The sequence below is a fragment of the Tropicimonas sp. IMCC6043 genome, from assembly GCF_004146235.1.
In the GTDB taxonomy this organism is placed as follows: Bacteria; Pseudomonadota; Alphaproteobacteria; order Rhodobacterales; family Rhodobacteraceae; genus Tropicimonas.
The window spans coordinates 113,839-169,427 of record NZ_SELO01000007.1 but is presented as its reverse complement, the minus strand read 5'-3'; the positions used below and the strand labels follow the sequence as shown (position 1 = coordinate 169,427).

At 67.4% G+C, this 55,589-nt stretch carries 54 protein-coding genes and 1 tRNA gene (2 of these 55 only partly in view); 34 read left to right on the top strand and 21 right to left on the bottom strand.

What is annotated here, in order from left to right:
• Positions 1-789, top strand: partial view of a sodium ion-translocating decarboxylase subunit beta gene (locus tag EU800_RS09975; RefSeq protein WP_207209880.1) — the 3' portion only. 327 nt of this gene lie to the left of the window's left edge; the window shows 789 of its 1,116 coding nt (coding positions 328-1,116); its start codon lies beyond the left edge, outside the window; the stop codon is at positions 787-789.
• 330 nt (positions 790-1,119) lie between these two features.
• Here the strand turns inward: EU800_RS09975 and EU800_RS09970 are convergent, their stop codons facing one another.
• Positions 1,120-2,490, bottom strand: coding sequence for an SLC13 family permease (locus EU800_RS09970; protein WP_207209879.1), 1,371 nt, complete (start codon positions 2,488-2,490; stop codon positions 1,120-1,122).
• Complete coding sequence (locus tag EU800_RS09965) at positions 2,483-2,998, bottom strand: HPP family protein (RefSeq protein ID WP_129631259.1); 516 nt, start codon at positions 2,996-2,998, stop codon at positions 2,483-2,485. Before EU800_RS09965 ends, EU800_RS09970 begins: the two co-directional genes overlap by 8 nt.
• 195 nt (positions 2,999-3,193) lie before the next feature.
• On the opposite strand from EU800_RS09965, the gene EU800_RS09960 reads away from it, so the two are divergent.
• The 4 genes from EU800_RS09960 to EU800_RS26770 all read left to right on the top strand — a co-directional run bounded on the left by EU800_RS09960 (position 3,194) and on the right by EU800_RS26770 (position 6,568).
• Positions 3,194-4,636 (top strand): YdiU family protein, encoded by a 1,443-nt coding sequence (locus EU800_RS09960; protein ID WP_129631256.1) that lies wholly within the window; start codon positions 3,194-3,196, stop codon positions 4,634-4,636.
• A 127-nt stretch (positions 4,637-4,763) separates the two neighbouring features.
• Positions 4,764-5,003, top strand: coding sequence for a hypothetical protein (locus tag EU800_RS26775; RefSeq protein ID WP_165354614.1), 240 nt, complete (start codon positions 4,764-4,766; stop codon positions 5,001-5,003).
• Positions 5,004-5,059: 56 nt separating this feature from the next.
• A complete protein-coding gene (locus EU800_RS09955) occupies positions 5,060-6,373 on the top strand; it encodes a DUF2927 domain-containing protein (protein ID WP_242500461.1) in 1,314 nt (437 codons plus the stop codon).
• A gap of 30 nt (positions 6,374-6,403) precedes the next feature.
• Positions 6,404-6,568 carry a hypothetical protein gene (locus EU800_RS26770; RefSeq protein WP_165354613.1) on the top strand — a complete coding sequence of 55 codons (165 nt, stop codon included), beginning with the start codon at positions 6,404-6,406 and terminating at the stop codon, positions 6,566-6,568.
• 36 nt (positions 6,569-6,604) lie between these two features.
• Here the strand turns inward: EU800_RS26770 and EU800_RS09950 are convergent, their stop codons facing one another.
• The gene (locus EU800_RS09950) at positions 6,605-7,354 is read right to left on the bottom strand and encodes a hypothetical protein (protein ID WP_129631250.1); all 750 of its coding nucleotides are present in this window, start codon (positions 7,352-7,354) and stop codon (positions 6,605-6,607) included.
• A gap of 503 nt (positions 7,355-7,857) precedes the next feature.
• On the opposite strand from EU800_RS09950, the gene EU800_RS09945 reads away from it, so the two are divergent.
• Both EU800_RS09945 and EU800_RS09940 read left to right on the top strand, forming a co-directional pair.
• Positions 7,858-8,469, top strand: a complete 612-nt coding sequence (locus tag EU800_RS09945; RefSeq protein ID WP_129631248.1) for a transglutaminase-like cysteine peptidase — start codon at positions 7,858-7,860, stop codon at positions 8,467-8,469.
• Positions 8,470-8,734: 265 nt separating this feature from the next.
• Positions 8,735-9,916, top strand: a complete 1,182-nt coding sequence (locus EU800_RS09940; RefSeq protein WP_129631245.1) for a VWA domain-containing protein — start codon at positions 8,735-8,737, stop codon at positions 9,914-9,916.
• Between the two features lie 15 nt (positions 9,917-9,931).
• Here the strand turns inward: EU800_RS09940 and EU800_RS09935 are convergent, their stop codons facing one another.
• Positions 9,932-10,399 (bottom strand): hypothetical protein, encoded by a 468-nt coding sequence (locus EU800_RS09935; RefSeq protein WP_129631242.1) that lies wholly within the window; start codon positions 10,397-10,399, stop codon positions 9,932-9,934.
• Between the two features lie 124 nt (positions 10,400-10,523).
• Between EU800_RS09935 and EU800_RS09930 the strand changes: the two genes are divergently transcribed.
• From EU800_RS09930 to EU800_RS09920, 3 genes are all read left to right on the top strand, one after another.
• Positions 10,524-11,219, top strand: coding sequence for a M48 family metallopeptidase (locus EU800_RS09930; protein WP_129631239.1), 696 nt, complete (start codon positions 10,524-10,526; stop codon positions 11,217-11,219).
• Between the two features lie 161 nt (positions 11,220-11,380).
• Positions 11,381-12,895, top strand: coding sequence for an alkaline phosphatase (locus tag EU800_RS09925; RefSeq protein WP_129631236.1), 1,515 nt, complete (start codon positions 11,381-11,383; stop codon positions 12,893-12,895).
• Positions 12,896-12,900: 5 nt separating this feature from the next.
• Positions 12,901-13,197 carry a hypothetical protein gene (locus tag EU800_RS09920; RefSeq protein ID WP_129631233.1) on the top strand — a complete coding sequence of 99 codons (297 nt, stop codon included), beginning with the start codon at positions 12,901-12,903 and terminating at the stop codon, positions 13,195-13,197.
• 85 nt (positions 13,198-13,282) lie between these two features.
• Here the strand turns inward: EU800_RS09920 and EU800_RS09915 are convergent, their stop codons facing one another.
• Both EU800_RS09915 and EU800_RS09910 read right to left on the bottom strand, forming a co-directional pair.
• Complete coding sequence (locus EU800_RS09915) at positions 13,283-13,825, bottom strand: RSP_2648 family PIN domain-containing protein (protein WP_129631230.1); 543 nt, start codon at positions 13,823-13,825, stop codon at positions 13,283-13,285.
• The gene (locus EU800_RS09910; protein WP_129631227.1) at positions 13,825-15,030 is read right to left on the bottom strand and encodes an RSP_2647 family RNA methyltransferase; all 1,206 of its coding nucleotides are present in this window, start codon (positions 15,028-15,030) and stop codon (positions 13,825-13,827) included. The genes EU800_RS09915 and EU800_RS09910 overlap by 1 nt, the downstream gene beginning before the upstream one ends.
• Before the next feature lie 168 nt (positions 15,031-15,198).
• Here EU800_RS09910 and edd point away from each other — a divergent pair, with 168 nt between their 5' ends.
• The gene (edd, locus tag EU800_RS09905) at positions 15,199-17,004 is read left to right on the top strand and encodes a phosphogluconate dehydratase (RefSeq protein WP_129631224.1); all 1,806 of its coding nucleotides are present in this window, start codon (positions 15,199-15,201) and stop codon (positions 17,002-17,004) included.
• 102 nt (positions 17,005-17,106) lie between these two features.
• Positions 17,107-17,748, top strand: coding sequence for a bifunctional 4-hydroxy-2-oxoglutarate aldolase/2-dehydro-3-deoxy-phosphogluconate aldolase (locus EU800_RS09900; protein ID WP_129631221.1), 642 nt, complete (start codon positions 17,107-17,109; stop codon positions 17,746-17,748).
• A 135-nt stretch (positions 17,749-17,883) separates the two neighbouring features.
• Here EU800_RS09900 and EU800_RS09895 read toward each other — a convergent pair whose 3' ends face one another.
• A complete protein-coding gene (locus EU800_RS09895; protein WP_129631218.1) occupies positions 17,884-18,357 on the bottom strand; it encodes a YbaK/EbsC family protein in 474 nt (157 codons plus the stop codon).
• A 169-nt stretch (positions 18,358-18,526) separates the two neighbouring features.
• On the opposite strand from EU800_RS09895, the gene EU800_RS09890 reads away from it, so the two are divergent.
• The 7 genes from EU800_RS09890 (at position 18,527) to EU800_RS09860 (ending at position 25,531) form a co-directional block, all read left to right on the top strand.
• Positions 18,527-21,328: a glutamine-synthetase adenylyltransferase gene (locus tag EU800_RS09890; RefSeq protein ID WP_129631215.1), complete on the top strand. Its 2,802-nt coding sequence runs from the start codon at positions 18,527-18,529 to the stop codon at positions 21,326-21,328.
• Positions 21,325-21,609 carry a hypothetical protein gene (locus EU800_RS09885; RefSeq protein WP_129631212.1) on the top strand — a complete coding sequence of 95 codons (285 nt, stop codon included), beginning with the start codon at positions 21,325-21,327 and terminating at the stop codon, positions 21,607-21,609. The genes EU800_RS09890 and EU800_RS09885 overlap by 4 nt, the downstream gene beginning before the upstream one ends.
• Before the next feature lie 33 nt (positions 21,610-21,642).
• Positions 21,643-22,101 carry a DUF2267 domain-containing protein gene (locus EU800_RS09880; protein WP_129631209.1) on the top strand — a complete coding sequence of 153 codons (459 nt, stop codon included), beginning with the start codon at positions 21,643-21,645 and terminating at the stop codon, positions 22,099-22,101.
• A gap of 209 nt (positions 22,102-22,310) precedes the next feature.
• Positions 22,311-22,745, top strand: a complete 435-nt coding sequence (locus tag EU800_RS09875; RefSeq protein ID WP_129631206.1) for a DUF2852 domain-containing protein — start codon at positions 22,311-22,313, stop codon at positions 22,743-22,745.
• Between the two features lie 99 nt (positions 22,746-22,844).
• Positions 22,845-23,300, top strand: a complete 456-nt coding sequence (locus EU800_RS09870; RefSeq protein WP_242500458.1) for an RDD family protein — start codon at positions 22,845-22,847, stop codon at positions 23,298-23,300.
• Positions 23,301-23,374: 74 nt separating this feature from the next.
• On the top strand, positions 23,375-24,220 hold the full coding sequence (locus EU800_RS09865; RefSeq protein ID WP_129631203.1) for an arginyltransferase: 846 nt from the start codon (positions 23,375-23,377) through the stop codon (positions 24,218-24,220).
• Positions 24,221-24,451: 231 nt separating this feature from the next.
• On the top strand, positions 24,452-25,531 hold the full coding sequence (locus EU800_RS09860; RefSeq protein ID WP_129631200.1) for a Gfo/Idh/MocA family protein: 1,080 nt from the start codon (positions 24,452-24,454) through the stop codon (positions 25,529-25,531).
• A 9-nt stretch (positions 25,532-25,540) separates the two neighbouring features.
• Here the strand turns inward: EU800_RS09860 and EU800_RS09855 are convergent, their stop codons facing one another.
• From EU800_RS09855 to EU800_RS09840, 4 genes are all read right to left on the bottom strand, one after another.
• Complete coding sequence (locus EU800_RS09855) at positions 25,541-26,836, bottom strand: TRAP transporter large permease (protein WP_129631197.1); 1,296 nt, start codon at positions 26,834-26,836, stop codon at positions 25,541-25,543.
• Positions 26,833-27,396, bottom strand: a complete 564-nt coding sequence (locus EU800_RS09850) for a TRAP transporter small permease (RefSeq protein ID WP_129631194.1) — start codon at positions 27,394-27,396, stop codon at positions 26,833-26,835. Before EU800_RS09850 ends, EU800_RS09855 begins: the two co-directional genes overlap by 4 nt.
• A gap of 161 nt (positions 27,397-27,557) precedes the next feature.
• On the bottom strand, positions 27,558-28,553 hold the full coding sequence (dctP, locus tag EU800_RS09845; protein WP_129631191.1) for a TRAP transporter substrate-binding protein DctP: 996 nt from the start codon (positions 28,551-28,553) through the stop codon (positions 27,558-27,560).
• A gap of 156 nt (positions 28,554-28,709) precedes the next feature.
• Positions 28,710-29,576 (bottom strand): dihydrodipicolinate synthase family protein, encoded by an 867-nt coding sequence (locus tag EU800_RS09840; RefSeq protein WP_165354612.1) that lies wholly within the window; start codon positions 29,574-29,576, stop codon positions 28,710-28,712.
• Between the two features lie 296 nt (positions 29,577-29,872).
• Here EU800_RS09840 and EU800_RS09835 point away from each other — a divergent pair, with 296 nt between their 5' ends.
• On the top strand, positions 29,873-30,760 hold the full coding sequence (locus EU800_RS09835) for a PfkB family carbohydrate kinase (RefSeq protein ID WP_129631185.1): 888 nt from the start codon (positions 29,873-29,875) through the stop codon (positions 30,758-30,760).
• A 188-nt stretch (positions 30,761-30,948) separates the two neighbouring features.
• Positions 30,949-32,892 carry a methyl-accepting chemotaxis protein gene (locus EU800_RS09830; protein WP_129631182.1) on the top strand — a complete coding sequence of 648 codons (1,944 nt, stop codon included), beginning with the start codon at positions 30,949-30,951 and terminating at the stop codon, positions 32,890-32,892.
• A gap of 444 nt (positions 32,893-33,336) precedes the next feature.
• On the opposite strand, the gene EU800_RS09825 is transcribed toward EU800_RS09830, so the two are convergent.
• The 4 genes from EU800_RS09825 to pdxH form a co-directional block, all read right to left on the bottom strand.
• A tRNA-Pro gene (locus EU800_RS09825) sits at positions 33,337-33,413 on the bottom strand.
• 125 nt (positions 33,414-33,538) lie between these two features.
• Positions 33,539-34,045, bottom strand: coding sequence for a DUF192 domain-containing protein (locus tag EU800_RS09820; protein WP_129631179.1), 507 nt, complete (start codon positions 34,043-34,045; stop codon positions 33,539-33,541).
• Complete coding sequence (locus tag EU800_RS09815) at positions 34,015-34,557, bottom strand: cold-shock protein (RefSeq protein ID WP_256369764.1); 543 nt, start codon at positions 34,555-34,557, stop codon at positions 34,015-34,017. Before EU800_RS09815 ends, EU800_RS09820 begins: the two co-directional genes overlap by 31 nt.
• Before the next feature lie 226 nt (positions 34,558-34,783).
• The gene (gene pdxH, locus EU800_RS09810; RefSeq protein ID WP_129631173.1) at positions 34,784-35,386 is read right to left on the bottom strand and encodes a pyridoxamine 5'-phosphate oxidase; all 603 of its coding nucleotides are present in this window, start codon (positions 35,384-35,386) and stop codon (positions 34,784-34,786) included.
• Between the two features lie 133 nt (positions 35,387-35,519).
• On the opposite strand from pdxH, the gene fabI reads away from it, so the two are divergent.
• The 5 genes from fabI to EU800_RS09785 all read left to right on the top strand — a co-directional run bounded on the left by fabI (position 35,520) and on the right by EU800_RS09785 (position 41,489).
• A complete protein-coding gene (gene fabI / locus EU800_RS09805) occupies positions 35,520-36,338 on the top strand; it encodes an enoyl-ACP reductase FabI (protein WP_129631170.1) in 819 nt (272 codons plus the stop codon).
• 7 nt (positions 36,339-36,345) lie between these two features.
• The gene (gpt, locus tag EU800_RS09800) at positions 36,346-36,849 is read left to right on the top strand and encodes a xanthine phosphoribosyltransferase (protein WP_129631167.1); all 504 of its coding nucleotides are present in this window, start codon (positions 36,346-36,348) and stop codon (positions 36,847-36,849) included.
• 137 nt (positions 36,850-36,986) lie between these two features.
• Positions 36,987-38,840, top strand: a complete 1,854-nt coding sequence (locus tag EU800_RS09795; protein ID WP_129631164.1) for a peptidyl-prolyl cis-trans isomerase — start codon at positions 36,987-36,989, stop codon at positions 38,838-38,840.
• Between the two features lie 4 nt (positions 38,841-38,844).
• Positions 38,845-40,359 carry an anthranilate synthase component I gene (trpE, locus tag EU800_RS09790; protein ID WP_129631161.1) on the top strand — a complete coding sequence of 505 codons (1,515 nt, stop codon included), beginning with the start codon at positions 38,845-38,847 and terminating at the stop codon, positions 40,357-40,359.
• A gap of 80 nt (positions 40,360-40,439) precedes the next feature.
• Positions 40,440-41,489 carry an AI-2E family transporter gene (locus tag EU800_RS09785; protein WP_165354611.1) on the top strand — a complete coding sequence of 350 codons (1,050 nt, stop codon included), beginning with the start codon at positions 40,440-40,442 and terminating at the stop codon, positions 41,487-41,489.
• A gap of 29 nt (positions 41,490-41,518) precedes the next feature.
• On the opposite strand, the gene EU800_RS09780 is transcribed toward EU800_RS09785, so the two are convergent.
• The 3 genes from EU800_RS09780 to EU800_RS09770 all read right to left on the bottom strand — a co-directional run bounded on the left by EU800_RS09780 (position 41,519) and on the right by EU800_RS09770 (position 45,868).
• Positions 41,519-42,307 carry an endonuclease/exonuclease/phosphatase family protein gene (locus EU800_RS09780; protein ID WP_129631155.1) on the bottom strand — a complete coding sequence of 263 codons (789 nt, stop codon included), beginning with the start codon at positions 42,305-42,307 and terminating at the stop codon, positions 41,519-41,521.
• A gap of 26 nt (positions 42,308-42,333) precedes the next feature.
• Positions 42,334-43,746 (bottom strand): cardiolipin synthase, encoded by a 1,413-nt coding sequence (gene cls, locus EU800_RS09775; protein ID WP_129631152.1) that lies wholly within the window; start codon positions 43,744-43,746, stop codon positions 42,334-42,336.
• A gap of 112 nt (positions 43,747-43,858) precedes the next feature.
• Entirely contained in the window at positions 43,859-45,868 is a 2,010-nt protein-coding gene (locus EU800_RS09770) for a divergent polysaccharide deacetylase family protein (protein ID WP_129631149.1), read from the bottom strand.
• Between the two features lie 140 nt (positions 45,869-46,008).
• Between EU800_RS09770 and EU800_RS09765 the strand changes: the two genes are divergently transcribed.
• From EU800_RS09765 to lexA, 7 genes are all read left to right on the top strand, one after another.
• Entirely contained in the window at positions 46,009-46,590 is a 582-nt protein-coding gene (locus EU800_RS09765) for an aminodeoxychorismate/anthranilate synthase component II (RefSeq protein ID WP_129631146.1), read from the top strand.
• Complete coding sequence (trpD, locus tag EU800_RS09760; protein ID WP_129631143.1) at positions 46,587-47,606, top strand: anthranilate phosphoribosyltransferase; 1,020 nt, start codon at positions 46,587-46,589, stop codon at positions 47,604-47,606. The genes EU800_RS09765 and trpD overlap by 4 nt, the downstream gene beginning before the upstream one ends.
• Complete coding sequence (locus tag EU800_RS09755) at positions 47,603-48,274, top strand: uracil-DNA glycosylase (RefSeq protein ID WP_129631140.1); 672 nt, start codon at positions 47,603-47,605, stop codon at positions 48,272-48,274. Before trpD ends, EU800_RS09755 begins: the two co-directional genes overlap by 4 nt.
• Positions 48,271-49,095: an indole-3-glycerol phosphate synthase TrpC gene (gene trpC, locus EU800_RS09750; protein WP_129631138.1), complete on the top strand. Its 825-nt coding sequence runs from the start codon at positions 48,271-48,273 to the stop codon at positions 49,093-49,095. The genes EU800_RS09755 and trpC overlap by 4 nt, the downstream gene beginning before the upstream one ends.
• The gene (gene moaC, locus EU800_RS09745) at positions 49,095-49,571 is read left to right on the top strand and encodes a cyclic pyranopterin monophosphate synthase MoaC (RefSeq protein ID WP_129631135.1); all 477 of its coding nucleotides are present in this window, start codon (positions 49,095-49,097) and stop codon (positions 49,569-49,571) included. Before trpC ends, moaC begins: the two co-directional genes overlap by 1 nt.
• On the top strand, positions 49,568-50,740 hold the full coding sequence (glp, locus tag EU800_RS09740) for a gephyrin-like molybdotransferase Glp (protein WP_129631132.1): 1,173 nt from the start codon (positions 49,568-49,570) through the stop codon (positions 50,738-50,740). Before moaC ends, glp begins: the two co-directional genes overlap by 4 nt.
• 91 nt (positions 50,741-50,831) lie before the next feature.
• The gene (gene lexA / locus EU800_RS09735; RefSeq protein WP_129631129.1) at positions 50,832-51,530 is read left to right on the top strand and encodes a transcriptional repressor LexA; all 699 of its coding nucleotides are present in this window, start codon (positions 50,832-50,834) and stop codon (positions 51,528-51,530) included.
• A gap of 22 nt (positions 51,531-51,552) precedes the next feature.
• Here lexA and EU800_RS09730 read toward each other — a convergent pair whose 3' ends face one another.
• On the bottom strand, positions 51,553-53,628 hold the full coding sequence (locus tag EU800_RS09730) for a ComEC/Rec2 family competence protein (protein ID WP_129631126.1): 2,076 nt from the start codon (positions 53,626-53,628) through the stop codon (positions 51,553-51,555).
• A 113-nt stretch (positions 53,629-53,741) separates the two neighbouring features.
• Positions 53,742-55,061 carry a tRNA (N6-isopentenyl adenosine(37)-C2)-methylthiotransferase MiaB gene (gene miaB / locus EU800_RS09725; protein ID WP_129631124.1) on the bottom strand — a complete coding sequence of 440 codons (1,320 nt, stop codon included), beginning with the start codon at positions 55,059-55,061 and terminating at the stop codon, positions 53,742-53,744.
• Positions 55,062-55,191: 130 nt separating this feature from the next.
• Between miaB and EU800_RS26765 the strand changes: the two genes are divergently transcribed.
• On the top strand, positions 55,192-55,344 hold the full coding sequence (locus tag EU800_RS26765) for a hypothetical protein (protein ID WP_165354610.1): 153 nt from the start codon (positions 55,192-55,194) through the stop codon (positions 55,342-55,344).
• A gap of 68 nt (positions 55,345-55,412) precedes the next feature.
• Here EU800_RS26765 and EU800_RS09720 read toward each other — a convergent pair whose 3' ends face one another.
• Positions 55,413-55,589, bottom strand: partial view of a hypothetical protein gene (locus EU800_RS09720; protein WP_129631121.1) — the final stretch only. 438 nt of this gene lie beyond the right edge of the window; the window shows 177 of its 615 coding nt (coding positions 439-615); its start codon lies beyond the right edge, outside the window; its stop codon occupies positions 55,413-55,415.

Below are 55,589 nucleotides of genomic sequence, written 5' to 3'. Positions count from 1 at the left end.
GCAGCCGCCCAGTTCGGGGTCTTCGCGACCTTCCTCGGCGCGACCGCCATCGGCTTCAGCGCGCAGGAGGCAGGCGCAATCGGCATCATCGGCGGCGCCGACGGTCCGACCTCGATCTTCCTCGCCAACAAGCTCGCGCCGCATCTGCTCGCGCCGATCGCCGTGGCCGCCTACAGCTACATGGCCCTTGTGCCGATGCTGCAGCCGCCGGTGATGCGCGCGCTGACCACGGAGGCCGAGCGGAAGATCCGCATGAAGTCCCTGCGTCAGGTGTCTCGCCTCGAGAAGCTCATCTTCGCCGGCATGGTCACAATCGTCGTCATCCTGCTGGTTCCGGCCGCCTCGGCGCTGATCGGCATGCTGATGCTCGGCAACTTCCTGCGTGAGAGCCTGGTGACCGAACGCCTCGTGAAGGCCGCACAGAACGAGCTGATCAACGTGGTGACGATCTTCCTCGGCACCTCGGTCGGCATCACCATGACGGGTGAGCGGTTCCTCGACTTTGACACGCTCAAGATCCTCGGGCTCGGCGTCGTTGCTTTCGGCATCGCTACTGCCTGCGGCGTCCTGATGGCCAAGGCGATGAACCTGGTCTCGAAGAACAAGATCAACCCGCTGATCGGCTCTGCCGGCGTCTCGGCCGTTCCGATGGCCGCACGCGTCAGCCAGGTCGAAGGCCAGCGCGCCGATCCGGGCAACTTCCTGCTGATGCACGCGATGGGCCCGAACGTGGCCGGCGTGATCGGCACCGCGGTTGTCGCGGGCTACTTCATCGCCGCCTACGGCTGAGCCCGGTCTCAATCGGATGACCACTCCCCCGCCCGGGAAACCGGGCGGGGGTTTTCGTTTGTCGGGGCAAGAGCACAAGCCCTTAGAGCCGTGCCGAACGCGGGAAGAGAGCCGGCCGAGCGCCGGACCGTGGGGCGGCGCTGCAACGTTCGACCCTTGCGCTTGATGCCAGCCAGGACCGGAGAAGATTGGCGTGGTGCGCGCGGATGCCTTGGCGCCGGCCCGCCGGGTCGGCCCGGCGCTCGCCCGGCGCCTTTGGCTTGTTCGGGGCGGGTCAGCGCTACGTTTCGAAGTCTCTGCTCTCGGCGAACCACCCCAGGCGGCCGCCGCTCAGAAATACCGCAGCCAGATATACACGTTCGCGATCACCAGCGTCAGCAACATGATCGGGAAGGAGTATTTGAGGAAGGCGACGAAGCCGATCGGCTGGTGCGCCTTCTCGGCAAAGGCGGCCACCGTCAGGTTGGCCGATGCGCCAAGCAGCGTGCCGTTGCCGCCGAGACAGGCGCCGAGCGCCAGAGACCACCAGAGCGGCTCGATCTGGTCGGCGCCGAACGTATGGGCGGTGGACTCTATCAGCGGGATCATCGTCGCCACGAAGGGGATGTTGTCGAGGATCGCCGAGAGGATGCCGGAGGCCCAGAAGATCAGGAAGGCGGTCCACATCAGGTCGCCTTGGGTCAGCTCGAGCACGCCCTGCGCGAACATTTCCAGGAGCCCGACATGCTCCACCCCGGCGACGACGACGAAGAGCCCGCCGAAGAAGAAGATCGTCACCCATTCGACTTCGCCGAAGACGTGATGCAGCGTGTCCGACTGGGTGTCGGGTTTCTGGTGGCCATAGGCCAGCAGCATCAGCAACGCCGCCCCGGCGAGTGCCGAGGTTCCCGGCTGGATGCCGAAGCCGTGGCCGAGCGTGAAGCCGGTCAGCACCAGCGCGAGCACGACGAGCGATTTCACCAGAAGCCGCCGGTCCTGGATTGCGCCGCCGGCGTCGAAACGCATGATCCGCTCGCTCGCGGATTTCGGGATCTTCCGGAGCTCCCTACGGTTCAGCAGATAGATGATCGTCGTCACCACCACGAGGCAGACCGCCGCCACTGGGGCGAGGTTCACAGCGAAATCGTTGAAGCTCAGCCCGGCGGCCGAACCGATGATGATGTTGGGCGGGTCACCGATCAACGTCGCCGTGCCGCCGACATTGGAGGCGAGGATCTCGGCGAGGAAGAATGGGAAAACTCGGGTTTCCAGCGCCTCGGTGATGAGCAATGTGATCGGAGCGATAAGCAGAACAGTCGTCACGTTGTCGAGAAGCGCCGAGAACACCGCAGTGACCAGTGTGAGCATGATCAGGATACCGACCGGCTCCGCCTTTACCGCCTTGGCCGCCTTGATCGCCACGTACTGGAAGAGTCCCGACCGGCTGGTGATGGCGACGATCACCATCATCCCGATCAGCAGCGCCAGCGTGTTGGCATCGACGCCCTCCACCGCCTGATCCTGATTGATGATCCCGAAGAGGACCATCAGCGCCGCGCCGAGCATGGCAAGAACGGCGCGGTTCACCTTCTCGGTGATCAGTGCGGCATAGACGAGAACCAGGATGCCTGTAGCAACCCAGAGCGGGTCGATTCCGAGGAGGTCCGGGACAGACAGGCCGGCCGCGTGCGAGGCGTCGTTCATCGTGGCTGTCTCATTCACCTTGGTCGTCCTCCGCCAAGTCCGGGTCGGGCAGAACGTGATCGAGCAGCGAGTTTGCGCTCACCGTCCCGACGAAGCGATCTGTCGCCGGATCGACCAGGATCACGTGCCGCTTGTATTGATGGATCAGGAAGATCCCCTCCATCACCGGCGTATCCGGCGAGGTCACGGGGATGTTCTTCGGATCGGAGAGGTTGTCGCCGACCTTCTCGTTCCGGAGCTGCATGAGCCTCTGGTGGAAATCCTCCTCCGAAAGGCTCATGAATCCAAGGCTCGAGAGCGGCACCCGCGTGTTCGAGAGCCCGATCAACGCCGCCTTGGGCAGGATCAGCTTGAGAAGCGTCGGCGCGGTGAACACGCCGAGATACCTGCCCTGGTGATCGACCACCGGCAGGAAGCGGGCATGGCTGCGCTTTATGATGTTGAAGGCCTTGGCGACGCTTTCTTCCGGGTGGATCGTGTTCTGGACCTCGGGCGAGACCATCACGTCAAAACAAGTCAATCCCATGTCGGACCTCGACTATTGCACAGGGGAACCGCCGACGGCCGCTGTTGCAACGCTTGATTCCACGTTCTGCCCGGCGACACCACCTTCGAGCGTGCATAGCCGCATTCGCTTTGCCGCCGCAACGACCCTTGTCGTCGCGGTGACGCTGGCAAGCCGCGGCCACAGTGCCTATCTTCGTGGGACAGGAGCGCCGCGATGACAGTCACATTTCCCTTCGACAATTCCTATGCCCGCCTGCCGGAGCGGTTCTACATCCGCCAGGGTCCGGTGCCTGTGCGCGCGCCCGAGCTCCTGCTGCTGAACCTCACGCTCGCGGAGGAACTGGGGCTCGATGCCGACGCGCTCCGGAGCCCCGAAGGGACCGCCATCCTCGCCGGCAACGCGCTCCCGGAGGGTGCCGAACCGCTGGCACAGGCCTATGCCGGGCACCAGTTCGGCGGCTTCTCGCCCGTGCTGGGCGACGGCCGCGCCCTGCTCCTGGGGGAGGTGATCGACCGGAGCGGCCGTCGCCGCGACATCCAGCTCAAGGGCTCGGGCCTGACCGGTTTCTCCCGTCCCGGCTCGGACGGACGCGCGCCGCTCGGAGCGGTCATCCGCGAGTTCATCGTCTCCGAGGCAATGCACGCGCTCGCCATCCCGACCACCCGGTCGCTGGCCGCGGTGGCCACGGGCGAGCATGTCCGCCGCGAAGCGCTGCTGCCCGGCGGCGTGCTGACCCGCGTTGCCGCGAGCCATATCCGTGTCGGAACTTTCCAGTTCTTCGCCGCCCGAGGCGATGTCGCGGCTCTCGAAGCTCTTCGTGACCACGTCATCGCGCGCCATTTCCCCGAGGCGGACGGCGCCATCGGCCTGCTCGAGGCGGTCATCGCCAGCCAGGCACGGCTCGTCGCCGCCTGGATGGGCGTGGGCTTCATCCACGGCGTGATGAACACCGACAACACCGCGATCTCCGGCGAGACCATCGATTTCGGCCCTTGCGCCTTCATGGATGCGTTTCACCCCGGCACGGTCTACTCCTCGATCGACCATGGCGGACGCTATGCCTATATGCGCCAGCCCGAAATCCTTGCCTGGAACCTCGCGCAGCTCGCCACCGCCCTGCTGCCGTTGGTCGCCGAGACAGAAGAGGAGGCGCTGGAGACGGCGCAGGCGGCGATGCAGCGCTACCCCGACCTGGTCCGCGCCGCCTGGGCCGATGTCTTCACCCGTAAGATCGGGCTGACGACGCGCGAGGACGATGATGTTGCTCTCGTCGCCGACCTCTTGGAACGCATGGCCGCGCAGGAGGCCGATTTCACCAACAGCTTCCGGGCGCTCAAAGATGGCGCATCCCGGGATCAGTTCCTGGAACCGGAGGCATTCGATCAATGGGAGGCGCGCTGGCGCGCCCGCCTTGCCCGCGAGCCCGGCCTCGAAGCGCTTCCGGAGCGGCTCGCATCAGCGAACCCGGCGGTGATCCCGCGCAATCATCGCGTCGAACAGGCGATCGAGGCGGCCATCGAGGGCGATCTCGCGCCGGCGAGCCGCCTCATCACTGCCCTCGCCCGCCCGTTCGACGATCTCGCGCCCGACATGGCCAATCTTGCGCGCCCGCCACGCACAGAAGAGCGGGTTCTGCAAACCTTCTGCGGCACCTGATCCTGCGCCCTGCTACAGCGGCAGCCGTGCAACGCTCCGCTGATTGTTACCAGAAGGTCGGTCCAAACCGTTTCCACCCGATTTGCTCCCGCGCTAGCCTCGCGCGCAGAAAAGGACGGAAACAACAATGTCCGAAAGAGCAATGGTTACGGTTCGTCCCGTCGAGGCAGGGGACGAAGCGGAGTGGCGCCGGCTATCGACCGGCTATCTCGACTTCTACGAGAGTTCCGTCGCCGAGACGGTCCATGAAGACGCCTGCGCCGCGGTCCAATGGACGCCCCGGCATTACCGCGTCGAGTCCCGCCGGCTCCGCGACCGGATCACCGCGCTCACGACTTTTGTCGCGTTCCGGCGGGTGCTCTCGTGAGGCTGCGTGCGGTAGGCCTGACCGCGCTGGCGTTGGTGCTCGCGGCCTGTGCGCCGATGCCTTCGGCCGATGTTGCCGAGCGGCGGGCGAGTTTCGCCGAGCCGCTGCCGCCGATGCAGAACTTCCGCGCCGTCCGCGCCACCCCGAGCGTCCGGACCAACCGCCAGCTCGCCGGCGACTTCCTTGCCCTCACTTTCGAACTTGAGAGCGGCCGCGAGGTCCCCCGCTTCACTCGTTTCGAGGGCGAGATCCCGATCGAACTGCGCGGCGCCGCCGCACCGAGCGTGCGCCGCGATCTCGACCGGCTCATCGGCCGGCTCCAGCGTGAGGCAAATGTGCCGGTCCGCGCCGCAAGACCAGGCGAGACCGCGAAGATCGTGGTCGAGGTGCTGCCGCGCCGCACCTTGCAACGCGCCGTGCCCCAGGCCGCCTGTTTCGTTGTCCCGAGGGTGCGCGGCTGGGACGAATTCCGCGCCGCCCGCCGCACCGACACAGTTGACTGGACCACGCTCGAGAGCCGCGAGGTCGCGTCGGTCTTCCTTCCGGGCGATGTCAGCCCGCAAGAGGCCCGCGACTGCCTGCACGAGGAGATCGCACAGGCGCTCGGGCCGCTGAACGACCTCTACCGCCTGCCGGATTCGGTCTTCAACGACGACAATTTCCACACCGTGCTGACCGGGTTCGACATGCTGATGCTGCGCGTGACATATGATCCGGCACTCGCCAACGGCATGGGCCAACCGCAGGTGGCGGCCATATTGCCGTCGATCCTCGACCGCCTCAACCCGGCTGGCGCGCGCAAAGGTCCGCCGCCGAGCCCGCCGACACCACATATCTGGAGCGAGGCGATCGAGGACGCGCTCGGACCACGCGGCGCGCCAGCCTATCGCCGCGCCCAGGCGGCCCGAGCCGTCGATCTCGCTCGCGAGGCCGGCTGGCACGACACGCGGATGGCCTTCTCGCTTTACGCCTACGGGCGGCTGACGCTCGCCGACCAGCCGGAGAAGGCGTTGACCGCCTTCCTCGAATCCTACGAAATCTACCGCTCTCTCCCCGACGCCCAGATCCAGGCCGCCCATGTCGCCATGCAGATCGCAGCCTTCACGCTCAGCGCCGGGCAGGCGCAGGCAACGCTCGAGCTGATCGACGAAAGCCTTCCTGCCGTGCGCGCCGCCGAAAACGCCGCTCTGCTCTCGACCTTGCTGATGATGCGCGCCGAGGCGCTTGATCTGCTCGGCCGGGTGGCGGAGGCGCGCGGTCTGCGCCAGGAGGCGCTCGGCTGGGCGCGCTACGGGTTCGGTTCCGACAGGCTGGTGCGCGAACGCGCCGCCGAGATCGCCGCCCTTGCCCCCGCTCCGCCCCGCTTGTAAGCCGCGGGGAAGGACGAGCGGGAGACAGGGATGATTGTCATTCTGGCAGCAATCGCAGGCGCGATCTGGGGCGGCATGCTGGCGCGGAAGCGCGGCGGGAAGCCTGCGGATATCGCGCAATACGCCGGCGGCTACGCCATAGCCCTCGCATTGGCAGGGTTGTTCGTGACGATCTTCCTCGAACGGATGGTTTGACGGGACAGGGGCGCATCCGAGGATGCGCCCGGTGAGTCACTTCTGGCGCCCGGGAGACCGGCCGTCCTGATCGCTGCCATCCGAGGACTTCCCTTTACCGCGGCTCGGGTTGCTCGAATCAAACCCGTCATCGTCGTTGCCGTGGCCGTTGTTGCCCTTCGTTTCGTTGCCGGCACCATTGCCGTCATCGCCGGGATCGTCCGTGCCAGTGCCATCATCGTCGCCGGGTTCGTCCGCTCCAGCGCCACCATCATCGCCGGGGACGTCCGTGCCAGTGCCGCCGTCGTCGCCGGGAGTGTCGTCGGCAACCCCACCATCGTCGAAACTGCTTCCGCCGCCAGTATCATTGTCGTCGCCCGTATCATCGGATCCGCCACCTGGACCGTCATCGGTGTCGCCGGTCGAGAAGCCTGCCGCAGTCGGGGCTCCGCCGGGTCCGGCTTCCCTGCCGCTACTGCCGCCACGATCCCCGGAGCCCCCCGGCGCGCGCGCCCGTATCGAGGCCGTGGGCACGTCAGCAAGGGCCATCGCCAACCCCGGGCAGGCGCCCTGGTAGCCGTCCAGCAGGCGGACGAAGTCCGTACGCCGCTGCACATATTCCACCATGCCGCGGGTCAGCGCTGTGCAGCCGCACAGGGCATTTTCCTGGCCGGTGGAAATCGCGGATCGCGCGATGCCGACCGTGCAAACATCCGGCACCTGCTGCGCGCGTGCCGGGCTCGAAACACCGGTGGAGAGAACCACCAGCGCGCCGGCGAGCGGATAAATTGCTCTCTTAAGAATCATTTTTGCTCTCCTGTTCTGAATGCGCGGACTTCCCGGCAGCCCCTTGAAGCGCCCTCGCGCCCCGCAACGTCGGGAGACCGAACTGGTCACCCGGCGCGGCTGGAAGGCACGTGGAACGCCGTCTTTGCCTCGAAACCGTCGTGGAAATACGGGCCGACGATTCCTCGACTGACGCCGAAAATTGCGCACGGGCCTCTTAGCCCCATCCAGATAACTTTATGACATTTTTTGGGAAAAAACAAGGAACCCAGACAGAAACAGCCCTCATTTTGACCCATTCCGGCCCCATTTTAACCAATTGTCAGGATAGTTTCGGCGAGATCGCAAGTATCGTTTCCCGGACGGACGAAACGGGCACCGCGCAGCACATGGCGCCTGATCGTGGCGGTTTTCTGCCGAATCCGTTCCGGCGGCTTGGGCCGAGAGGGCCAGAGCGGTTAGAAGCACTGAACGAGCCGCTTCAAGACGGCCAGAGGACGATACGGAACGACGGGAGAAGACGGATGCGACAGGGAGACCGTTTCGCGACAGGAGAGCCGCGCGCCGAACGCTGCCGTCCGCGCGTGCGGGGTGCGATCGCGGTCGGTGTTGCGCTGGTATGGCTTGCCACCGCCGGAGCGGCCACGGCCGGGTCCTTCCTGCCAAGCCAGGGACCGGTCGCCGCGCCGCGCGGCGCAGTGGGTCTGTGCGCGACCTATCGCTGGGCTTGCGCCGGCCCGACCCGGACGAGCGCCCCGGAGCTTGCCGATCTCGGCGCGCTGAGCCGCCGGATCAACCGGTCCACACATGAAATCGCGGACGAGGTCCAGTACCGGAAACCGGATGTCTGGACGCTTCCCACCGCCCGCGGCGGCGATTGCGAGGATCTCGCGCTTCTCAAGAAACGCGAGTTGGTGGCTCTTGGCTACGATCCGTCCCGGCTGCTGCTGACGACGGTTCTCGATCGCTCGGGCCAATCCCATGCCGTCCTGGTCGTGCGGACCGATACCGGGGATTTCGTGCTGGACAACCTCCGGGACGCGATCCGCCCCTGGAACCGGACCGGCTACACCTTCCTGCGGATGCAGGATCCGGACGCGCCGCACCGCTGGCTGCGCCTGAACGTCCGTGGATAGCACAGGCTTCGCCCCGGCCGGTATGGCCATCCCGCGACGTTGGCCCGGTCCAACTCCGAAACTTGAGAACACCACCCCCTGCGGAGGCTCTACCATTTGCCGACCGTCAGGCAGGTCACTTCCGCGACACCTGCCCGGTGCCGTCGCCCTGTCTCGATACAGAAATCCGCGCCCTCCCGCAGGGCCGACGCGTCGCGGTCGCGCCCCGGGTGTTGACCTCGGCGGGACACCGCGGGAGGCTGGGGCACCACCACACGGAGTCCCGATGTTCCTGCCCTTCTTCGAAAACCTTCGCAGCGGCGGCGTTCCGGTGAGCCTGCGCGAATATCTCGCCTTCCTCGAAGGCATGTCGGCAGGACTCGTCACCTACGACATCGAGGGCTTCTACTACCTCGCGCGGGCCGCGATGGTGAAGGACGAGCGCCATCTCGACCGGTTCGATCGCGCCTTTGCAGCAAGTTTCGAGGGGCTGGAAACCCTCCCGACCGAGGCGGTGCTCGAAGCGCTCGCCCTGCCCGCCGACTGGCTGCGCGCACAGGCGGAGAAGATCCTCACCCCCGAGGAAATGGCCGAGATCGAGGCGCTCGGCGGTTTCGATGCGCTGATGGAGACCCTCCGCAAGCGACTCGCCCAGCAGGAGGGACGCCACGAGGGCGGCAGCAAGTGGATCGGCACCGCCGGCACCTCGCCCTTCGGCGCCAACGGCTACAATCCCGAAGGCGTGCGCATCGGGCAGAACGAGAGCCGCCACCGGCGCGCCGTGAAGGTCTGGGACCGGCGCGAGTTCCGCAATTTCGACGACGGCGTCGAGCTTGGAACCCGCAATATCAAGGTGGCGCTCAAACGGCTGCGCCAATGGGCGCGGCGCGGCGCGCATGACGAGCTCGATCTCGACGGGACGATCCGGGCGACCGCCGATCACGGCTATCTCGACGTCAAGATGCGCCCCGAGCGCCACAACGCCGTCAAGGTGGTGATGTTCCTCGATGTCGGCGGATCGATGGACCCGTTCATCAAGGTGGTCGAGGAGCTCTTCTCGGCCGCCCGCGCCGAGTTCAAGCATCTCGAATACTGCTACTTCCACAACTGCCTCTACGAGGGTGTCTGGCGCGACAATGTCCGCCGCTGGGACGCGCAGATACCGACATGGGAAGTGCTCAACACCTACGGGCCGGACTATAAATGCATCTTCGTCGGCGATGCCTCGATGAGCCCCTACGAGCTGCTCCATCGGGGCGGGGCGAACGAGCACTGGAACGACGAGGCGGGCCAGACCTGGCTCACCCGCGCCCGCACGCAATGGCCCGACAGCCTCTGGATCAACCCGGTGCCTGAGCGGCACTGGCAGTACACGCCGACGATCGGCATGGTGCGGGAGCTCTTCGAGGGGCGGATGGTGCCGATGACACTGGAGGGGATCGATCGCGGGATGCGGCTGCTAACCTAAGCAGACTTTGCCGGGTCAGACGCCGGCGACCGGATCGCCCTTCTGCCGCGCCTGGCCGTCCTGCGCCGGCCATTTGGCAAGCGCGCTCCCGGAGAGGCAGAGCAGCAGCGACAGTGCGGCGGACGGCAGGAGCGCGATAGCCAGATACCTCTCCGGCAGCGGCTCCGGCAGGTCCTGTCCGACGACCCAGATGCCCGCCATCGGCCCGAAGGCGAAGAAGAACGCACCGACCAGAGCGATCAGGATGTGCAGGGCATGCGCGGAGTCGGTCGGCCGACGCAGCCAGCCGGGCGTGAAACGTGCAAGCAGGAGGGCGAGGCTGGCGAGCACGCAGACCGCGTCGAAGGCGATGACGAGGCCGACCGGACGGTCGGCCGCATATCCGCGCGGGATCGTCGAGAGCACGCCGAGCGCCATCAGCAGCCCGACTCCGCCTAGAAGCCTCAAAGCGAAACTGTGAAATCGTTCGATGATCAACCGCATGCAGGCACGTCCCGGTGAACGCCGTCACGCAAAGACTCCCACAGAAATGCGGCGGGAGCTTGGCGGGCGACAGGTTCGACGAAGCCGACTTGCCGGCGTTGCCCGCAGATCCCATATTCTTCCCATGCTGAAGCTCACGCCGATCCTCCTGATGCTGCTCTACGGGCTGGCGATGTATCGCTTCTCGGCCTGGAAGACGGCGCGCGAGCTCGACGCGCGCTCCACCGAGCTTGCCGACGCACGTCTGCGGCGGCTGACCGACCGCATGGCGACCGCGCTCGGGGTCGACCGGATCCGGGTGCATATCTACGAGGTTGCGCCGATCAACGGCCTCGCCGCGCCGGACGGACGGATCTTCATCACCCGCGGCTTCTATGACCGCTACCGCTCCGGTGAGGTCTCGGGCGAGGAGATCGCCAGCGTCATCGCGCATGAGCTGGGCCATGTCGCGCTCGGCCATTCGCGGCGACGGATGATCGATTTCTCCGGCCAGAACGCGATGCGCCTGGCGCTGGCCGGCGTTCTCAACCGTTTCCTGCCGGGCCTCGGCGCCTGGATCGCGATGATGCTGACCTCGCTGCTCGCCGCCCGGCTCAGCCGGCAAGACGAGTTCGAGGCCGACGCCTATGCCTCGGCGCTCCTGGTGAAATCCGGGATCGGCACGGCGGCGCAGAAGAGCCTGTTTGGGAAGCTGGAGCACCTGACCGGCGGCGGGCTCGGAAACGGCACGCCGGCCTGGCTGATGAGCCATCCCGGCAGCGCCGACCGGATCGCCGCGATCGAGGCGCGGGAAGCCAAATGGGGGCTGAACGCGACATAGCCCGCCTGCTGCGCTCTGGCATGGACGGGGCGGCACGGCCGCCGCCAGTCACAAAGCCTTCACCACAAGTTCACAGAACCAACACCGGACTGTTGCCCGGCCGGGGAATCTTCGCGCCGCACCGATCAGATGTGCGCTGACGACATCCCCGGAGACGAGACATGATCCAGAAACTCTTCCTTGGCACCGCCCTGGCGAGCGCCCTTGCCGCGCCGGCCTTCGCCGCCGATGCGCCCACCCTGCCCTATGGCGTTCAGGCCGGCGACGTGACCGCCGATTCGGCGATCATCTGGTCGCGCGCCGACCGGCCCGCCCGAATGATCGTCGAGGTTGCCACCAAGCCCGACTTCTCTGATGCCCGCACAATCACCGGCCCCGCCGCACTCGAGCCGCAGGACTTTACCGCCAAGGTCGATGTCACCGGCCTGCCCGCCGGCAGCGATATCCACTATCGCGTCAGGTTCGTTTCGCTCGAAGACCTGAACGCCGTCAGCGAACCGGTCGAGGGCATGCTCCACACCGCGCCGACCGATGCGCAGCCCATCCGCTTCGTCTGGTCGGGCGACACTGCCGGCCAGGGCTGGGGCATCAACAAGGACTGGGGCGGCATGAGAATCTATGCCGAGATGGCCAAGGCCGAGCCGCAGTTCTTCATCCATAACGGCGACACGATCTATGCCGACGGCCCGATCAAACCCGAGGTCGACCTGGCGGACGGCACGGTCTGGACCAACGTCGTGATCCCCGAGGTCGAAAAGGTCGCCGAGACGCTCGACGAGTTCCGCGGCCGCTACAAATACAACCTGATGGACGAAAACATCCGCGCCTTCAACGCCAGGGTGCCGATCTATGTCCAGTGGGACGACCACGAGACGCTCAACAACTGGTATCCGCAGGAGACGCTGAACGCCGACGACCGCTATGCCGAGAAGTCGGTCGCGATGCTGTCGGCGCGCTCCAAGGAAGCTTTCGCGGAATACATGCCGATCCGCTACGACCAGAGCGCCGAGCGGATCTTCCGCAAGTTCGAATACGGGCCGCTGATGGACCTCATCATGCTCGACATGCGCACCTATCGCGGCCCGAACACGGCCAACGACCAGACAGAACAGGGCCCCGAGACGGTGTTCCTCGGCGCCGAACAGATCGATTGGCTGGAGCAGAGCCTGCGAGATTCCACGGCGACCTGGAAGGTGATCGCCTCCGACATGCCGATCGGCCTCGTGGTGCGCGACGGCGATGCCGCCTTCGAGAACATGGCCAATGGCGACGGCCCGGCGCTCGGCCGCGAGCTTGAATTCGCCGAGGTGCTGAAATTCGTCAAGGCGAACGACATCGAGAACGTCGTCTTCCTGACCGCCGACGTCCACTATGCCGCGGCGCATTACTATGATCCGGAGAAGGCGCAGTTTACCGAGTTCAAGCCGTTCTGGGAGTTCGTCGCCGGTCCGCTCAATGCCGGCACTTTCGGGCCGAACGATCTCGACAACACTTTCGGGCCGCAGCTCGAATTCGTGAAGGCGCCGGAGGGCGGCAAGGCCAACCTGCCGCCGTCGGACGGGCTGCAGTTCTTCGGCCAGGTCGATATCGACCCGGACACCGCCGTCATGACCGTGGCGCTGAAAGACCTTGCCGGCGAGACGCTCTACGAGAAGGCGCTGGAGCCGGCGAAGTAAGCCCGATGGCGTTCTCGGGAACACCGAAACGTCTGGCCGGGGCGACGCTTGTCGCCTCGGCACTTCTGATGGCGGCGCCGCCTGCGCCGGCCGACGAGGCCGCGGCCCGTGCGGCCATCGAGAAGAACTGCGAACGATGCCATCAGCCCCTGCCCGGCGGCGGCTGGGAGGTGATGACCGAGGCTCCGCACGACCGCGCGGAGATGACCGCCTTGCTGCGCCGTATGGCAGAAGAATATTCAGCCTTTCCGAGCCCGCAGGAGCGACAGGCAATCATCGCCTTCCTCTGCGCGTGGGAATAGGCCCAGACGCGACCCGCGACGGGAACATCCGCCTGCGCGGATCTTGCCTGCGGCGAGGGCATTTTTGAGCACTAGAAAGCCGGGGTCAGCGCGCCAGCGCCTTCGCCAGCCGCGGCAGGCGGGCTTTTTTCAGGAGCCTGCGACGGTCATGCGGCGCGTCGTCCATCCGTTCGGCCTCCGCGAGCACCCTCGCGCCGACCGCTTCCAGCGCGTTGGGATGGTTAAGCCAAAGCCCGTAGAGCAAAGCGTCCGGATCGATCCGGGCGAGTCCTTCCTCGGCCAGCGTCTGGCGCGGGAAATCGCGCGCATTGAGGGTCACGATCGTGTCGGCCGAGCCGGCGATGGCGGCAGCGAGCACGTGGATGTCGTCTTCGTCGGGCAGCCAGAGACGGGCGAGGTCACCCGCGCGCGGGGTCACGGAAGCCTTCGGCCAGCGGGCACGCAGGAGCGCGATCTCGCCCCGCGCCTGCGCCTCGTCCAGCGGGCCGAAGCGGGCGGCAGCGCGGGCCCATTCCTCGAGCAGGCGGTCGGACCAGAGCGGCTCATAGAGCCCCTGCCCCGCCGCCCCGAGCAGCATCTCGCGCATCACCGTCGGGTAGAGCACACAGGCGTCGAGCAGCGCGCGCATCAGGGGGCGAGCCGGAAGACCAGCGCCTTTAGATAGCCGCTCTCGGCGAGTTGAGGCAGCATCGGGTGATCGGGGCCGGCGAAGCCGGTGTGCAGGAGTTGCGCACGCCGTCCGGCGCGGCCGATGCCGCGGGCCGAGGCGTTGCGGAACTTCGCGAGGTCGGCGGCATGCGAGCAGGAGCAGAGCACGAGATAGCCGCCGGGGCCGACCAGCGGCACGGCAAGCCGGGCGACGCGTTCGTAGGCGCGCAGCCCCGCCTCGAGTGCCTGGCGGTTGGGCGCGAAGGCGGGCGGATCGCAGACCACCAGGTCGAAGAGCGCGCCCTCCCCGGCCAGCGACTCCATCTCGGCGAAGGCGTCGCCCTTTCGGGTGGTGAGCCTGTCCGCGGTGCCGGAGGCGACGGCGCCGGCCTCGGCCAGTTCCAGCGCCGCGGCCGAGCCGTCCACGCAGGTGGCCGAGGCGGCCCCGGCGGCCAGCGCCGCGAGGCCGAAACCGCCGACATGGGAAAAGACGTCAAGCACGCGGGCGCCGGATGCGAGCCGCGCGGCGAAGGCATGGTTTGGCCGCTGGTCGTAGAAGAGGCCGGTCTTCTGGCCGCCGATGAGATCGGCCATGTAGGTCGCACCGTTCATCGGCACCGGGACCGGTCCGTCGAGCGATCCTGCCAGCAGCGTGGTCTCCTCCGGCAGCCCTTCGAGCGCGCGGGCGCGACCGGTGCCGTTCTTGACGATGGTCGTGCATCTAGTCACGTCGGCGAGCGCAGCGGCGATCTCGCCGGTCATTGCATCAGCCCAGGCGGCGTTGGGCTGGAGGACGGCGGCCTCGCCGAAACGGTCGATCACGAGGCCTGGGAGCCCGTCCGCCTCGGCATGTACGAGACGGTAGAACGGCGCATCGAAGAGCCGCTCCCGAAGCGCCAGCGCGCGGGCGAAGCGCGCCGCGAGCCAGTCGCGGTCGATCACCGCCCCGGCGTCACGGTCGAGCATCCGGGCGATAATGCGTGAGGCCGGCGTGACGGCAACCACCCCCATCGGGCGGCGCTCGGCGTCCTCGAGCCGGGCGATCGTGCCGGGCGCGAGCGCCTTGGTCCGGCGGTCTGTCACCAGTTCGTCGGCATAGACCCAGGGAAAGCCATGCCGCAGGGCGCGGGCATCGGCCTTGGGACGGAGGCGGACGATCGGAAGATCGGAAGCAAGCTCATTCATGCGTCCGAGTTAGCCGCTTGCGAGGGCGAGGGAAAGCGGGAAGCGTCGCGCATCCCGAACGACGGATGTGACAAGCCCGCCTCTTTTGTGGCAAGCTCCGGAAACCGGGTGGAATTGACCTGTTAGCGCTAACCTGCTAGCTCCCCGGCAGTCAGGAAGGAGCCCGCCATGAGCCTCAACCCAACCGTTGCCAAGGTTACCGACCGGATCGTCGAGCGCAGCCGGAAGACCCGGGGCGCCTACCTCGACCGGATGCGGGCGGCGGCGGAGGCGGGCCCAGCACGCGCGCATCTGACCTGCGGCAACCAGGCCCATGCCTATGCGGCGATGGGCGAGGACAAGGCGGCGCTCGCCGAGGGCCGCGCGCCCAACATCGGCATCGTCACCGCCTACAACGACATGCTCTCGGCGCATCAGCCCTTCGAGCGCTTCCCGGAATTGATCCGCGACGTGGCGCGGAAGGCCGGTGCGACGGCGCAGGTGGCCGGCGGGGTGCCGGCAATGTGCGACGGGGTCACGCAGGGCCAGGCGGGCATGGAACTCTCGCTCTTCTCGCGCGACGTGATCGCGATGGCCGCCAGCGTGGCGCTGAGCCACAATTGCTTCGATACCTCGCTTTATCTGGGCGTCTGCGACAAGATCGTGCCGGGGCTCGTCATGGCGGCGGCGTGTTTCTCGCATCTCCCGGCGGTTTTCCTGCCTGCCGGCCCGATGCCTTCGGGCATTCCCAATGACGAGAAGGCGAAGGTGCGCCAGCAATTCGCCGCCGGCGAGGTCGACCGCGCGCGGCTGATGGAGGCGGAGATGGCCTCCTATCATGGCGCCGGCACCTGCACCTTCTACGGCACCGCCAATTCCAACCAGATGCTGATGGAATTCATGGGGCTGCACCTGCCCGGCGCGTCCTTCGTCAACCCCAACACGCCGCTGCGCGACGCGCTGACGGCGGCGGGCGTGCGGCGTGCGCTGGAGATCACCGCTCTGGGCAACGAATACACCCCGGCGGGCGAGGTTCTGGACGAACGCGCCTTCGTCAACGGCATGGTCGGGCTGATGGCGACGGGCGGGTCGACCAACCTCGTCCTGCACCTTCCCGCGATGGCCCGGGCGGCCGGAATCGCGCTGGCGCTGGAGGATTTCGCCGAGCTTTCGGATGTCGTGCCGCTGCTGGCCAAGGTCTATCCGAACGGGCTGGCCGACGTGAACCATTTCCATGCCGCAGGCGGCCTTGGCTACATGATCGGCGAGCTCCTGGAAGCGGGGCTGCTGCATCCGGACACGCGCACTGTCGCGGGCGGCGGACTCGAACTCTACACGCGCGAGCCGAAGCTGAAGGGGGGCGACGTCGTCTGGGAGGATGGTGCGCGCGAAAGCCTCAACGAGAAGGTGCTCCGCCCGGCCTCGGATCCGTTCCAGCCGACCGGCGGGCTCCGCCAGCTCCAGGGCTCGCTCGGCCAGGCGGTGATCAAGGTCTCGGCGGTGGCGCCCGAACGGCATGTGATCGAGGCAAAGGCCCGCGTGTTCCACGACCAGGCCTCGGTCAAGGACGCCTTCAAGGCCGGTGAGTTCACCGAGGACACGATCGTCGTCGTCCGCTTCCAGGGGCCGGGCGCAAACGGGATGCCCGAACTGCACGGGCTGACACCGGTCCTCTCGGTGTTGCAGGAGCGCGGGCTGAAGGTCGCACTGGTGACCGACGGACGGATGTCGGGCGCCTCCGGGAAGGTGCCTGCGGCGATCCATGTCAGCCCCGAGGCGGTTGCCGGCGGGATGATCGCGAAGCTGAAAGACGGCGACCTGCTGCGCGTCGACGCCGTGGCCGGCACGCTCGATGTGCTGACCGAGGGCGTCGCCGAACGGGCGCCGGTGATCGCGGATCTGGGCCCGTCGCATTTCGGCATCGGTCGCGAGCTCTTTGCCGCGTTCCGCGGCTCGGTCGGCCCTTCCACCGAGGGCGCCTGCTCGGTGCTCTGAACCTGCGGCAACGCTCTGCCTTGACCGTTGCCCCGACACGCCGCTTTGTGGCGCTGAGAATTTCCGGCCGCGATGCAGGCCGGACAGCGAAAGGATGAGACAATGACCCCGCAGGAAACCTCCGTGAAATCCGCCGAAATCTGCCGGCTCGCGCCCGTGATCCCGGTTCTCGTGATCGAGGATGCGGGCAGCGCGAAGGCGCTGGCGGAGGCGCTGGTGGCCGGTGGGCTTCCGGCCCTCGAGATCACGCTGCGCACGCCCGCCGCGCTCGAGGCGATCCGGGAGATGAGCCGGGTCGCAGGCGGCGTCGTCGGCGCCGGGACGCTCCTCACCCCCGCCGACGTGATCGCCGCCAAGGAGGCCGGCGCACAGTTCGGCGTCTCGCCCGGCGCCACAGACCGGCTGCTCGACGCCTGCGCAGATGCCGACCTGCCGTTGCTGCCCGGCGCGGCGACGGCGACCGAGGCCATGATATTGCTCGAACGCGGCTACACGGTGCAGAAATTCTTCCCCGCCGAGGCGTCCGGCGGCGCGCCCGCGCTCAAGGCCATCGCCGGACCTTTGCCGCAGATCCGCTTCTGCCCCACGGGCGGCGTGTCGCCGGCCAATGTTGCGTCCTATCTGGCGCTCTCCAACACGCTCTGCGTCGGCGGAAGCTGGGTCGCACCGGCGGACAAGGTGAAAGCCGGCGACTGGGAGGGGATCACGGCGCTGGCGCGCGATGCCGCAGCGCTCGAACGCTGACCGACAGGCCGAGTGCCGGGATCACGCGGGCGACCGTGGACCCCCGGCACGATGAAGGCCCCGGCGACGGCTCCCTGACACCGGGTCTCCGGCGGCAAGCCGGGTCGCCGCGAGGATGCCGCGCGGCGACGCGCCTCAGCGCTCGACGAAATCCTTGACCTGGCCCCGGCAGATCCGCCGGAGCTCGCCCGGCGCGATCCCGAAGACATGGCGCTGTGTCCCGGCCGCAGCCCAGACGATGTCGAAATCTTCCAGCCGCGGATCGAAATAGGCCGTGATCTCCTGCTTGTGTCCCACCGGGGACACGCCGCCTATGGCGAAGCCGGTCACGTCGCGAATGCGGGTGCCGGAGGCCGGATGCGTCGCCTCACCGAGAAGCTCGGCGATCCGCTCGGTGGAGACGCGGTTGCCGCCGGCAGTGACGAAGAGGGTGAGCCGCCCGCTCTCCTCTCCCTCCACGACGATGGATTTCGCGATCTGGTCCAGCGCGCAGCCCACCGCGTCGGCCGCCGCCTGCGCCGTCCGCGTGCTCTCCGGCATCTCGCGCAGATCATGCGCCACGCCGGCGGCGTCCAGCGCCGCCTTCACCCGCTTGAGGCTCTTGCTCATGTCGATCCCCTGTATCGTCCCGGAAGTTGTTTCGCGTGGCGCAGGCAATGGCAAGGCCGGGCGGACCGGCCGTTCGGTCCGATGTCGCTCATGACAGCCAACCCTCTGTTCCGCCTCAGCCAGACCAACCCGGATTGACCACCGCGCCGCGTCGGTCCATCACCAAGCCATGTCCTTTGCCGCCGCCATCACCCGCACCCCTATCGCCTTTGACCAAGAGGCCGGCGCCGGTGCGCTTGCCCCATTCGGAGACCTGCCGCCAGAGACGCGCGAGGTGCTCGCCGGTGCGGCGGGCTGCTCGAGCCATCTGCGCGCCTTGATGGAGCGCGAGTCGGACTGGCTCGGCGAGGCGCTCACGTGCGACCCGGCCACGGTCCTGCCCGCCGAGATGGACGCACTGCGCGCGCGGCCCCTTTCGGAGATGAAGTCGGCCCTGCGCCGGAGCAAGGGCCGCGTCGCCCTCTTCGCCGGGCTCGCCGACCTTGCAGGAGTCTGGTCGCTCGAGGAGGTCACCGGCGCGCTCACCGATTTTGCCGATCTCTCTGTCGACCTCGCTATGAAATCGGTCCTGTCGCGCGAGTTCGAGCGCGGCCGGTTTCCCGGCCAGACGCAAGACGACCTGCCTCAGGCCGGAGGCATGGTGGCGCTCGCGATGGGCAAATTGGGCGCGCATGAACTGAACTATTCCTCGGATATCGACCTCATCCTGCTCTTCGACGAGAGCCGATACGCAGGGGCGGATTTCGACGAGGCGCGGGCCGGTTTCGTCAAGGCCACGCGCCGGATGACGGCGCTGCTGAGCGAGAACACCGGCGAGGGCTATGTCTGGCGCACCGACCTGCGGCTGCGCCCGGACCCTTCGGTGACGCCGGTCTGCCTCTCGATGGAGGCCGCCGAACGCTACTACGAGTCGGTGGGCCGGACCTGGGAACGGGCGGCGCATATCAAGGCCCGCCCCTGTGCCGGCGACCTCGCGGCGGGGGCCACCTACCTGGAGCGGCTCCGGCCCTTCATCTGGCGGCGGCATCTCGACTTCGCTGCCATCCAGGACGCCCATGACATGCGGCTCCGGATCAAGGAGCACAAGGGACTGCACGAGACCCGCAGCCTCGAGGGGCGCGACCTGAAGCTCGGCCCCGGCGGAATCCGCGAGATCGAGTTCTTTACCCAGACCCGCCAGATCATCGCCGGCGGGCGCGATGCGAGCCTGCGCCTGCGCGGCACGGTCCCGGCTCTGGCGCGTCTGGCCGAGACGGGCTGGATCCCGAGCGAACTCGCGCGGCGCTTCACCGGGCATTACCGTTTCCTGCGCGAGATCGAGCACAGGGTCCAGATGGTGGCAGACGCGCGCACCCATCACTTGCCCAACTCGCCGGACGGGTTCGACCGGATCGCACGGATGTGCGGCGAACCCGACACCGACGCCTTCAGGGACAGCATCGCCGAACGGCTGCGCGACGTGCGCGAGACCGCAGAAGGGTTCTTCGCGCCCGGCCTCCGGGGCGCGCAGACCGGCGCCGCGGTCGCCGAGCCGGAGGTGGTCGCGCGCTGGCGGCATTACCCGGCCCTGCGCTCGAGCCGCGCGCAGGAGATCTTCGAGCGTCTCAAGCCCGACCTGCTGGCCCGGCTCGCCGCCGCGCCCCGCCCCGACGAGGCGTTGACCGCCTTCGACGGGTTCCTGTCCGGCCTGCCCGCGGGCGTCCAGCTCTTCTCGATGTTCCAGGCGAACCCGAACCTGCGCGCGCTGATCGTAGACATCGCGTCCACTGCCCCGGCGCTCGCCAGCTATCTCTCGCGCAATTCCTCCGTTCTCGATGCGGTCATCGGCGGCAGCTTTTTCTCGCCCTGGCCGGGCAAGGTGACGCTGACGCTGGACCTCGCGCGGCAGTTCGAAGAAAGCGCGGATTACGAGGAGCAGCTCGACATCGCGCGAAGCTGGCTCAAGGAATGGCATTTCCGGGTCGGCGTGCACCTTCTTCGCGGCATCACCGACGCGGCCGAGGCCGGCCGGCAATATGCCGATCTCGCCGAGGCCGTCCTCGCGGCATTGCTGCCCGTCGTATCGGCGCAGTTCGCCCGCCGCCACGGGCCGCCGCCGGGCCGCGGCGGGGTGGCCGTGGCGATGGGATCGCTCGGCGCGGGCTGGATCAATTCGCGCTCCGATCTCGATCTCATCGTGATCTACGATTCCGGCGACGCCGAGGCCTCCGACGGCCCCCGCCCCCTGCCGGTGGCCACCTATTTCGCGCGGCTGACAAAGGCGATGCTGACTGCGCTCACCGCCCCGACCGCCGAGGGGCGGCTCTACGAGGTCGACATGCGGCTGCGCCCCTCGGGCAAGCAGGGGCCGGTGGCGACCTCGCTCTCCGCCTTCGAGAACTACCAAAGGACAGAGGCCTGGACCTGGGAGCACCTCGCGCTGACCCGCGCCCGGCCCGTGGCGGGCAGCCTGAGCCTGCGCGAGGAGGTCGAGGCGGTGCGGCTGGCGGTTCTCGAGCAGGACCGCGATGCCGGCAAGGTGCTCGAGGATGTTCGCGACATGCGCCGACGGCTGGCAGAGGCCAAGGGCCGGCAGGGCGTCCTCGACGTCAAGCGCGGGCCGGGCGGCGTGCAGGATATCGAGCTTATCGCCCAGGCCGGCGCGCTGCTGACCCGCGCACATGCGCGCCGCACCGCGCCGCAACTCGCCGCCGCGGCCCGCGCCGGCTGGCTGAAGCCCGAGGAGTCCGAGCGGCTGACCGCCGCCTACCGCCTCGCGCGGGCCGTGCTCTCTGTCGGACGGCTGCTGGTCGACGGCCCGCTCGACCCCGACACGCTCGGCCAGGGCGCCTGCGAGGTGCTGGCGCGCGAGACCGGATTCACTGATCTCGACGCGCTACTGGACGAGCTCGAACGGCGGCGCGCCGACGCCACCGGGATCATCGACGCCCTGCTGGAGCGCCCTTTCGCCGCCGCGGGGACGACGCCATGACCGGGCCGGAAATTGACCCCAAGGGCCTGATCCGCGAAGCCTATCGGATCGAGGGCATTACTGGCGCGGAATGCCGCTCGATCTTCATGGATTGGGCCCTGTCACTGCCGGAGAGTGTTCCAGCAACGGAGGCGCTTACCGCGCTGATCGCCCGGCATGCCGTATCGGCGCCGAACCACCCGATGAGCACGGTTTTGCGCGAGGGGCTTGCCGAGGGCCGCCCCGCCAACCGGCGCGGTGGTTGGCGCGGGCGGCGCGGCGCAGGAAAGACGGCGCGCTGATCGGTCGCCGGGCGGGGCCAAAGGAGGAACCGGATGCCAATGCCATGGACCTACCGTCATGCATCGACGGAATGGCGCGCAATCCTCGACGACCTCAAGGACCAGATGGCGCTTTCCTCCGACAACATGGCCTACACGGCGTTGGACGGCGTGCTCCAGGTCTTCCGCCGGCGCCTCACCGCGCAACAGGGGCTGGATTTCGCGACCGTCCTTCCCGCCATCCCGCGGGCGATCTTTGTCGCCGGCTGGACGCCGGAGGTCCCGCCCCTGCCCTTCGCGGACCGCGCGACACTTGCGCGGGAGGCCAGGCAGGTGCGGAAGGATCACAACCTGACCCCGGACACCGCCATCGAGGCGACCGCATGGACCCTGTGGCGCTATGTGAACCACGCGGATTTCGAGCGCGTTCTCGCCCGCCTGCCGGAGGGTGCCGCAGAGTTCTGGCAGGTGGATGGCGCCGACCCGGAGACGTTGAAGCAGCGGATCTTCTGATCGCGGAGTTGCGATTTCGGCGCGGCGCCTTCCGGCTCCTCTCCTGTTCGGTGCATCAAACGCCAAGTTTCATGGGCCCTGCGCCTCCGGGAGCGCCGTCGGAAGAAAATGTAAAAACTTTTCACATTGCCTCTTGACCCGCTCGGCCAGATGCCCCATTTCATGTGATGTGAAAGGCATTCACATTGTTCGAAACGAGGAGATTCGGAATGACCACCGCAACGACCGTCAGCATCCCGTCCTGGTTCGCCCGGGCCGAGTCCTGGCTCGACGACCGCGGCAAGGGCGCATGGATCGCCGTCATGATCCTGGGATTCATCTTCTTCTGGCCGATCGGCCTCGCCCTTCTCGCCTACATGATCTGGAGCAAGCGCATGTTCAACGGTTCCTGCCGCAGCGCCCGTCGGGCGCATCACCGCCACTACCGCCACGCGATGAAGTCGAGTGGCAATTCCGCCTTCGACGCTTATCGCGAAGAAACCATTCGCCGGCTCGAGGAGGAACAGGAAGCCTTCGAAGCCTTCCTGCAGCGGCTGCGCGACGCCAAGGACAAGGCCGAGTTCGACGCCTTCATGGATGACCGCGCCAAGGCGGCCAAGGCGACCGGCGACGACAACGACTTCGAGGACGCCCAGCCGGCCTGACCCATCCCCCCGGGGGCGCCCCGATACGGGCGCCCTTCCCCAAGTCGGCGCGTGGTCTCAGGATCGCGCGCCGTACCTGCAGGAAGCCCAACGAAAGCCATGACCCTGACTATGACCCCTTCCTATCCCGGACTGCCCGATCCCGACCGCTACGGCGAATTCTACGCCGACATTCCCGTCAAGCGGGCCATGGCCTGGGTGGTGGACGCGCTCATCACCTTCGGGCTGACGCTTCTGATCCTGCCCTTCACAGCCTTCCTGGGGCTCTTCTTCTATCCCGCCCTCTGGCTCGTCGTGAGTTTCACCTACCGCGTGCTCACCATCGCAGCTGGCTCGGCGACGCTCGGCATGCGGCTGATGTCGGTCGAACTCCGGACATGGAAGGGTGAGAAATTCGGCCTTGGCGAGGCGTTCCTGCACACGCTTCTCTATTCCGTCTGCCTGTCCTTCCTCATCCCGCAACTCGTTTCGATGGGCCTGATGCTGACCACCGCCCGCGCGCAGGGCCTGCACGACCTGGCGCTCGGAACGGCGGCAGTCAACCGCAGCCGATAGGCTGTCGACAGGGGTTGGCGACGCATCCAACCCCTGTTACCGTTTCATCAACCATTTCGGTCCACGGAACGAGCATGCGCCACACCCTCCCGCTCGCGCCGCAGTTTTACGTGACTGCGCCCCAGCCCTGCCCTTATCTTGCCGGGCGGATGGAGCGGAAGCTGTTCACCGCGTTGCAGGGCGAACATGCCGAGGTGCTGAACGACACGCTTTCCAAACAAGGCTTCCGGCGGTCGCAGAACGTGCTCTACCGGCCGGCCTGCGCCGATTGCACCGCCTGCCTGTCGGCGCGCATCCGGGTCGCCGATTTCGAACCCAGCCGAAACCAGCGCCGGGTGATGAAGCGCAACGCGGCGCTCCGCCGCGAGGCCACCTCGCCCTGGGCGACCGACGAGCAATATTCGCTCTTCCGCCGCTATCTCGACAGCCGCCATGCCGATGGCGGCATGGCCGACATGGACGTCTTCGAATTCGCTGCAATGATCGAGGAGACGCCTATCCGGTCGCGGATGGTCGAATACCGCGAGCCCGGGCTGGAAGAGATCGACGGCCCCGAGAGCGACCTGGCCGCTGTCTGCCTCACCGATGTGCTCGATGACGGCCTGTCGATGGTCTACAGCTTCTACGAGCCCGCGCTGACCCGGCGCTCGCTCGGCACCCACATCATCCTCGACCATGTCGAGATCGCCCGAAGCGCCAAGCTGCCCTATGTCTATCTCGGCTATTGGGTGCCCGGCAGCCGCAAGATGGGCTACAAGGCCGGTTTCAAGGCGCTGGAGATCCACAAGGGCGGCCACTGGCAGGATATCGGCAACCCCGAGGACCACGATTCCGAAACCCATCCGCTCTCGGTCGACCCCATTGCCGAACAGGTGGCCCGGATCTCCCTGCCCGACACACGGGCGACCGGCGGCCAGTAGGCACCCGAAGCATCACGTCTCCCTTTAAGGGGCTTTGCGGGAGAGGCGCCGCCATGCCGCGCGCTCGAGAGCTGAGTGTCGCCGTCTCAATGATCGGCACCACGGCGACCTGTTGCGGCGCCATCGGTCGATGGGCCGCGACAGGCCGATGCGACCCCATACCGGATGGCGCGTCCGGAGATCGGTGGTAGCATCGGATCGTTTTCAAGGGCATAGCACGGGACTGACGCCATGACGGATTCCGGATCTCGGAGCGACCGCGACGACGCTGCGGCAGAGGATGCGCCGGCAATCGTCGTGATCGGAGCCGGCCTGATCGGCCGCACCCATGCCGAACGGGTCGCGCGCTTGGCCCGCCTCGATTGCATCGTCGATCCAGCGCCGCAATCCGCGGAGATCGCAGCGACGCTCGGCGTTCCATGGTTTGCCGATCTCGATTCCTGCCTGGCGGCACGTCGTCCAGAAGGCGCGATTGTCGCGACGCCGAACCGGCTGCACGCGGTGCAGGGCCTTCAACTTATCGCGGCGGGCATCCCGACACTGATGGAAAAGCCCATCGCCATAACTTCGGCCGAGGGCGCGGCGCTGGTTGACGCTGCCGAGGCGGAAGGGGTGCCACTCCTCGTCGGTCATCACCGGCGGCATAACCCGCTGATCGCCACCACGAAGGCGGCGATCGAGGCCGGAAAGCTGGGCAAGATCGTTTCGGTCAACGGCATGTTCTGGCTCTACAAGCCCGACGACTATTTCGACCAGGCGTGGCGGCGCGCGCCGGGGGCCGGGCCGATCCTGATCAACCTGATCCACGATATCGACCTGATGCGCCATCTCTGCGGCGAGGTGCGGCGGGTCCAGGCGCTCGCCTCGCGGGCGACGCGCGGCTTCGAGGTCGAGGACAGCGCCGCGATCCTGCTGGAATTCGCGAATGGCGCGCTCGGCACGATGAGCGTCTCGGACACGATCTCCGCCCCCTGGAGCTGGGAACTGACTGCTGGCGAGAACCCCGCCTATCCGCACACGCGCGAAGCCTGCTACCGGATCGGCGGCACCGCCGGCGCGCTGTCGCTGCCCGACCTGACGCTCTGGTCGCATCCGGGCCAGCGCAGTTGGTGGGCGCCGATCCGCCACGACACGCTGTCGCAGCCGGAGGGCGACTCGCTGGACCGACAGACGCTGAACCTTGTCGAGGTGATCCGCGGCCGTGCCGCGCCGGTGGTCAGCGGGCGGGACGGGTTGCAGACGCTGCGGGTCGTCGAGGCGATCGCCGTCGCCGCGGCCGAAGGGACGGCGCAGGATGTGCCGGAAGGCTGACCCGGGCGGTCAGCCCGCGTAGCCGAAGACACGCGGCAGCCAGAGCACCAGATCCGGGAACAGGATCAGCGCCAGCAGCGCCAGCAGCAGAACACCGAAAAACGGCCAGATCTCGCGGATCATCTCGCCGAGCGGGATCCGCGTCACCGCGTTGATGACGAAGAGCAAAATGCCGTAGGGCGGCGTGATCAGGCCGATCATGCAGTTGACCACGGCGACAACACCGAAATGCACGAGGTCGATGCCCAGTTCCCGGCAGGTCGGCAGGAAGAGCGGCAGGATGACCAGGATGATCGTGGTGGCATCGAGCACGCAGCCGAGCAGCAGCAGCAACAGGTTGACCGCGAGCAGGAAAACGAGCGGGTGCACGTCGAGCCCGACCAGCGCGTCGGCCATCAGGCCGGGGATGTTCTCGGAGGCGACGATGTAGTTGAGGATCAGCGCACCGCCGATGACGAGACCCACGGCGGCCGAGGAACGGGCGCTTTCGACGAGGATGTCGAAGAGCGCACGGGCCGAGAGGGCGCGGTAGAAGAGCGCTGCCAGCAGAAGCGCATAGAAGGCGGCGACCGCGGCGGCCTCGGTGGGCGTCGTGACGCCACCATAGATGCCATAGAGCAGGATCGCCGGCATGAGCAGCGCCGGGAAGGCCCTGATCGTGAGCCCAGGCAACTCGCGCAGCGGGACGCCCTCCTCGATGGCGAAGCCGCGCCGGTAGGAGATCCAGCTGTTGAGCGCCATCAGCACCGCGCCCATCAGGAGGCCCGGCACGATCCCGGCGAGGAACAGGTAGCCGATCGAGGTGTTGGAGATCAGCGCGTAAAGCACCATCGGGATCGAGGGCGGGATGATCGGGCCGATCGTGGCGGAAGCAGCCGTGATCGCGGCGGAATAGCCGCGGGTGTAGTGGCCGGACTTGGTCATCATCTCGATGATGATCTTGCCGATGCCGGCCGCGTCGGCGACCGCCGAGCCCGACATGCCGGAGAAGATCAGCGAAGCGACGACGTTGACATGGCCGAGCCCACCGCGGAATCGGCCGACAAGGGCAACGCAGAAGCCGAGCAGCCGGTCGCTGATCGTGCCCGCATTCATGATGTTGGCGGCGACAATGAAGAGCGGCACGGCGAGCAGCACGAAGCCAGAATAGAGCCCGTCGAGCAGGACCTTTCCGGCAACGCCGATGCCCTGCCCCGACACGCCGAGATAGACCAGCGCGCCGACAAGGATGGCATAGGCGATCGGAGCACCGATTCCGGCGAGCAGGAACAGCGTTCCAAGGCAGAGGAGCAGTTCCAGGCTCATTCGTCGATCCGCCCGATGACATGGTCGCGCGGCTCCGGGGCGCCATTGCGGTACGCCGCCCAGGCCGCCCAGGCAAAGCGCAGCGCGCCGGCGATCAGGAAGAGGAAATAGACGATGTAGATATGGCGCATCCGGACCCAGTCTCCGAAGAGGCTCGAGAGCGTGGCGGTGCGCTTCAGCCTGAGGATGGCGAACTTGTCCCAGGTCGGTCCGACCGAAGCCAGCAGCGCGACCGCGATGATGAGACCGCCGACGATGACGAACCAGGTACGCATCCGGGGTGAGGCACGGTTGTAGACAATGTCGAAGGTGACGTGGTCGTCGCGGCGCACAACGAAGGCATTGCCCCAGAAGATCAGCCAGAGCCAGAGCGCGAGGCAGAATTCCAGCGTCCAGCCATAGAGGCTCGGCTCAAAGAACGGGAAACGTTCGGGCAGCCAGGCGAGTCGCGCGGAATATCGGACGGTGATCTGGAGCACGAAAGTGAGAAACATGGCCGCCATGAAGAGAGCGGCGACGGCCTCGGCGCCGCGGCGCAGGATATGGAAGAATGCGGCCATTGTCCCGTTTCCTTCAGTCGCCTGCCATCACCTCCGCAGATGCGGGCGGCACGGGGCGGCCCCGACCACCCGGCGGACAGGCGGGCCGGGCCAGCGGTCCGTCGCCCATTCCTTCGGGGGCGGCAATCGGCCGGGCGCCGAAGCGCCCGGCCACGCAAGGCTCAGTTGCCGAGCGCGTTGATCTTCTCGAGCACGCCCTCGGGCCAGGAGGCCGCGTATTCGGAGTCGAGATACTGGGCCTGAACATGCTCGCGGAAGGCGGCAAGGTCGGGCTCGTAGATCTCAAGCCCCTCGCCTTCCAGGAAGGCGACGAGGTCTTCTTCGAGCTGCAGTTGCTTGAGCCGCGCGCTTTCGGCAGCGGCATCGGCGGCAGCCTGCACGGCTTCCTGCTGCTCGGGCGTCAGGCTGTCCCAGACGGCCTTGGAGAAGGCGATGTAGTTGAGGTCGACGAGATGCGAGGTCAGCGCGATCTGGTTCGTCACCTCGTAGAATTTCTGGTCGACCACCGTCGGCAGCGGGTTGTCCTGGCCATCGACCGAACCGGTTTGCAGCGCGGTGTAGACCTCGGTGAAGGCCAGCGGCGTCGGGTTGGCGCCGAGCGCCTTGCCGAGGAACTGCCACGCGTCGGTGCCGGGCATCCTCAGGTTGACCCCGGCGAGATCGGCCGGCGTCATCACCGTCAGCTCGTCCTTGGTCTGGCGCAGGTTCACGTGGCGGCGGCCGAGATACATCACCGACAGAAGCTTCACGCCAAGCTCGTCCTCGGCCATCTTCTTGAACGGATCCATCAGCGGGTCATTGAACACCCGCACCTGGTGGTCGGCGTCCTGATGGACGTAGCCGGTGGCGAAGATGGAGAATTCCGGGAAATACTGGGCCAGTTCCTGCGCCGAGGCGATCGACATTTCCAGGTCGCCGGAGGCGATCGCCTCAAGCTCGGAGTTCTGCTGGATCAGCGAAGCGTTGTAGTGTGGCTCGTAGGTCGCGAAATCGGCGACCGCGGGTCCGAAGACCTCCGCCAGCGCGACCGAACGCTGGTCGGTATCCGACGCCGGGGTCGACATCCGAAGCGTGACCTTGTCCTGCGCGAATGCCGGGGCGGCAAACGCGGCGACCGCGAGAATCGCGACGGCGCGACGGGTCAGGTTGAATCCCATGGGTTTCCTCCACTTGATGGTCGGGCCAGTTCGCCGGCCCGTTTCCCGGGATCGTCCCGGCACCCTCCTGCGCCAGGTCACATCCCGTTTTCATCTTTCACAAGTTTCCGGTTCAGGTCCAGACAGATAGCGTCGCGAGACCGGTGCCGGCCGCGATCAGACTTTGGCTTCGGGCATGCCGGCGGCGAGAAGCGCCTCGCGAGAGGCCGGATCGAGCGGCGAAAGCGGCGGGCGCACCCGCTCCCAGGCCGCGTCGGATCGCGCCATCGCCAGCAGCACCTTGAGCGACGGCATCACCGGCCCGGCGACGATCCTGTCGACCAGGTCCGAGAGCGCCCGGTCCTCCTCGCCGGTGGCGAAGAGACGGGCGAGACGCTCGGGAAGCAGGTTCGCCATTCCGGTGATCGACCCCGCACATCCGAGCGCAACGGCTTTGTGCAGAAGGCGTTCGTCGCCGACAAGAACCGGCAGCGTGCCGCGCTCCAGGAGCTGCTGTGCGTTGTCCCAGTCGCCCGAGCTGTCCTTGATCGCGACGATCCGGTCCGGCGCGGCCTCGAGGAGGCGGTCCATCAGACCGGGCGAGATGCCAATCCCGATCACTTGCGGAATGTTGTAAAGGATCACCCGCGCCGCCGCCGGTGCGCTCCGGAAAAGCTCCAGGTGCCAGTCGAGCAGGCCCGCGTCATCGGCACCGCCGAAATAGAACGGGGGCGGCAAAAGGAAGCGCGCGATCCCGGCCTCCAGTCCAAGCTCGATCTGCGCCACAGCATCGGCCACGGCGGTGGCACAGAGACAGAGCGTGATTCGCGCGGGCGGAATCCCTGCCGTCAGGAGCGCCTCGAGGCCCGCCCCGCGTTCCTGCGCGCCGATCGAAGCGCCCTCGCCGGTGGTGCCGAAGAGTGTCACCCCATCCGCGCCCCGGGAAAGCACGTCGCTCGCGTGGCGTCCGAGCCGCACCGTGTCGATCTCGCCCGAGGGCGTGAACGGCGTCAGAAGCGCTGCCGAGATCCCGAAACCTTCCATCTGCCTGCCCCTTTTCCTTGTCTGGACCAGAACCCGTTTCGGTCTCCCGTACACCATCTCCCGGACCGCCGACACCGATTTCCGTCGATGCCGATCCGTTCCGAAGTCACTTGGAAGTGCCCCGTCCGCGCGGCCCGGCCACTCCGCACTCCCTGCCCCGCGGTCGCGCCGGTGGGGAGCTGTCGCGGCGCCGATACCGGTCGGCAGATGGCAGGGCACCGGCCGACACCAGTTCCGTTCGCCGCACAGACGCGCCATACTGCCGCCACCCGTCCCGAAGCGAGGAGCCGAAGCCGATGGCACGCGTTCTCTGCGCCGGCCTGATCGCCGTCGATTTCATCTTCGATCTCGCGTCTTTCCCCGAGGAAGGCACCAAGGTCCGGGCCGACGGACTGTGCCGCGCGGTCGGTGGCGGCGGCATTCGTTCCGCGGCGGCGGTGGCCGGGCTCGGCGGAGCGGCGGCGCTCGCCGGCGTGGTCGGCGAAGACGACCTCGGCCGCTTCGTCCGTGCGGAACTCCGGCGCCTCGGCATCGACGATGCGCTCGTGACCACGGTGCCGGGCGCGGAGACGCCGACCTCTGCAGTTCTGGTGAGCGCGGGCGGCGAGCGGACCGTCATCAACCACCGCGACGCGCGGCTCTTCTCCGCCCTGCCCGAGATTCCCGATCGGCTCGATGCCGACGCCCTGCTCACCGACACGCGCTGGCCGGAGTGCGCCGCCCGCCTTCTGGACGCCGCGGCGCGGGGCGCCATCCCCGCGGTGATCGACGCAGAAGCGCCGCTGGCCCCGGCCCTCGGCCTGCTCTCCCGTGCGACGCATGTTGCCTTCTCCGAACAGGGGCTCGCGGATTTTGCCGAGGGGTCGGTCGAAGAGGCGCTGCCACGGGCGGCGGCGCTCTCGACCTGGGTCGCGGTCACGCGCGGACCGCGTCCCGTGCTCTGCCACGACGGCGTGGCAATGCGCGCAGTGCCGGGCTTCGAGGCCACGCCGGTCGACACCCTGGGCGCGGGCGATATCTGGCACGGCGCCTTCGCGCTCGGCCTCGCCGGCGGCGCGACCGAACCCGACGCCGTCCGCTATGCGAACGCCGCCGCCGCACTGGCGATATCCCGAAGCGGCCCGGACCGCATGCCCACGGCCGAAGAGGTCGCCGCCTTGCTGGCCGCGGATGGTGGCGCCTGAACCAGCGAAGCGCCGGGTGGCCGGCCTTCCCCGTGCTGCGCCGGCCGGCTACGAAGGACCGCCTACGTCGGAGTGCATCCTGCGGCGCGGCGCACTTCGGTCCGAAAAGCGTCATTCACCGGCATTAACACCGCCTTAGGCCCTGCGGCCTAAAAAAGGGGCGAATCCACAGCCATGACAGGCCTGACATGCAGCTCCCCGCGCGTCTTCACAAGCTCTCCACCCGATTTTACATGATCGTTCTCGTCGCGACCGTCCTTATGGCGATCCTGTCAGAGACGCTTCTCTCCCTCGCCGTCGATAACGCCTACGAGATGCGGGACCTGCATCTCAGCGACGTCACGGAATCCGCCGTCAGCATTCTCGATACCCTGGAATCCCAGGTTCAGGACGGCACGCTCACGCGCGAGGAGGCAATGCAGGAAGGAGCATGGCACCTCAACCAGCTTCGCTATGGCACATCTGGATATTTCTTCGCCTACGACGGTAACGGTATCGCGAGAGCGCACGGGTCGAAGCCAGAGGTCATCGGGACGGACCAGTCCGGCATGACTGACGTCCATGGCACCGAAATCGTTCGCGGATTGCTCGACATCGCCATGTCGCAAGGCAAGGGCTCGATGGTCTACTATTACACCAAGCCCGGGTCGGACGTCCCGCTGGCCAAGATCGGATTTGTCGTCTCCTTCGCACCCTGGAACTGGATGGTCGGGACCGGCTCCTATATCGAGTATATCGAGGCCGACCTGGCGCATCTGCGGAGGATCAGCCTTGCGGTCCTCGTGGTCAGCCTCGCCATCATGGTGGTTGCCTCGACTTTCGTGGTCCGGAGCGTCACGGTTCCCCTGAACCAGTTGATCCGACGGATGCTCGACATGCGCGAGGGCGACCATGTCTCCAAAGTGCCGCAAATCGATGCACGCGGTGAGATCGGCGAGATGGCGCGCTCCATCGAGATCTTCCGGACCGGGCTGGTCGAACGCGAGGCGCTTGAAGCCGAACAGGCCCAGAAGGATGCCGAGCTCGCCCGGCAACGGGAGGAAGCCCTCAAGCACAAGCTCGAGGCCGAGGAACAACAGGCGAAGGATGCCGAGGAACGGCGCCAGCTCGAGAAGCGCCAGCAGGCAGAGAAGGAAGAGCAGCGCCTCCGCGACGAAGCCGTGCGCGAGCGCGCCCGGAAGGAACAGGAGGAGGTGGTCACGGCGCTGTCGGACTCGCTTGGCGCAATCTCCCGTGGCGACCTCGAGACGCGAATCCTGCAGTCCTTCCCGGCCGAATACGAGAAGGTCCGGATGGACTTCAACGCCGCCGTCGAAAAGATCGAGGGCCTCGTCTCCAGCATCATCGAAGGTACTGTCACGATCCGCGGCGAGACCGAGACGCTCAGCAATGCCGCCATCGAGATGAGCCGCCGGACCGAGTCTCAGGCGGCCTCGCTGGAGGAAACCGCCGCGGCGATCACCGAGATCTCCTCCTCAGTGGAGAATTCCTCGACCGATGCCCGCAGCGCAGCGCGCAAGATGGGTGAGGCCCAGGAGCGTTCGGAGGCTGGCAGGCAGGTCGTCGAGAACACGATCGCCGCCATGGCCGAAATCTCCGAAAGCTCCGGCAAGATCTCGCGAATCACCAGCGTGATTGACGACATCGCCTTCCAGACCAACCTGCTGGCCCTTAACGCCGGTGTCGAGGCGGCCCGTGCGGGCGAAGCCGGTCGCGGATTCTCGGTCGTCGCATCGGAGGTTCGCGCCCTCGCGCAGCGTTCGTCCGAAGCGGCCCGCGAGATTGCCGAACTGATCTCGACCTCCGGCCAGCAGGTCGAACAGGGCGTTGCGCTGGTCAACGATTCCGGCCGGTCGCTGGAAGAGATCGGCAAGCTCGTTTCCTCGCTGGAAAATCTGGTGACGGCGATCGCCGATTCCTCGGGGCAGCAGTCCACCGGACTGGCAGAGATCACTGCGGCGATGAACCGGCTCGATCAGGTAACGCAGCAGAACGCCGCCATGTTCGAGGAGACCACCGCGTCGGTCAGTGCCCTCGTGGGCCAGGCCGAAGTTCTGGAACGGAACACCGGCGCTTTCCGGGTCTCGACGGGATCCGGACGCCGGGACGAACCGGAACGCCTGTCTGCCTGACGGCCTCGGTCCGCGGCAAGGCCGGCGACCGCCTTGCCGACGGACTGACCGTGGGAACCTGCTGAGCCGAACCTGTTGTGTTCAGCAAACCGTCATTGGTCCGGCTTGGCGCCAGACCCGAAGCCCCAAGGTCCGTCATCCGACCCAATTTTCGCCGATCCGCCGCCCTCGGGCAATTCGCCGCCGCACTGTTCCACTGCGCCGCCGCACCCATCTTTGCCCTTGTTTTCAGGTATGATTCAAAGGCTCTCGCCGACTTCGGAAGTCTTACGGCGTTTCGCAGGAACAGATGGCAGCACGATCAGATGCAGACCCGCATGCGACCGTGCGGATACAGACCACAACGATGTGCAGGGCGAAGATCGCCCGCCTCCGCAGGAACGAAACCGGCTCAAAACTGTAAACGGTGCTTTAAACGACGCACCAGAAAGAGGTGCTGAGTATTGGTCGGGACGGCAAGATTCGAACTTGCGACCTACGGTACCCAAAACCGTCGCGCTACCAGGCTGCGCTACGCCCCGCCTTGAACCGCCCGTCTCGGTGGGCGGCTGCCGGAGAGGTCTCGAACGGCGGCACCGCCCGCGCTCCGGCCAGCGCTATATGACGGCACGCCGACGAAAGCACAAGCGCCGCGCGACACGTTCCGTCAGTCTTCGCAGGGCCAGGCGGCCGGCGCCCCGATCGCGGGATGGCGCATCTCGCTGCCCGGGCCGATGCCCATCGCCTCCGCAAGCCCGCCATTGATCTCGAGAACGAAGCGAATATCCGTGCCGCCTGGGATTGGCGTCAGGTCTCCTGGGACGGCCCGGGAGTGCACATGCTTCACCACGCCATGCGCGTCGGCGAAGACCATGTCGAGCGGGATCAGCGTGTTCTTCATCCAGAAACTTACCCGACCGGGTGTTTCATAGACAAAGAGCATGCCGGCTGACCGGGGCAACGTCTCGCGAAACATCAGGCCACGCGCGCGCTCCGACGCATCATCGGCCAGTTCGACGGCAAACCGGGCACTTCCCCAAGACCCGCGCAAATCGACACGATCATCGGCGCAGCCCTCCCCGGCCGACGCCGCGGAGACGCCGATCAACAGATGCAGGGCCAGCCATGCGGCCAGCCCATGCGTCACGTGTCCTTGCGAACGGCCCTTTCCCATGCCGATACCTCTATCGCCATAAGGCCGCGACGTCCATCGACGACACGCACCGCGACGGCCTCGCCCGGCTGCAGGTCGGCCAGGCCGGATCGGCGCAGCACCTCGATATGGACGAAGATGTCCTCGGCGCGACCGAACACGTTGGCAAAGCCGAAGCCCTTGCCCTTGTCGAACCATTTGACCCGTGCCGGTTGCAGCGGCAGTACCGCCACCTCCTCGGGTGACAGTGTCGCGAGGTCCTCGAGCGGTGTCCCCGACGGCTCGGCCGGCGGCACGACCGAGAGCACCTCGACGGCCTGCATCCCGCGCGATGTCGATTGCACCAGCAGTTCGATTTCGGCCCCGTCGGCCACGGAAGATTGTCCGAAATTGCGCAGCACATTGGCATGCAACAGGATATCCGGCCCGCCTTCCTCAGCCACCACGAATCCGAACCCTTTCATGGGATCGAACCACTTTACATGGCCTCGCGTCCGGCGCGCCGTCTCCGTATCGTCGTTCTTGGTCACCAGCGGGTCACCTTTGCACCTTTCCCGGAAGGCCGGGCAGCTTCGTTTCATACCAGTGCAAGAATGAATTCGCTTGCGGAACAATCGCAGACCAAAGCCTGCATGGCAACAACACGAAGGTAAGTTTCTAGGGCATGATGCCAGAGACTTCAACCAATCTGAAAGGCGATCCTCCCGCTTTTCCAAGATAGGTCACGACGTGTCTTGGAGACCACAGAAATCCAAGGGGTTACGGCGACAGCCGCTCCACCGTCCACCCCCCGGCGCCCTCACGCGTCCAGCGGAAGCGATCATGCAGGCGGAAGGCACCGTCGGCCCAGAACTCGATCTCGACCGGCCGAAGCCGGAATCCGCCCCAGAAGGGCGGGCGCGGCGGGTTCGTCCCGTGGCGCGCGGTGACCCGGGCGACCTCCGCCAGAAGCTCGCCGCGCGAGCCGAGCGGCTGGCTCTGCCGCGATGCCCAGGCGCCGAGGCGGGACTTCAGCGATCGCGAGGCGAAATAGGCATCCGCCTGCGGTCCCTCTTCGCGGGTGATCGTGCCACGGGCGCGGACCTGACGCCGAAGGCTCTTCCAGTGCAGAACGAAGGCGGCCTTGCCCGCCGCCTCGAGTTCCTGCGCCTTGGCCGAGCCGAAATTGGTGTAGAAGACGAAGGCATCCGCCTCGATCTCCTTCAGCAGCACCATGCGGACATTGGGCATGCCCGCCGCGTCCACCGTCGCGAGCGCCATCGCGTTCGCGTCGTTGGGCTCCAGCGCTTCCGCTTCGGTCAGCCAGCGGCGCGTCACCTCGAATGGGTCCTGGCCGGCAAAGATCCCGCTGCGGTCGCTCATCTCGTTCTCCCGTCCTGATGTTCGCTGGCTACACCGGCCTGCCGACCGGCGCCAGCGATGATACCGATCTATTGCCTCTTCCCCGCGCCTTGGCCTAAACGGGCGAAACGGAGAGCTAGCGGTGGAGGGACGGATGACAACTGGGCTGATGGCCGGCAAGCGCGGCCTGATCATGGGGCTTGCAAACGACAAGTCCATCGCCTGGGGCATCGCCAGGGCCTGCGCCGGAGCCGGCGCCGAACTTGCCCTGACCTATCAGGGCGAAGCCTTCCGCAAACGCGTCCTGCCGCTGGCCGAGCAGCTCGGCGTGACCCAGCTCGCCGATTGCGACGTGACCGACGACGCCTCGATCGACGCCGTGATCGCGCAACTCGAGGAGGCCTGGGGCGGGCTCGACTTCCTGGTCCATGCCATCGGCTTTTCCGACAAGACCGAGCTGCGTGGCCGCTATGTCGAAACCAGCCGCGCCAATTTCGCCATGACGATGGACATCTCTGTCTATTCCTTCACCTCGGTCGTGCAGCGCGCCGAGAAACTCATGAAGAATGGCGGCTCCTGCCTGACGCTAACCTATCTCGGCTCGGAGCGCGTCATGCCGCACTACAACGTGATGGGCGTGGCCAAGGCCGCGCTGGAGGCGAGCGTGCGCTACCTCGCCGAAGATCTCGGCAAGGACGGTATTCGCGTGAACGCGATCTCCGCCGGCCCGATCAAGACGCTCGCCGCCTCCGGGATCGGAGATTTCCGCTACATCCTGAAGTGGAACGAGCTCAACTCGCCGCTGCGGCGCAATGTGACCATCGACGATGTCGGGAATTCCGCGCTCTACCTGCTGAGCGATCTGGGCGCCGGGGTCACCGGCGAGCTGCATCATGTGGACGCGGGCTACCATTCGGTCGGCATGAAGGCCGTCGATGCGCCCGATATTGACGTCGTCACCGGAAAGAAGTGAGCCTGAGATGAGCGACCGCCTGCCCCACGAGAAGGGGTTCCACATCAGCTGGGACCAGATCCATCGCGACAGCCGCGCGCTCGCCTGGCGGCTCGACGGACACGGGCCGCTCGACGGCGGCTGGAAGGCGATCGTGGCGATCACGCGCGGCGGCATGGCACCGGCTATGATCATTGCCCGCGAACTAGATGTGCGCACGGTCGATACGATCTCGGTGAAATCCTACAACCATCAGCACCAGACGGACGCCAAGGTGCTGAAGGCGCCCGACGTGGAGATGATGGGCGACGGCACCGGCATCCTGATCATCGACGACCTGGTGGATTCCGGAAAGACCCTGGAACTGGTGCGCAAGATGTATCCGAAGGCGCATTTCGCCACCGTGTACGCCAAGCCAAAGGGGCGCCCGATGGTCGACACCTATATCACAGAGGTGAGCCAGGACACCTGGATCTTCTTCCCATGGGACATGGCGCTGCAATACGTGGAGCCCTACCGGGGCACCGACTGAACACCTGGCCGCCGCGCGTCGCAGTGCACCCGCCGCCGGACCCGCAAGGCGGGCCTGTCGACCACCTGAGACCGCTTGCCTCCCCGCCCCTCAGCGCCTAGACAAACGCGGACCGATCCGCAGGAGGCCGCCGAGCGATGACCCATAAGAAGAAGAAGCCAACCGACTATCTGATGATGGTCCTGATGGGGATGCTGGTCCTCGGCCTCGGCGGCTTCGGAATCACCAATTTCTCCGGCGGCACCGCAACGATCGCCTCGGTGGGCGACCGCGACATCACCGCGGAGGAATACTACCGTGCGATGGTGCAGGCGATCCGAAACCAGGAAGCCGCCGGCGCGACCAATCTCAGCCTGGCCGAGCTCGAAGCCCGCGGCGTGCCTCAGCAGGTCCGCGCCCAACTCATCGCCATGGCGGCGATCAACAACGAGGCCGACCGGCTTGGTCTCTCGGTGGGCGATGACGTGGTCGTGCAGCAGATCACCGAGACACCGGCCTTCCAGGGCGTGGACGGGAAGTTCGACCGGGAAGCCTACGAGTTCACGCTCGAACGCAACGGCTGGAACGTCGCCGGGTTCGAGCGCACGGTGCGCGAAGAGAGCACGCGCAACATCCTTCAGGCGAGCGTCGCGGCCGGCGTGGCCGCGCCCGCCGAACTGATCGACATCATGACCGGCTGGTTCGGCGAACGGCGCAGCTTCCGCTGGGCCACGTTCACGCCCGACACGTTGCAGACCGAGATTGCCGAACCGAGCGAATCCGATCTCGTCACCTACCACGCGGACCATGCGGCCGAGTTCACCCTGCCAGAAACGAAGCGCATCACCTACGCCTGGCTCACGCCGGAAATGGTCGCCGACTCGGTCGAGATCGACGAGCAGGAACTCCGAGACCTATACGAGGCGCGCGCCGACCTCTACCGCCAGCCCGAACGGCGGCTCGTCGAGCGGTTGGTCTTCGGCACGACCGGAGAGGCGGAGACGGCAAAGGCCGCGATCGAGTCGGGTGCGTCGGATTTTGCGGCCGAGGTCGCCGCACGCGGGCTGACGCTGGAGGATGTCGATCTCGGCGAACAGACTGCGGCGGATCTGGGAACGGCCGGCGACGCGGTCTTCGCGCTCGAGGAGCCGGGCCTCGTCGGGCCGTTCCAGACCGATTTCGGCCCGGCGTTGTTCCGGATGAACGGCGTCCTTCTGGCGCAGGAGACGCCCTTCGAGGAGGCGCTTCCGGAGCTGCGCGCGGAGCTCGCCGGCGATGAGGCGCGGCGGGAGATTGAAAACATGATCTCGGATCTGGACGACCGGCTCGCCGGCGGCGCGACAATCGAGGATCTCGCTTCGGAGACCGCGCTGCAACTGGGTGAGATCGATTGGTACGAGGGCGTCACCGAGGGGATCGCCGCCCATGAGGGCTTCCGCGAGGTCGCCAGCAGCCTGACCGAGAGGGATTTCCCCGAGATCCTGACCTTGGAGGACGGCTCGATCTACGCGATGCGCCTCGACACGGTGCTGGAGCCACGGCTCCAGCCGCTCGATGAGATCCGCGACTCTGTCCGCGAGAGCTGGCAGCGGGCCGAAACCGCCAAGGCGCTGACCGCCGAGGCCGAGGCGGCGAAGGAAGGGCTCGATGCGGGCAAGACGCTGGTTGAGGTCGCCGGTCTCGGTGTCGAGACCGCGGAACGGGCGACGCGCGGCAATTTCGTCGAGGGTCTCGACCCCGCCGTCGGCCAGGCGGTGTTCTCGATGGAGCCCGGCGACGCAGAGGTTGTGCCGGTTCCCGACGGCGCCGTGCTGGTGGTTCTGGACAGCATCGCGCCCGCCGATACGACGGATGAGCAGATCGCGTTCTTCCAGCAAGCGATGAAACAGCAGAACGCTCAAAGCATCGCCGCCGACCTCTACAACTACTATGCGCAGGTTCTGACCTCGACGGCCGGAATCTCGCTCGACGATGCCGGCATGAACGCCGTGCATTCGCAGCTCTTCCGCTAGACCGATGGCGCAGCTTCAGCCAGATTTCGAGCGCTTTGCCCGCGGATACGATTCCGGTGCGAACCAGGTCGTCTATGCCCGGCTCGCTGCCGATCTCGACACGCCCGTGAGCCTGATGCTCAAGCTCGCCGGCGCCCGGACCGACAGCTTCATGCTGGAATCGGTCACCGGCGGCGAGGTGCGGGGGCGGTATTCGATCATCGGTCTGAAGCCGGACGTGATCTGGCGCTGCACCGGCGAGACCGCCGAGATCAACCGGCAGGCGCGGTTCGACGCGACAGCGTTTCAGCCGGAGACAGCCGATCCGCTGACCTCATTGCGGAACCTGATCGCCGAAAGCCGGATCGACCTGCCCGACGACCTGCCCGCCGCCGCGGCCGGACTCTTCGGCTATCTCGGCTATGACATGATCCGGCTCGTCGAGCACCTGCCAAACGTCAACCCGGACCCGGTGGGCCTGCCCGACGCGATCATGCTGCGGCCCTCGGTGGTCGCGGTGCTCGACGGGGTGAAGGGCGAAGTGATCCTGGTGGCCCCGGCCTTCGCCAGCGCCGGCCTCTCTGCCAAGGCGGCCTATGCGCAGGCGGCCGAACGGGTGATGGACGCGCTGCGCGATCTCGAGGGCGGCCTCCGGGGCGAGACGCGCAACCTCGCCGAGGCGGCCGAAGTCGGCGAACCGGTATCGAACTTCACCAAGCCCGCCTATATGCAGGCCGTCGAGACCGCAAAGGACTACATCCGCGCTGGCGACATCTTCCAGGTCGTTCCATCGCAGCGCTGGTCCCTGCACTTCCCGCTTCCGCCTTTCGCGCTCTACCGCAGCCTGCGGCGCACCAACCCGTCGCCCTTCATGTTCTTCTTCAATTTCGGCGGATTCCAGGTGATCGGCGCATCCCCCGAGATCCTCGTGCGGCTGCGCGAGGGCGAGGTGACGATCCGGCCGATCGCCGGAACCCGGCCGCGCGGCGCCAGCGAGGAGGAGGACCGGGCGCTCGAGGCGGATCTCCTGGGCGACGAGAAAGAGATGGCCGAGCACCTGATGCTTCTCGATCTCGGCCGCAACGATGTCGGCCGGGTGGCCAAAATCGGCACGGTCCGGCCGACCGAGGAATTCGTCATCGAGCGCTACAGCCACGTCATGCATATCGTCTCCAACGTGGTGGGCGAGCTGAAGGACGGCGAGGATGCCCTCTCGGCGCTGCTCGCCGGCCTGCCGGCAGGCACGGTGTCCGGTGCGCCCAAGGTGCGCGCGATGGAGATCATCGACGAGCTGGAGCCGGAGAAGCGCGGCGTCTATGGCGGCGGTGTCGGCTATTTCTCGGCCGATGGCGACATGGACATGTGCATCGCGCTCCGCACCTCGGTGCTGAAGGATGAGACCCTCTACATCCAGGCCGGCGGCGGCGTCGTCTATGACAGCGATCCCGAGGCGGAATGGCAGGAGACGGTGAACAAGTCCCGCGCCATCCGTGCGGCGGCGCAGGATGCCGGGCGGTTCAAGCGAAACGGCAACGGCTGACCCGCGGCGGCAGCAACGCGGCGCTTGCCACCTCCGTCGGGCCATGCGCTACTCCGCCCGCGCGCCAGAAGGAGAGAGCCATGCAACCGATCGACGAAGGCAAGGTGATCGACCTGACGATCCGAATCGGCTTTCTGGGGCTGTTCATCTACGGAACGCTGATGATGATCGCGCCGCTTTTCGGGCTGATGCTCTGGGCGGTGATCCTGGCGGTCGCGATCTATCCGCTGCACGCGGCGGTCACGCGCTGGCTCGGCGGGCGCAGGAAGCTCTCGGCGGTGCTGCTGACCCTGCTCGGCATCGCGATCACACTGGGGCCGGTCGCGCTTCTGGGCGCCGGCATCGTCGAGGCCGGGCACGGCGTCACCACCATCCTGAAAGCCGGCAATCTGCACGTTCCGGCACCGCCCGAACAGATCAAGACATGGCCGCTGATCGGCCCGCAACTGCATCTCGCCTGGAGCGGCGCGCATGAAAATATCGCGCAGACGCTCGGCAAGTTCAGCCCGCAGCTCCTCAAGGTCGGCGAGGTGGCGCTGGAACGGCTTGCGACGGTCGGGATCGGCATCGTGACCATCCTGCTCTCCGTCCTGATCTCCGGTGTACTGCTGATCGCCGGCGAGGATTTCGCGAGGGGGACACGGAGATTCGCCAATCGGGTCTTCGCGGATACGGGCGCCGAGATGGTCGGGCTTGCCAGCGCCACGGTGCGCAACGTGTCACGCGGCGTGATCGGCGTCGCGGTCATCCAGGCGCTTTTGTCGGGCATCATCATGGCCGCCTTCGGCCTCAGCATGGCCGGCCCGCTGGCGCTGATCGCGCTGGTGCTGTCGATCATCCAGATCGGCCCGTGGCCGGTGCTCCTGCCGGTGATCATCTGGGCGTTCACGTCGATGGACCCGGGCAAGGCCGTGCTCCTCGCCCTGTGCCTCGCCCCGGTGATGATCGTCGACAACATCCTCAAGCCGATCTTCATGTCGCGCGGGCTGGACACGCCGATGCTGGTGATCCTGATCGGATTGCTGGGCGGCCTGATGGCCTTCGGCGTGGTGGGCATCTTCGTGGGGCCGGTGATCCTGTCGGTGTTCTACGCGCTCTTCATCCGCTGGATCGAGCAGGCCGAAGGGTAACGGCGCCGGGGACGCGGGACGCGCGCCTGTCAGGCGCGCCGGCTGGTCTTCCAGCGATCCAGCGCACCGAGGACGAGCGAGACGCTGCTCTCGTAGCTCGGAAGCACCGCCCGCCCCCGTTCGGCCGGCGCCATGACGACATCCGCCCAGACCGGCAGGTGGTCGGACGCACGTCGGGCGAGCGGCCGTTCCTCCACGCCGGCATCGCGGAGTGCTATGTGACGGCCGAGCGCGAAACGGTCGAGCGCGGCCAACGGCCGGGCAGCGTGGAACGACTTGCCGGGGCTGACGGTCTCGTAATGCTCCTCCAGCGGCTCCATCCCCCGATCCTCCGACCACTCGTTGAAATCGCCGAGGATCAGAGTGCGGGTCGGCGCATCCTCCAGATGCGCCCGGATCGTCTCGAGTTGCAGCCGCCGGAAATGGCGCATCAGCCCCAGGTGCGCGCCGACGACCGCCAGAGGCCCGCCCGGCGTCGTCACGTCGACCCGGACCGCTCCGCGCGGCTCCAGCGCCGGCAGGTCGATATGGCCGGTCGCCAGGATCGCGTGGTCGCGCCGCACCAGGATCGCATTGCCATGCCAGCCGAGGCTCACGTCGTTCTGCGCCAGCGGCGCGATCGTGAAATCGGTCTCCGCCTCGATCATCCGCCGGCAGAGCACCGAGGGGCGCTCGCCGAGCCGCTTGTCGACCTCCTGCAACGCCACGACATCCGCCCCGAGCGCATTGATCACCTCGATGATCCGCTCCGGGTCGCGGCGGAAATCCACCCCCACCGCTTTCTGGATATTGTAGCTGGCCAGTCTGAACGGCCTCATCTGTCCTCCTTCGGGACGTGCGCGCGCTACAGGATCGGCGCCAGCAGCCGCGCAAAGGGCGCACCGACGCGGCGGGGGAGCGGCTGCTCGCGCAGGCGCTTGTCCAGAAGATAGGCGTGGGAGAAATCCGCTTCCAGCATCTCGGCGACACGGGACGCGAAACCCGCGTCAAAGATCATCGCCGTCGCCTCGAAATTGAGCCGGCAGGATCGGTTGTCCATGTTGATGGTGCCTATCGAGGCAATGTCTTCATCCACCAGAACCACCTTCTGGTGCAGGAAACCGTCCGTGTAGCGGTAGATTTTCACCCCGGCAGCACAGATCTCGTCGAAATAGTCGAAAGCGGCGAGCCAGGGCATCCGGTGGTCGATGACATCGGGCACCAGGATCCGAACGTCGACTCCGCGCAGCGCGGCGAGCTTGAGCGAGCTCAGGATGTCGACATCGGGCACGAAATAGGGGGAGGCGATCCAGAGGCGCCGGGTCGCACGCGTGATGCAGGCGCAGAAATAGAGCGAGCCGGTTTCCATCGTGTCAGCCGGCCCGGTAGCAAGGATCAGCGCATCGACTCCCGAAACGGTCGGCTCGGGCGCCCAGTTGAGTTCGGGGTTCAGCGGTTCGCGCGTGGCCCAGTGCCAGTCCTCGGCGAAGACGATCTGCAACTGCGCGACCACCGGACCACTCAGGCGACAATGCGTGTCCCGCCAATGTCCGAATTCGGCGCTGCGGCCCATATATTCGTCGCCGACATTGTGCCCGCCGATGAAGCCCACCTGCCCGTCTACCACCACCGTCTTCCGGTGGTTGCGGAAATTGAGCTGGAAGCGGGTGCGCGGCCCCCGGATCGCGTTGGCATTGACCACCTCGACCCCGGCGGCGCGCAGCGTCTCGAAATAGCTCTGCGGCAAGCCGTTGCAGCCGACGGCGTCGTAGAGGAGCCGCACGTCCACGCCGCGTTCGGCCGCCGCCTTGAGCCGCTCGGCAAAGGCGCGGCCGAGAGTGTCGTCGCGCAGGATGTAGAACTGCGCCAAAACGTAGTGCTCGGCGTCGTCGATTGCGGCGAAGATGGCGTCGAATGTCGCCTCTCCATCGATCAGGATCTCGCAGCTATTGTTACCCAGAACAGGCAGCGCGGCGAGATTCTCGAAGGCGTGGAAGCCGAAGGCGCCGCCGTCGCCATGTGGCAGGTGCTCACGGCCATAGCTGCCGATCCCGGCGATGACATCGGCCGAATCGCGCCGGGCGACGGCGTAGCCGGGGAACCGGGTGTGACCGAGAAAGAGGAAGGCCGGCACCGAGAGAGCGGGCAGCGAAATCAGGAAGATGACCCAGGCGATGGAACCCTGCGGCGTGCGGGCATGGGCAACCGCGCGATAGGCGAAATAGATCGCGAGACCTTCAAGAGCGACATAGCCCGCTGCCCAGATTGAAACCCACATGTGACACCCCCTCTCCCGGCGGCACGCCGGTCCCGGGCCATCATTCCCGACCCGTCCGGATCAGGCAACCCGGCAGGCAGGAGGTTTTCCCTGGCAGGGCGGCCTGAGCCGATCAGCGCGCGCGCAGGATCGCCGAGACCGGCGCGAGCGCGACCTGGTTCGCCTTGCTGCCGAGCGCCCACTGGAAGAGCGCCGTCACCGTTTCCACCCGCGCATGACCGACCATGATGACCTCGCCATCCTGCGCCGCCTTGAAGGCCGCGCGGTCGAGGTAGCGGCCGATCGCCGGCCCCTGCTCGCCCTCGGCGTCGAGCGGGCGGTAGATCAACGCCACCGGCGCATCGCCGCGCCGCGCCGCCACCTCCATCGCGCCGAGGCCACGGTCCCATCCGATCAGGCCGTGCCCATCCTGCGAGGCCATCGTCAGCGCCTGCTCGGCCAGCGTGTTCCGGCCCGCGAGCCCGTCCGTTTCCGGGTCCATCACGGCCACTGCCTGAGGCAGTTTCGCCAGATGTGCGCCGAGTGTCGTCTCGACATCGCTGACCGTCGCCCCCTCCGGAAGGCCGGTGGCCAGAGCGACCACCTCAAACCCGGCGGCAGCGAATTCCTCGGCCGCCTCGGCCGCATCGGGCAGCATCGGGTCGATCGCGAAAGTCACCGGGAAGGTGAATGTAGTCAGAACCGCGCGGTCGAGCGTCGTGCTGCCGTCATAGATGAGGATCACCGAGAAGAGCGGCTTGCCCTCTGGATTGTCGAAGGGACGCGCGTTGCGCACCAGCGCATCGAGCGTCAACCGGTCGTCGGCCGGCGCTGCTTCGGATGACGGCGCCTCCCCCCCGGGCGACAGGGTCTCGGATGCGACCTCAGCGTCAGGCTCCGCGCCGATCTGCGGCAGGCGCGAGCCGGTGCCGCTGCGCTCGGTCAGTGGCCGGACGACCTGCGTGAAGCGTCCGCCCTGCGCCGCCTCGGACATGGTTGATTCCGCCGGGGCCGGGGCCGGCTCTGGCTCGGCCTCCGCTTCGGCCTGCCCTGTCACACCGTCTTCGGTGGTCTCCCCGACCGCGGGCTCCGGCGCACCGCCTGTTGGCGCGCGCGGCGCCGCCACGGAGACCTCCGGCGCACGGTCCATGGCCGCGACCTCGACGCCCTCGGCGGATTCTTCGGCCGCTGCGCCACCAAGCCGCTCGGGCTCCGGAGATCCGGTCGCCGTCTCCACTGTGTCCGGTGCGGCCGCCGCCCTCGGCGCGGAGGACTCCGCTTCAAGACGTTCGGCGACCGCGACGCTGCCGTTTGATGTTCCCGCGACCCCACTTGCCGTCTCGTCCGGCTGCGTCGCCGCATCGGCCGCCGCCGCGCGAACCGTGGTCGCGATATCCGCCGTGGCCGACGGCGCCAGTTCGGTCCCGGTCGAGGCAACCGCGCTTGGCGCGTCGGTGCCGGCCTCGATCGCGTCGGCAGCAGTTCCGCCGAGGCGGCCGTCTGCCCCAAGCGCCTCGGCCCGGCTGGCGGTCTCGACCGCTTCGGTGCGAACGGGCGGCGGGAAGCCGCTGGACTCCGGCGCCGCCTCCACCCCCGCTTCGGGTGGCTGCGTCGGGCCGGCCGCGGTTTCCGGCGCGGGCCGCGCAGCGGTGGTCCCGCCAAGCCCGGCCGGTTCCGCCGCCTGCGTCTCGGCTTGCGGCGCGACAGGCGCCGTCACCGACATGCCCGGCGTTTCCGGACGCGGCGCCGAGGCCCCCGGCCGGGCTGCCGCCTCGCGCCCAGGCGCGGGCACGTCCGGCGCGCGCGCGCCCGAGGGGGCGTCGGCATCGGCGGGCAGCGCCGCATCGGTGTCGGGCAGCGCCTTGCGGAACTCCGACCCTGCGGGCAGGTCCACCGCCGTTGCCGGCCCGGTCGATTCGCGCCCGGTGTCAGGCGTCGCGGCCGGGTCCTCGGCCGGCTGTGGCTCGACCTCGGCGGCGGGGCTCTCCATCAGCGGAGCGACGCCCCCGGTTGCCGTCTCCGCGCTGTCCGGCGCAAGCGACGCGGACTGCTCAGGCGGCGGCGCCAGGAGGGAAACCGCGCCGAGCGTGAAAATCGATACGATGCTGCCCCAGACAAGCCCCGAGAGGATACCTCGTCCCATGGCCCACCTCTTTTGTTATGGTTGCGCCCTTGCCTCGTACATCTTCCGGAGAGTGCTTGACCTTGACCCCGGCGGATGCCTCTGAACATGTATAGCCCGACCCGCCCGGCGGTTCACCCCCCAATGCTCGGACCTGCAACATGCTCCTGCTCATCGACAATTATGACAGCTTTACCTACAACCTCGTGCATTACCTTGGCGAGTTGGGGGCCGAGGTGCAGGTCTGGCGGAACGACGCGCTCGACGTGCAGCAGGCGATGGGGCTCGGAGCGGAGGCGATCCTGCTTTCGCCGGGGCCGTGCGACCCGGCCCAGGCCGGCATTTGCCTCGCGCTGACCAAGGCGGCCGCAGAGGCGCGAGTGCCACTGATGGGCGTCTGCCTCGGGCATCAGACAATCGGCGAGGCCTTCGGCGGCAAGGTGGTGCGCTGCCACGAGATCGTCCACGGCAAGATGGGGCATATCCATCACGACGGCCGCGGCGTCTTTGCCGGCATCGATGGGCCGTTTGAAGCCACGCGTTACCATTCGCTGGTGGTCGAGCGCGAAAGCCTGCCCGAGTGCCTCGAGGTTTCGGCCTGGCTCGAGGATGGCACGATCATGGGGCTGCGCCACCGCGGCCTGCCGATCGAAGGTGTGCAATTCCACCCCGAGAGCATCCGCTCCCAGCATGGGCACAGGATGCTGCGGAATTTCCTCGAAACCGCGAAGGTGCCGGCATGAGCGACGCGATCAAACCCCTCATCGGCATTGCCGCCGACCGCCCCCTGACACCGGCCGAGGCCGAGACCGCCTTTGACACGCTCTTCGAGGGCGCGGCGACGCCGAGCCAGATCGGCGGCTTCCTGATGGCTCTGCGCACTCGTGGCGAGACGGTGGAGGAAATTGCCGCCGCCGCGCGCGTCATGCGCGCCAAGTGCAACGCCGTGTCCGCGCCCGAGGGTGCAATGGACATCGTCGGCACCGGCGGCGATGGCAAGGGCACGCTCAACATCTCGACGGCCACCGCCTTCGTCGTCGCGGGCGCCGGCGTGCCGGTGGCCAAGCACGGCAACCGCAACCTGTCGTCCAAGTCCGGCTCCGCCGACGCGCTCAGTCAGATGGGGATCAACGTGATGGTCGGCCCCGAGGTGGTCGAGGAGGCGCTGAAGGAAATCGGCATCGCCTTCATGATGGCGCCGATGCATCACCCTGCGATGCGCCACGTGATGCCGTCGCGCACTGAGCTCGGCACGCGGACCATCTTCAACGTGCTGGGGCCGCTTACCAACCCTGCCAGCGTGAAGCGCCAACTCACCGGCACCTTCTCGCGCGACCTGATCCGGCCGATGGCCGAGACGCTGGCCGCGCTTGGCTCCGAGGCGGCCTGGCTGGTCCATGGCGGGGACGGCACCGACGAGTTGTCGATCGCCGGGCCCTCCTTCGTCGCCGCGCTGAAGGATGGTGAGATCAGCGAATTCGAAGTCACGCCCGAGGCGGCGGGCCTGCCGGTGCACTCCTTCGAAGCGATCCTCGGCGGCACGCCGGAGGAGAACGGTCGCGCCTTTGGCGCCCTGCTCGACGGCGAGGCCGGCGCCTATCGCGACGCGGTGCTGCTCAACACCGCCGCCGCGCTGGTCGTTGCCGGCCTGGCGGACGATCTGAAACAGGGAGCCGAGATCGGCCGGGCGTCGATCGACAGCGGCGCCGCGCAGGCCAAGGTCCATGCCCTAGCCAAGCTGACCTCCGAGGCGACATGAAGCTCGAGACGGCAGCTATCGGCGCTTGGGGCGACTTGCCGTTCTTCCACGACACGCTGCCCGGGATCGAGGCGGCACTGGCCAGCGAGACCCGCAGGATCCTTCCGGCGGCAGATCAGGTATTCGCCGCGTTGGCGCTGACCCAACCGGAGGCTGTGCGGGTCGTGATCCTTGGTCAGGATCCTTACCCGACACCCGGCCATGCGCATGGGCTTGCCTTCTCTGCGGACGCCGACACGCGCCCCCTTCCCCGATCCTTGTCGAATATATTTAAGGAGATGCGAGAGGATCTTGGAGCATCACCTGAAGTCGCGGACTTGCATTTCTGGGCTCGTCAGGGCGTGCTGCTGCTCAATTCTGTGCTGACCGTCCCGGCCGGTGTCGCCGGCGGGCATAGCAAGCTCGGCTGGCAGGCGCTGACGCGGCAGGTGCTGGCGAGGCTCTCGGAGAAACCGTGCGCGTTCCTGCTCTGGGGCCGGCCGGCACAGGCCGAAGCCGCCAGCAGCGTAACAGGAAACGCGCATCTGAAGATCGAGACCGCGCATCCCTCGCCGCTCTCCGCGCGCCGGGGTTTCTTTGGCTCCCGCCCGTTCTCGCGCACCAACGCCTGGCTGACCGAACACGGTCACGCCCCGATCAACTGGACCAACCCGGAGGCCGCAGTATGAGTACGCCGACCATTCTCGAGAAGATCAAGGCCTATAAGCTGGACCATATCGCTGCCTGCAAGGAGGCCCGGCCGCTCGGGGAGGTCGAGGCGGCTGCGCGGGCAGCGCCGAAGGTCCGGCCCTTCGCGGATGCGCTCTCCAAGGCGGCCCAGTCCGGCTATGGCCTGATTGCCGAGATCAAGAAGGCCAGCCCGTCCAAGGGTTTGATCCGCGAGGATTTCGAGCCGGAGGCGCTGGCGGCGGCCTATGAAGCCGGCGGCGCGACCTGCCTTTCCGTGCTGACCGACGGCCCGTCCTTCCAGGGAGACGACGCCTACCTCACCGCGGCGCGCGAGGCGGTCTCGCTGCCCGTCCTCCGAAAGGACTTCCTCTATGACCCCTACCAGGTCGTCGAGGCGCGCGCGCTCGGTGCCGATTGCATCCTGATCATCATGGCGAGCGTCTCGGACGCTCAGGCCGAGGAACTCGAGGCGGCGGCCGTCGCCTGGGGTATGGACGCCCTGATCGAGGTTCATAATCGGGAAGAGCTTGACCGGGCGGCCAAGCTAGCCTCACGCCTGATCGGGATAAACAATCGTGATCTCAATACGTTCGAGACATCTCTTGATGTGACGCGCGGACTGATCAAGTTCGTGCCGGAGAACAGGCTCATCGTCTCCGAAAGCGGGCTCTCGGGCCCGCGGGAACTGTCTGAACTGGCCATGTATGGTGCGCGATGCTTCCTCATCGGCGAGACGCTGATGCGGCACGCGGACGTTGAGGAGGCGACGCGGACCCTGCTCGCCAACCCGCTTGTCGGCGCCCAGGCCCGGGGCATGTGATGGCACTCACGCATTTCGACAAGGCCGGCCAGGCGCACATGGTCGATGTCTCCGGCAAGGACGTTACCGCGCGGCTGGCAGTGGCCGAGGGCTGGGTCCGGATGCGGCCCGAGACGCTCGCCCATGTCGAGGCGGGCAGCGCCAAGAAGGGCGACGTGCTCGGTGTTGCGCGCCTTGCGGGCATCATGGGCGCCAAGAAGACCGCCGAACTGATCCCGCTCTGTCATCCCCTGCCGGTGACCAAGGTCGCGCTGGAGCTGGAAACAGACCCGGACCTCCCCGGCGTGCGCATTGCCGCCACGGTCAAGACCACCGGCCAAACCGGGGTCGAGATGGAGGCGCTGACCGCGGTCTCGACGGCGGCGTTGACCGTGTACGACATGCTCAAGGCGGTCGAAAAGGGCATGGAGATAGGGGGGATACGCGTGGTTCTCAAGGACGGCGGAAAGTCCGGGCGCTACGAGGTCGGAGAATGATCCCAGTCGCCGAGGCGTTGGAAAGAGTGCTCGCGCTGGCGACACCGCTCGAGATAGAGCGTGTGCCGCTGGCGGTGGCCGCGGGCCGGGTGCTGGCCGAGCCGGTGGTGGCACAACGGATGCAGCCGCCCTTCGCAGCCTCGGCGATGGATGGCTATGCTGTCCGGGCCGCGGATGTCGTGCAGGGCGCGCGGCTCTCCCTGATCGGCGAGGCGCCGGCCGGGCGCGCCTTCGGCGGAACGGTCGGCGTAGGCCAGGCCGTGCGGATCTTCACCGGTGCGGTGCTGCCCGACGGCGCGGACATGGTGGTGATCCAGGAGAACACTGCGCGTGACGGTGACACCGTGACGATCACCGATCCGGACAAGCACAGCGACAATATCCGGCCCGCCGGCGGCGATTTTCGCCCCGGCGACCGCATCGAGGCACCGCGCCTGCTCTCGCCGGGCGACGTGGCGCTGGCCGCCGCGATGAACCAGCCGGAGCTCGCCGTGCGGCGGCGTCCGGTTGTGGCGCTTCTGGCGACGGGCGACGAACTGGTGATGCCCGGCGAAAACCCGCGGGCGGACCAGATCGTGGCGTCGAATTCCTTCGGCTTGAAGGCGATGATCGAGGCGGCGGGCGGCGAAGCGCGGATGCTGCCGATCGCGCGCGACACCGAGGCGAGCCTGCGTGCCACCTTCCGACTGGCGGAAGGAGCGGATCTCATCGTGACCATCGGCGGCGCCTCGGTTGGCGACCATGATCTCGTCGGCGCGGTGGCAGGCGAGCTCGGCATGGAGCGCAGCTTCTACAAAGTCGCGATGCGCCCCGGAAAGCCGCTCATGGCCGGGCGCATCGCCGGCACCGCGATGATCGGCCTTCCAGGAAATCCCGTTTCGTCAATGGTTTGCGGGCATATCTTCATCCTACCGGCACTGCGGGCGTTGCTGGGACTCGGCAAGGTTCCGGCGCCGCGGCGCAGGGCCGTGCTCGGCTGCGACCTGCCGGCAAATGGTCCACGGGAGCACTTCATGCGGGCGCGGCTGGAAGACGGCGTGGTTACGCCGTTCGACAGCCAGGACTCCGCCTTGCTCACCATCCTGGCCCGCGCCAACGCGCTCCTCGTCCGACCCGTGGCAGATGGGCCGCGACAGGCCGGCGAATCGGTCGAGATCCTGCCGCTCTGAGCGGAAAGGTTGACACAAAACGTGAACACTGGCAGAACATCAGGCAAACGCGCGTCTTTTCGCGCCACGTCAGGACAAGCGAGGGTCTGCCATGCTGACGAGAAAACAACGCGACTTGCTCGAGTTCATCCACAAGCGGATGCAGCGCGACGGCGTGCCGCCATCTTTTGACGAGATGAAGGATGCGCTCGATCTGCGGTCGAAATCCGGCATTCACCGCCTGATCACGGCGCTCGAGGAGCGCGGCTTCATCCGGCGGCTGGCGCACAAGGCACGGGCGATCGAGATTGTGAAGCTTCCCGACAGCCTCGGTGGCGCGGGCTTCGTGCCGAACGTGATCGAGGGCGACGCGCCCACTCCGCGTCGGGCGCTTCGTGACGCGCTTCCGGTCGAACTGCACGCAACCGAACTGCCGGTCATGGGCCGGATCGCGGCCGGCGTGCCGATCGAGGCGATCAGCGAGGTGAGCCACACGGTGGCGGTGCCGGGGCAGATGGTCGGCGCGGGCAAGCATTATGCGCTCGAGGTCCGGGGCGATTCCATGATCGGCGTCGGGATCAATGACGGGGATATCGTGGTGATCCGCGAGCAGACGACCGCAGACGATGGCGATATCGTCGTCGCACTGGTGGTCGACGCCAACGAGGCGACCCTCAAGCGCTATCGCCGCAAGGGGCGGATGATCGCGCTGGAGGCCGCGAACCCGGCCTACGAGACGCGTATCCTCCCCGATGACAGGGTAAAGGTTCAGGGCCGGCTTGTTGGCCTGATCCGCAGCTACCCAACCTGACGCGTGCGCTCAGCTTCGGCGGTCAGCGCGTCCAGAGCCGATCCCCGCCGATATCGGCCGCGGTGAGAATGCGCGGCGGTGTGCTGTCGGTCCAGATCGCGACCGCCCCGGTTTCGCGGAGGCGCGCGGGGTTGAACAGGACGCAATCGGCGGCGTGGCCGTCCGGAAGGTCAATATTGGTGACGAGGATATCGGCGCCACAAGCGCTTTCGACCGCCGCCGCGCCAGTCTTGCCGCGCAGGAGGCGAATGCTGAGCCCGTTCAGGTCGGCGACGCGGTCGTATTGACCGCCGACGAACCCCGGGCGGCCAGCGGCTTCGGTCTGATTGACCGACTCGCCGTCGTTCTCGAGCCAGGTTGCGGCGGCGAAACCGTCGCCGCTCGGTCGCGAGAGCACTCGACCCGCGGGGGAGGCGATGCCGACGAGGCCGCCGCTGTCGGCAATGAGGATATCGGGGCGGTCCGCCCGGCCCCAGGCGAGCAGCGCGGCGAGCATCAGGGGCGGTCCGAGCCAGCGGCCGCGGCCCTTCCAGGCGACGAGCCAGAGAATACCGAGGCTCAGCAGCGGCAGGACCGCGGGACCGGGAGCGACGACATGGGTCACGGACCCCTCCAGGCCGGAGATCCAACCGGCGACACCGAGGATCCATTCCAGCCCGCACGCCATCACCCAGAGCGGAATCGCCGAGAGGCCGACCGGCCAGAGCAGCGCGGTGGCGACGGCGGCCGGCATGACCACCGTGCCCATGAGCGGCACCGAGAGCAGGTTCGCGACGAGTCCATAATCGGCAATGCGGTTGAAATGGGCCGCGGCGAAGGGGGCCGTGGCGACGCCTGCCACGGCGGAGGAAAGACAAACCGCGAGGGCCGGCGCCAACCAGCGGGCGGAGCGCGGCAGGCGCGCACGATGATCGCGCAGCAGGCCGAAGGCGGCAACAAGGGCGGTGGTGGCGGCAAACGACATCTGGAAGCCGGCCGAGAACAGCGCCTCGGGCGTCCGGATCAGGATGATCGTGGCGGCGATGGCAACCGAGCGTAGCGAAATCGCCCGGCGGTCGAGCAGGATGGCCACGAGCATGACCGACACCATGACAAAGGCGCGCTCCGTCGAAACCGCGCCTCCCGACAGCGCAAGATAGGCCGCGCCGACCGCGAGCGCGCCGAGGGCGGCGATCTTTCGGATCGGCGCGCGCAGCGCCAGCCAGGGGATCAGCGCGAGGGCGGCGCGCAGGGCGGAGAACACGACGCCGGTCAGGAGGCCCATGTGGAGGCCCGAGATCGCCAGCAGATGCGCCAGGTTTGACCGGCGCAGCGAGTCGAGCGCCGGAAATGGCATGGCGGAGCGATCCCCGGTCATGATGGCAGCGGCAAAGGCGCCGGCATCGCCGGGAATGCGGGACTGTACCCACTGGCTCAAGGCCATGCGGAGGCGAAAGATCGTGAGCCCCGCCTTGCCCTCCTCGGCCGGTGCGAGGACGAGGACAGGGGTGCGTGTGTAGCCGACCGCGCCGAGACGCTCGAAGAAGGCCAGCCGACGAAAGTCGAACCCGCCTGGCTCGACCGGTCCGTTTGGGGGGAGCAGATGGCCGGTGAGGATCACTGTGAGGCCCGGCTCCGGGGACATATGGTTCTGCGCGCCGTGCAGCGACACGCGGACGCGAGCGGGCACGCGTTCGGGCCGCATGTCCTCGAGCACCACCTGGTCCAGCGTGAAGCGGATCTTGTCGGATCCGGAGCGGTCGATATCGACGATGCGCCCCTGTATCGGTCCGTAGTAGCGGAAGGAGAGGATCGGTTCGGCGACGGAATGGGCCCGGCCGCCCGCCAGCAGCAGCCCGCAGAGGACGAGTGCCGCGGCCCAGAAGAGCGGGGCGACGGCGTCGCCGGCGAGAAGCCCCAAGAGCAACAGCAGCGCGGCGCAGGCGGCGGCCGTCCAGTAGACAATTTCGCCGGGTTCGGCCCTGAGGCCGAACCAGATGGCGATGCCGGTGGCCAGACAGATCGGCACGAAGAGGATGAGGCTCCCCCTTTGCGCGAGAAGCGCATCGGCGAACCAGTGCCGCCTAGTCGCCGCGGAATGCGGCGAGGTCTCGGCCATCCCGTCTGCAAACATTGCCGAAACGCTACGTTAAACATGGTTGAGGAAGCGTTAAGGCAAGACCGCCGGGCGGCGGGAGGATGGCCGTCCGTGCAGGGGCACGGGGCGCGATGTCAGACGAGCATGCCGCCGAGCGAGTTCGGGCCGCTTTCGGTGATCTTCACCCGGGCCAGCACGCCGGGCGCTGCGTCGCAGGTGACGTGGACGGCGTGGAGGTGGTCCGACTTTCCCACCATTTGCCCCGGCAGGCGGCCCGGCTTCTCGAAGAGAACGCCGACCTCCTTCCCGACCATCGCATCCTGCGCCTGCTGCTGCTGGCGCGCGAGGAGCGCTTGCAGGCGGTGCAGCCGGTCGTTAGCCTCGGCGGGATCGACCAGCGGGCGCTCGGCCGCGGGCGTTCCCGGGCGGGCGGAATACTTGAAGGAATAGCACTGGCCGTAGCCCACCTCCGCGACGAGATCCATCGTCGCCTGGAAATCCGCCTCTGTCTCCTCGGGGAAGCCGACGATGAAATCGCCCGACATCAGGATGTCGGGGCGGACGGCGCGGATGCGCTCGACGAGGCGGATATAGGCCTCGGCGGTGTGCCCGCGGTTCATCCGCTTCAGGATGCGGTCCGAGCCCGACTGCACCGGCAGATGCAGGTAGGGCATGAGCTTCTCGCAATCGCCATGGGCGGCGATGAGATCGTCGTCCATGTCCCTTGGATGCGAGGTGGTGAAGCGGATGCGGTCGAGACCGGAAATCTCGGCGAGCCGGCGGATGAGGCGGGCTAGGCCCCATGTCCCGCTGCCGTCCGGCCCATGGTACGCGTTGACGTTCTGGCCCAGCAGCGTGATCTCGCGCACCCCTTGCGCGACAAGGGCCTCGGCTTCCGCGATCACGCGGCTGACGGGCCGGGAGACCTCGGCGCCGCGGGTATAAGGCACGACGCAGAAGGCGCAGAACTTGTCGCAGCCCTCCTGAACGGTGAGGAAGGCCGTCGGACCGCGCGTTGCCTTGCGCGCGCCCGGCAGGTGGTCGAATTTCAGCTCCTCGGGGAAGTCCGTGTCGAGCGCGGTGCCGCCGTCGCGAAGCTTCGCCTCCATTTCCGGCAGGCGGTGATAGCTCTGCGGGCCGACGACGAGGTCCACCAGCGGTTGCCGGCGCAGGATCTCGGCGCCCTCGGCCTGGGCGACACAGCCGGCCACGCCGATTTTCAGGTCCGGGTTCGCCGCCTTGAGTCCCTTGTAGCGGCCGAGTTCCGAATAGACCTTCTCGGCCGCCTTCTCGCGGATATGGCAGGTGTTGAGCAGGATCATGTCGGCCTCTTCCGGCGTGCCGACCTGCTCATAGCCGTTTCCGCCCAAGGCCTCGGCCATGCGCTCGCTGTCATAGACGTTCATCTGGCAGCCGTAGGTCTTGATGAAGAGCTTCTTCGGCGCGTCGGGCATGGCGGGTCTCCTGGTCGCTGGCGCGCGGCATAGCGCAGGCGGGAGCCTATCGCAACGTCCCGCCGGTGCGTGGGCATTGCACCGGCAAGCGCGTCGGCATTGGAGTGCTGCTCCAAAGGAAAGGCCCGGTATGAGAGTCAACGATCTCGAACACCTCCTGAAACCCGTCTTCCGCGGCGCAATCCTGCAGCACCCGCAGACGGTGGCACTATTCGGTGCCTTTGAGTGGTCGTCGCGGCAATTCATGGAGTTGCGACTGATGGAACCGGGACAGTGGTTCTGAGACCGGACGGCCGCCGATCGCGCGATGTCACGCGGCGATGGCGGCCGGCACGCTGTCGGGACGCGGAATCACACGCCGTTGTAGCCGACCATCTTGTCGGCCTTGTGTTTGTAGAGATTGCTCTTGCGGATGGCGTTGGCGAGGTCGGCATAGTCGGCATCGGTGCCAAAGCCCGGCGCGAGCTCCTTTTTGTGGGGATCGTTCTGGCACAGGTAGGAATGCGCGATACGCCAGGCGGCGCGGCT

Bases quoted from the DNA above. Each gene is read 5' to 3' on its own strand.
- EU800_RS26775 (WP_165354614.1), top strand. From the start codon at position 4,764: ATGTCCGAAAGAGCAATGGTTACGGTTCGTCCCGTCGAGGCAGGGGAC.
- EU800_RS26765 (WP_165354610.1), top strand. From the start codon at position 55,192: ATGAGAGTCAACGATCTCGAACACCTCCTGAAACCCGTCTTCCGCGGC.
- EU800_RS09795 (WP_129631164.1), top strand. From the start codon at position 36,987: ATGACCCATAAGAAGAAGAAGCCAACCGACTATCTGATGATGGTCCTG.
- gpt (WP_129631167.1), top strand. From the start codon at position 36,346: ATGAGCGACCGCCTGCCCCACGAGAAGGGGTTCCACATCAGCTGGGAC.
- EU800_RS09730 (WP_129631126.1), bottom strand. From the start codon at position 53,628: ATGGCCGAGACCTCGCCGCATTCCGCGGCGACTAGGCGGCACTGGTTC.
- EU800_RS09870 (WP_242500458.1), top strand. From the start codon at position 22,845: ATGACCCTGACTATGACCCCTTCCTATCCCGGACTGCCCGATCCCGAC.
- miaB (WP_129631124.1), bottom strand. From the start codon at position 55,061: ATGCCCGACGCGCCGAAGAAGCTCTTCATCAAGACCTACGGCTGCCAG.
- EU800_RS09945 (WP_129631248.1), top strand. From the start codon at position 7,858: ATGCGACAGGGAGACCGTTTCGCGACAGGAGAGCCGCGCGCCGAACGC.
- EU800_RS09940 (WP_129631245.1), top strand. From the start codon at position 8,735: ATGTTCCTGCCCTTCTTCGAAAACCTTCGCAGCGGCGGCGTTCCGGTG.
- EU800_RS09915 (WP_129631230.1), bottom strand. From the start codon at position 13,825: ATGCGCGCGCTGCTCGACGCCTGTGTGCTCTACCCGACGGTGATGCGC.
- trpE (WP_129631161.1), top strand. From the start codon at position 38,845: ATGGCGCAGCTTCAGCCAGATTTCGAGCGCTTTGCCCGCGGATACGAT.
- EU800_RS09865 (WP_129631203.1), top strand. From the start codon at position 23,375: ATGCGCCACACCCTCCCGCTCGCGCCGCAGTTTTACGTGACTGCGCCC.
- moaC (WP_129631135.1), top strand. From the start codon at position 49,095: ATGGCACTCACGCATTTCGACAAGGCCGGCCAGGCGCACATGGTCGAT.
- edd (WP_129631224.1), top strand. From the start codon at position 15,199: ATGAGCCTCAACCCAACCGTTGCCAAGGTTACCGACCGGATCGTCGAG.
- cls (WP_129631152.1), bottom strand. From the start codon at position 43,746: ATGTGGGTTTCAATCTGGGCAGCGGGCTATGTCGCTCTTGAAGGTCTC.
- dctP (WP_129631191.1), bottom strand. From the start codon at position 28,553: ATGGGATTCAACCTGACCCGTCGCGCCGTCGCGATTCTCGCGGTCGCC.
- EU800_RS09965 (WP_129631259.1), bottom strand. From the start codon at position 2,998: ATGGGATTGACTTGTTTTGACGTGATGGTCTCGCCCGAGGTCCAGAAC.
- EU800_RS09935 (WP_129631242.1), bottom strand. From the start codon at position 10,399: ATGCGGTTGATCATCGAACGATTTCACAGTTTCGCTTTGAGGCTTCTA.
- EU800_RS09890 (WP_129631215.1), top strand. From the start codon at position 18,527: ATGTCCTTTGCCGCCGCCATCACCCGCACCCCTATCGCCTTTGACCAA.
- lexA (WP_129631129.1), top strand. From the start codon at position 50,832: ATGCTGACGAGAAAACAACGCGACTTGCTCGAGTTCATCCACAAGCGG.
- EU800_RS09850 (WP_129631194.1), bottom strand. From the start codon at position 27,396: ATGGCCGCATTCTTCCATATCCTGCGCCGCGGCGCCGAGGCCGTCGCC.
- EU800_RS09950 (WP_129631250.1), bottom strand. From the start codon at position 7,354: ATGATTCTTAAGAGAGCAATTTATCCGCTCGCCGGCGCGCTGGTGGTT.
- EU800_RS09860 (WP_129631200.1), top strand. From the start codon at position 24,452: ATGACGGATTCCGGATCTCGGAGCGACCGCGACGACGCTGCGGCAGAG.
- EU800_RS09960 (WP_129631256.1), top strand. From the start codon at position 3,194: ATGACAGTCACATTTCCCTTCGACAATTCCTATGCCCGCCTGCCGGAG.
- EU800_RS09770 (WP_129631149.1), bottom strand. From the start codon at position 45,868: ATGGGACGAGGTATCCTCTCGGGGCTTGTCTGGGGCAGCATCGTATCG.
- EU800_RS09835 (WP_129631185.1), top strand. From the start codon at position 29,873: ATGGCACGCGTTCTCTGCGCCGGCCTGATCGCCGTCGATTTCATCTTC.
- EU800_RS09880 (WP_129631209.1), top strand. From the start codon at position 21,643: ATGCCAATGCCATGGACCTACCGTCATGCATCGACGGAATGGCGCGCA.
- EU800_RS09885 (WP_129631212.1), top strand. From the start codon at position 21,325: ATGACCGGGCCGGAAATTGACCCCAAGGGCCTGATCCGCGAAGCCTAT.
- EU800_RS09765 (WP_129631146.1), top strand. From the start codon at position 46,009: ATGCTCCTGCTCATCGACAATTATGACAGCTTTACCTACAACCTCGTG.
- EU800_RS09830 (WP_129631182.1), top strand. From the start codon at position 30,949: ATGCAGCTCCCCGCGCGTCTTCACAAGCTCTCCACCCGATTTTACATG.
- EU800_RS09780 (WP_129631155.1), bottom strand. From the start codon at position 42,307: ATGAGGCCGTTCAGACTGGCCAGCTACAATATCCAGAAAGCGGTGGGG.
- trpC (WP_129631138.1), top strand. From the start codon at position 48,271: ATGAGTACGCCGACCATTCTCGAGAAGATCAAGGCCTATAAGCTGGAC.
- pdxH (WP_129631173.1), bottom strand. From the start codon at position 35,386: ATGAGCGACCGCAGCGGGATCTTTGCCGGCCAGGACCCATTCGAGGTG.
- EU800_RS09875 (WP_129631206.1), top strand. From the start codon at position 22,311: ATGACCACCGCAACGACCGTCAGCATCCCGTCCTGGTTCGCCCGGGCC.
- EU800_RS09855 (WP_129631197.1), bottom strand. From the start codon at position 26,836: ATGAGCCTGGAACTGCTCCTCTGCCTTGGAACGCTGTTCCTGCTCGCC.
- fabI (WP_129631170.1), top strand. From the start codon at position 35,520: ATGACAACTGGGCTGATGGCCGGCAAGCGCGGCCTGATCATGGGGCTT.
- EU800_RS09820 (WP_129631179.1), bottom strand. From the start codon at position 34,045: ATGGGAAAGGGCCGTTCGCAAGGACACGTGACGCATGGGCTGGCCGCA.
- EU800_RS09925 (WP_129631236.1), top strand. From the start codon at position 11,381: ATGATCCAGAAACTCTTCCTTGGCACCGCCCTGGCGAGCGCCCTTGCC.
- glp (WP_129631132.1), top strand. From the start codon at position 49,568: ATGATCCCAGTCGCCGAGGCGTTGGAAAGAGTGCTCGCGCTGGCGACA.
- EU800_RS09930 (WP_129631239.1), top strand. From the start codon at position 10,524: ATGCTGAAGCTCACGCCGATCCTCCTGATGCTGCTCTACGGGCTGGCG.
- EU800_RS09895 (WP_129631218.1), bottom strand. From the start codon at position 18,357: ATGAGCAAGAGCCTCAAGCGGGTGAAGGCGGCGCTGGACGCCGCCGGC.
- EU800_RS09910 (WP_129631227.1), bottom strand. From the start codon at position 15,030: ATGAATGAGCTTGCTTCCGATCTTCCGATCGTCCGCCTCCGTCCCAAG.
- trpD (WP_129631143.1), top strand. From the start codon at position 46,587: ATGAGCGACGCGATCAAACCCCTCATCGGCATTGCCGCCGACCGCCCC.
- EU800_RS09920 (WP_129631233.1), top strand. From the start codon at position 12,901: ATGGCGTTCTCGGGAACACCGAAACGTCTGGCCGGGGCGACGCTTGTC.
- EU800_RS26770 (WP_165354613.1), top strand. From the start codon at position 6,404: ATGATTGTCATTCTGGCAGCAATCGCAGGCGCGATCTGGGGCGGCATG.
- EU800_RS09785 (WP_165354611.1), top strand. From the start codon at position 40,440: ATGCAACCGATCGACGAAGGCAAGGTGATCGACCTGACGATCCGAATC.
- EU800_RS09840 (WP_165354612.1), bottom strand. From the start codon at position 29,576: ATGGAAGGTTTCGGGATCTCGGCAGCGCTTCTGACGCCGTTCACGCCC.
- EU800_RS09900 (WP_129631221.1), top strand. From the start codon at position 17,107: ATGACCCCGCAGGAAACCTCCGTGAAATCCGCCGAAATCTGCCGGCTC.
- EU800_RS09955 (WP_242500461.1), top strand. From the start codon at position 5,060: ATGCCTTCGGCCGATGTTGCCGAGCGGCGGGCGAGTTTCGCCGAGCCG.
- EU800_RS09755 (WP_129631140.1), top strand. From the start codon at position 47,603: ATGAAGCTCGAGACGGCAGCTATCGGCGCTTGGGGCGACTTGCCGTTC.